Origin of the sequence: Streptomyces sp. NPDC005898, from assembly GCF_040629635.1 — a bacterium.
In the GTDB taxonomy this organism is placed as follows: domain Bacteria; phylum Actinomycetota; class Actinomycetes; order Streptomycetales; family Streptomycetaceae; genus Streptomyces.
In genome coordinates this window covers 1-57,374 of sequence record NZ_JBEXWC010000009.1, presented here as the reverse complement: position 1 = coordinate 57,374, position 57,374 = coordinate 1, and the positions used below count along the sequence as shown (strand labels likewise).

At 72.1% G+C, this 57,374-nt stretch carries 47 protein-coding genes and 2 tRNA genes (1 of these 49 running past the window's edge); 16 read left to right on the top strand and 33 right to left on the bottom strand.

Translation table 11 applies throughout. The annotated features are described in order from the left end of the window. The 9 genes from cyc1 to ABZ385_RS14870 form a co-directional block, all read right to left on the bottom strand. A protein-coding gene (cyc1, locus tag ABZ385_RS14910; RefSeq protein WP_358582615.1) for an epi-isozizaene synthase crosses the window boundary here: on the bottom strand, window positions 1-1,083 show its 5' portion. It extends 30 nt beyond the left edge of the window; only the first 1,083 of its 1,113 coding nucleotides appear in the window; it begins with the start codon at window positions 1,081-1,083; its stop codon lies beyond the left edge, outside the window. 299 nt (window positions 1,084-1,382) lie between these two features. Then, the gene (def, locus tag ABZ385_RS14905) at window positions 1,383-2,033 is read right to left on the bottom strand and encodes a peptide deformylase (RefSeq protein ID WP_358582618.1); all 651 of its coding nucleotides are present in this window, start codon (window positions 2,031-2,033) and stop codon (window positions 1,383-1,385) included. An 81-nt stretch (window positions 2,034-2,114) separates the two neighbouring features. Then, entirely contained in the window at window positions 2,115-3,095 is a 981-nt protein-coding gene (locus ABZ385_RS14900; protein ID WP_358582621.1) for a hypothetical protein, read from the bottom strand. Window positions 3,096-3,232: 137 nt separating this feature from the next. Then, window positions 3,233-4,477: an HD domain-containing protein gene (locus ABZ385_RS14895; protein ID WP_358911736.1), complete on the bottom strand. Its 1,245-nt coding sequence runs from the start codon at window positions 4,475-4,477 to the stop codon at window positions 3,233-3,235. A 41-nt stretch (window positions 4,478-4,518) separates the two neighbouring features. Next, complete coding sequence (locus ABZ385_RS14890) at window positions 4,519-5,892, bottom strand: HD-GYP domain-containing protein (protein ID WP_358911596.1); 1,374 nt, start codon at window positions 5,890-5,892, stop codon at window positions 4,519-4,521. Between the two features lie 137 nt (window positions 5,893-6,029). Next, a complete protein-coding gene (rsrA, locus tag ABZ385_RS14885; RefSeq protein WP_358588985.1) occupies window positions 6,030-6,350 on the bottom strand; it encodes a mycothiol system anti-sigma-R factor in 321 nt (106 codons plus the stop codon). Then, window positions 6,347-7,021 (bottom strand): RNA polymerase sigma factor SigR, encoded by a 675-nt coding sequence (sigR, locus tag ABZ385_RS14880; RefSeq protein ID WP_030780923.1) that lies wholly within the window; start codon window positions 7,019-7,021, stop codon window positions 6,347-6,349. Before sigR ends, rsrA begins: the two co-directional genes overlap by 4 nt. 232 nt (window positions 7,022-7,253) lie before the next feature. After that, window positions 7,254-7,910 carry an alpha/beta family hydrolase gene (locus ABZ385_RS14875; protein ID WP_358911594.1) on the bottom strand — a complete coding sequence of 219 codons (657 nt, stop codon included), beginning with the start codon at window positions 7,908-7,910 and terminating at the stop codon, window positions 7,254-7,256. Between the two features lies 1 nt (window position 7,911). Next, window positions 7,912-8,736, bottom strand: a complete 825-nt coding sequence (locus ABZ385_RS14870; protein WP_358588990.1) for an SOS response-associated peptidase — start codon at window positions 8,734-8,736, stop codon at window positions 7,912-7,914. Window positions 8,737-8,785: 49 nt separating this feature from the next. Between ABZ385_RS14870 and ABZ385_RS14865 the strand changes: the two genes are divergently transcribed. The 4 genes from ABZ385_RS14865 to ABZ385_RS14850 all read left to right on the top strand — a co-directional run bounded on the left by ABZ385_RS14865 (window position 8,786) and on the right by ABZ385_RS14850 (window position 12,340). After that, window positions 8,786-9,508 carry a M50 family metallopeptidase gene (locus ABZ385_RS14865; protein WP_358911592.1) on the top strand — a complete coding sequence of 241 codons (723 nt, stop codon included), beginning with the start codon at window positions 8,786-8,788 and terminating at the stop codon, window positions 9,506-9,508. 32 nt (window positions 9,509-9,540) lie between these two features. Then, complete coding sequence (gene aroA, locus ABZ385_RS14860) at window positions 9,541-10,875, top strand: 3-phosphoshikimate 1-carboxyvinyltransferase (RefSeq protein WP_358911591.1); 1,335 nt, start codon at window positions 9,541-9,543, stop codon at window positions 10,873-10,875. Window positions 10,876-10,892: 17 nt separating this feature from the next. Further along, window positions 10,893-11,903: a ribosome small subunit-dependent GTPase A gene (gene rsgA, locus ABZ385_RS14855; RefSeq protein WP_358700418.1), complete on the top strand. Its 1,011-nt coding sequence runs from the start codon at window positions 10,893-10,895 to the stop codon at window positions 11,901-11,903. Between the two features lie 113 nt (window positions 11,904-12,016). Then, window positions 12,017-12,340, top strand: a complete 324-nt coding sequence (locus ABZ385_RS14850; RefSeq protein WP_358588995.1) for a multidrug efflux SMR transporter — start codon at window positions 12,017-12,019, stop codon at window positions 12,338-12,340. Between the two features lie 25 nt (window positions 12,341-12,365). Here ABZ385_RS14850 and ABZ385_RS14845 read toward each other — a convergent pair whose 3' ends face one another. After that, entirely contained in the window at window positions 12,366-12,971 is a 606-nt protein-coding gene (locus ABZ385_RS14845; RefSeq protein WP_358588997.1) for a TetR/AcrR family transcriptional regulator, read from the bottom strand. 143 nt (window positions 12,972-13,114) lie between these two features. On the opposite strand from ABZ385_RS14845, the gene hisN reads away from it, so the two are divergent. Both hisN and ABZ385_RS14835 read left to right on the top strand, forming a co-directional pair. Next, complete coding sequence (gene hisN, locus ABZ385_RS14840; protein WP_358698333.1) at window positions 13,115-13,915, top strand: histidinol-phosphatase; 801 nt, start codon at window positions 13,115-13,117, stop codon at window positions 13,913-13,915. Window positions 13,916-14,138: 223 nt separating this feature from the next. Continuing rightward, window positions 14,139-14,540, top strand: a complete 402-nt coding sequence (locus tag ABZ385_RS14835) for a CBS domain-containing protein (protein WP_358589001.1) — start codon at window positions 14,139-14,141, stop codon at window positions 14,538-14,540. Between the two features lie 88 nt (window positions 14,541-14,628). Here the strand turns inward: ABZ385_RS14835 and ABZ385_RS14830 are convergent, their stop codons facing one another. Further along, window positions 14,629-16,080 carry a catalase gene (locus tag ABZ385_RS14830; RefSeq protein ID WP_358589004.1) on the bottom strand — a complete coding sequence of 484 codons (1,452 nt, stop codon included), beginning with the start codon at window positions 16,078-16,080 and terminating at the stop codon, window positions 14,629-14,631. A gap of 178 nt (window positions 16,081-16,258) precedes the next feature. Between ABZ385_RS14830 and ABZ385_RS14825 the strand changes: the two genes are divergently transcribed. Then, window positions 16,259-16,675 (top strand): Fur family transcriptional regulator, encoded by a 417-nt coding sequence (locus ABZ385_RS14825; protein WP_358698329.1) that lies wholly within the window; start codon window positions 16,259-16,261, stop codon window positions 16,673-16,675. A 137-nt stretch (window positions 16,676-16,812) separates the two neighbouring features. Here ABZ385_RS14825 and ABZ385_RS14820 read toward each other — a convergent pair. The 4 genes from ABZ385_RS14820 to ABZ385_RS14805 form a co-directional block, all read right to left on the bottom strand. After that, window positions 16,813-16,886, bottom strand: a tRNA-Met gene (locus ABZ385_RS14820). 75 nt (window positions 16,887-16,961) lie between these two features. After that, window positions 16,962-18,812, bottom strand: coding sequence for a sel1 repeat family protein (locus ABZ385_RS14815; RefSeq protein ID WP_358911589.1), 1,851 nt, complete (start codon window positions 18,810-18,812; stop codon window positions 16,962-16,964). Between the two features lie 244 nt (window positions 18,813-19,056). After that, a tRNA-Met gene (locus tag ABZ385_RS14810) sits at window positions 19,057-19,130 on the bottom strand. Between the two features lie 50 nt (window positions 19,131-19,180). Then, a complete protein-coding gene (locus tag ABZ385_RS14805) occupies window positions 19,181-22,183 on the bottom strand; it encodes a UPF0182 family protein (protein ID WP_358583288.1) in 3,003 nt (1,000 codons plus the stop codon). 145 nt (window positions 22,184-22,328) lie between these two features. Between ABZ385_RS14805 and ABZ385_RS14800 the strand changes: the two genes are divergently transcribed. Then, window positions 22,329-22,868, top strand: a complete 540-nt coding sequence (locus ABZ385_RS14800) for a PPA1309 family protein (RefSeq protein WP_358583286.1) — start codon at window positions 22,329-22,331, stop codon at window positions 22,866-22,868. A gap of 96 nt (window positions 22,869-22,964) precedes the next feature. Here the strand turns inward: ABZ385_RS14800 and ABZ385_RS14795 are convergent, their stop codons facing one another. From ABZ385_RS14795 to ABZ385_RS14780, 4 genes are all read right to left on the bottom strand, one after another. Then, window positions 22,965-24,053, bottom strand: coding sequence for a PDZ domain-containing protein (locus tag ABZ385_RS14795; RefSeq protein WP_358697808.1), 1,089 nt, complete (start codon window positions 24,051-24,053; stop codon window positions 22,965-22,967). A gap of 86 nt (window positions 24,054-24,139) precedes the next feature. Further along, complete coding sequence (locus ABZ385_RS14790; RefSeq protein WP_219688003.1) at window positions 24,140-24,310, bottom strand: hypothetical protein; 171 nt, start codon at window positions 24,308-24,310, stop codon at window positions 24,140-24,142. A 182-nt stretch (window positions 24,311-24,492) separates the two neighbouring features. Then, window positions 24,493-24,957 (bottom strand): molybdenum cofactor biosynthesis protein MoaE, encoded by a 465-nt coding sequence (locus tag ABZ385_RS14785; RefSeq protein ID WP_358583283.1) that lies wholly within the window; start codon window positions 24,955-24,957, stop codon window positions 24,493-24,495. Window positions 24,958-25,086: 129 nt separating this feature from the next. Beyond that, window positions 25,087-26,199: an SDR family oxidoreductase gene (locus ABZ385_RS14780; protein ID WP_358583282.1), complete on the bottom strand. Its 1,113-nt coding sequence runs from the start codon at window positions 26,197-26,199 to the stop codon at window positions 25,087-25,089. 190 nt (window positions 26,200-26,389) lie between these two features. On the opposite strand from ABZ385_RS14780, the gene ABZ385_RS14775 reads away from it, so the two are divergent. Beyond that, complete coding sequence (locus tag ABZ385_RS14775) at window positions 26,390-27,883, top strand: zinc-dependent metalloprotease (protein ID WP_358583281.1); 1,494 nt, start codon at window positions 26,390-26,392, stop codon at window positions 27,881-27,883. Next, window positions 27,880-28,413 carry an NUDIX hydrolase gene (locus ABZ385_RS14770; RefSeq protein ID WP_358583280.1) on the top strand — a complete coding sequence of 178 codons (534 nt, stop codon included), beginning with the start codon at window positions 27,880-27,882 and terminating at the stop codon, window positions 28,411-28,413. The genes ABZ385_RS14775 and ABZ385_RS14770 overlap by 4 nt, the downstream gene beginning before the upstream one ends. 123 nt (window positions 28,414-28,536) lie before the next feature. Here the strand turns inward: ABZ385_RS14770 and ABZ385_RS14765 are convergent, their stop codons facing one another. The 4 genes from ABZ385_RS14765 to ABZ385_RS14750 all read right to left on the bottom strand — a co-directional run bounded on the left by ABZ385_RS14765 (window position 28,537) and on the right by ABZ385_RS14750 (window position 32,474). After that, complete coding sequence (locus ABZ385_RS14765; protein WP_358583279.1) at window positions 28,537-29,292, bottom strand: AIM24 family protein; 756 nt, start codon at window positions 29,290-29,292, stop codon at window positions 28,537-28,539. 16 nt (window positions 29,293-29,308) lie between these two features. Next, window positions 29,309-29,989, bottom strand: coding sequence for an AIM24 family protein (locus ABZ385_RS14760; RefSeq protein ID WP_358911587.1), 681 nt, complete (start codon window positions 29,987-29,989; stop codon window positions 29,309-29,311). Window positions 29,990-30,000: 11 nt separating this feature from the next. Further along, window positions 30,001-31,731, bottom strand: coding sequence for a TerD family protein (locus tag ABZ385_RS14755; protein WP_358911585.1), 1,731 nt, complete (start codon window positions 31,729-31,731; stop codon window positions 30,001-30,003). Between the two features lie 116 nt (window positions 31,732-31,847). Then, window positions 31,848-32,474: a M48 family metallopeptidase gene (locus tag ABZ385_RS14750; protein ID WP_358583274.1), complete on the bottom strand. Its 627-nt coding sequence runs from the start codon at window positions 32,472-32,474 to the stop codon at window positions 31,848-31,850. A gap of 332 nt (window positions 32,475-32,806) precedes the next feature. Between ABZ385_RS14750 and ABZ385_RS14745 the strand changes: the two genes are divergently transcribed. Both ABZ385_RS14745 and ABZ385_RS14740 read left to right on the top strand, forming a co-directional pair. Then, complete coding sequence (locus ABZ385_RS14745) at window positions 32,807-33,949, top strand: TOMM precursor leader peptide-binding protein (RefSeq protein ID WP_358583273.1); 1,143 nt, start codon at window positions 32,807-32,809, stop codon at window positions 33,947-33,949. 41 nt (window positions 33,950-33,990) lie between these two features. Next, window positions 33,991-35,367: an AarF/ABC1/UbiB kinase family protein gene (locus ABZ385_RS14740; RefSeq protein ID WP_358583272.1), complete on the top strand. Its 1,377-nt coding sequence runs from the start codon at window positions 33,991-33,993 to the stop codon at window positions 35,365-35,367. 122 nt (window positions 35,368-35,489) lie between these two features. Here the strand turns inward: ABZ385_RS14740 and ABZ385_RS14735 are convergent, their stop codons facing one another. From ABZ385_RS14735 to ABZ385_RS14720, 4 genes are all read right to left on the bottom strand, one after another. Further along, window positions 35,490-35,813, bottom strand: coding sequence for a hypothetical protein (locus ABZ385_RS14735; protein ID WP_358583270.1), 324 nt, complete (start codon window positions 35,811-35,813; stop codon window positions 35,490-35,492). Beyond that, window positions 35,810-36,178 carry a WhiB family transcriptional regulator gene (locus ABZ385_RS14730; RefSeq protein WP_358583269.1) on the bottom strand — a complete coding sequence of 123 codons (369 nt, stop codon included), beginning with the start codon at window positions 36,176-36,178 and terminating at the stop codon, window positions 35,810-35,812. The genes ABZ385_RS14735 and ABZ385_RS14730 overlap by 4 nt, the downstream gene beginning before the upstream one ends. Before the next feature lie 167 nt (window positions 36,179-36,345). After that, window positions 36,346-36,684, bottom strand: coding sequence for a hypothetical protein (locus ABZ385_RS14725; protein WP_358583267.1), 339 nt, complete (start codon window positions 36,682-36,684; stop codon window positions 36,346-36,348). Window positions 36,685-36,849: 165 nt separating this feature from the next. After that, window positions 36,850-39,060, bottom strand: a complete 2,211-nt coding sequence (locus ABZ385_RS14720; RefSeq protein WP_358583265.1) for an ATP-dependent DNA helicase UvrD2 — start codon at window positions 39,058-39,060, stop codon at window positions 36,850-36,852. Between the two features lie 148 nt (window positions 39,061-39,208). Between ABZ385_RS14720 and ABZ385_RS14715 the strand changes: the two genes are divergently transcribed. Further along, window positions 39,209-39,451 (top strand): mycoredoxin, encoded by a 243-nt coding sequence (locus ABZ385_RS14715; protein WP_358583263.1) that lies wholly within the window; start codon window positions 39,209-39,211, stop codon window positions 39,449-39,451. Window positions 39,452-39,505: 54 nt separating this feature from the next. Here the strand turns inward: ABZ385_RS14715 and nudC are convergent, their stop codons facing one another. The 6 genes from nudC to ABZ385_RS14685 form a co-directional block, all read right to left on the bottom strand. After that, window positions 39,506-40,453: an NAD(+) diphosphatase gene (gene nudC / locus ABZ385_RS14710; RefSeq protein WP_358583261.1), complete on the bottom strand. Its 948-nt coding sequence runs from the start codon at window positions 40,451-40,453 to the stop codon at window positions 39,506-39,508. 78 nt (window positions 40,454-40,531) lie between these two features. Further along, a complete protein-coding gene (locus ABZ385_RS14705; RefSeq protein ID WP_358583259.1) occupies window positions 40,532-41,935 on the bottom strand; it encodes a dipeptidase in 1,404 nt (467 codons plus the stop codon). Between the two features lie 10 nt (window positions 41,936-41,945). Beyond that, a complete protein-coding gene (locus ABZ385_RS14700) occupies window positions 41,946-45,566 on the bottom strand; it encodes a UvrD-helicase domain-containing protein (RefSeq protein ID WP_358911583.1) in 3,621 nt (1,206 codons plus the stop codon). Between the two features lie 76 nt (window positions 45,567-45,642). After that, window positions 45,643-46,344 carry a hypothetical protein gene (locus tag ABZ385_RS14695; RefSeq protein WP_358583256.1) on the bottom strand — a complete coding sequence of 234 codons (702 nt, stop codon included), beginning with the start codon at window positions 46,342-46,344 and terminating at the stop codon, window positions 45,643-45,645. 97 nt (window positions 46,345-46,441) lie between these two features. After that, window positions 46,442-50,146: an ATP-dependent DNA helicase gene (locus ABZ385_RS14690; RefSeq protein WP_358911581.1), complete on the bottom strand. Its 3,705-nt coding sequence runs from the start codon at window positions 50,144-50,146 to the stop codon at window positions 46,442-46,444. Window positions 50,147-50,397: 251 nt separating this feature from the next. Beyond that, window positions 50,398-50,889, bottom strand: a complete 492-nt coding sequence (locus tag ABZ385_RS14685; protein WP_358583252.1) for an MGMT family protein — start codon at window positions 50,887-50,889, stop codon at window positions 50,398-50,400. 185 nt (window positions 50,890-51,074) lie between these two features. Between ABZ385_RS14685 and ABZ385_RS14680 the strand changes: the two genes are divergently transcribed. The 3 genes from ABZ385_RS14680 (at window position 51,075) to ABZ385_RS14670 (ending at window position 57,159) form a co-directional block, all read left to right on the top strand. Further along, on the top strand, window positions 51,075-53,861 hold the full coding sequence (locus ABZ385_RS14680; RefSeq protein WP_358911579.1) for a lysylphosphatidylglycerol synthase domain-containing protein: 2,787 nt from the start codon (window positions 51,075-51,077) through the stop codon (window positions 53,859-53,861). A gap of 136 nt (window positions 53,862-53,997) precedes the next feature. Continuing rightward, window positions 53,998-55,545: an alpha/beta hydrolase gene (locus ABZ385_RS14675; RefSeq protein WP_358911577.1), complete on the top strand. Its 1,548-nt coding sequence runs from the start codon at window positions 53,998-54,000 to the stop codon at window positions 55,543-55,545. 75 nt (window positions 55,546-55,620) lie between these two features. Further along, window positions 55,621-57,159, top strand: coding sequence for an alpha/beta hydrolase (locus ABZ385_RS14670; protein ID WP_358697753.1), 1,539 nt, complete (start codon window positions 55,621-55,623; stop codon window positions 57,157-57,159). Window positions 57,160-57,374: the final 215 nt, after the last annotated feature.

The window sequence follows — 57,374 nt, the reverse complement described above, 5'->3', positions numbered from 1 at the left end:
CAGGACGTCTTCCGTGACATACGGGGGGATGGACCGGTCGTCCCAGCTGTCCACCCGATAGCGGCCGGATTCGTGATGGAACCAGTACACGGAAGAGAACCAGTTCCGCATGTTGAAGACGCAGGATTTCACCGCGTCCGCGAGCTCTTTTCCTTCGACGGTCCCGTCGCTCAATTCCTCGACGAGTCCCAGCACTTCCTGTTCGGCCGCGAGGAAATCGGTGACGCAGCGACCGACGCGCCGGTGGACTTCCCGTACGGCTTCTTCGAGCGTCAACCCCTCGTGGTGAATGAGGCTGATCCCGAGATTGTGCAGTTCGTCTCCCGCGAGTTCCTTGGGGAGCGAGCACAGGTCGTTGTACCAGGCCGAGAAGTCCTGGGTGGCCAATGCCGCCCGCCGGTAGGCGGGGTGCTTCCTCACGGAGCGCGGCAGTTCGCGGCGCGCGGTGGGTTCGAGCAGGTCGATCCACGCCCAGTGCGCGAACGTGAGGCGGCGCAGCTCCACGTACGCCTCGACGGTGGGGACCACGCCCCCGCGCCGGTTTTCGAACTCCTGGTCGTAGGCGTCGATCACGGGGTGGAAGTGGCGGGCGAACCTCGTGTTCCAGCTGGGTCCGAGGAAGGAGTACAGGCGGCGGACGCAGTCGGCGAACCCGGCGATCAGCGGGTCGCGGTGGCGCAGGTGGAGCCGGGGGGCGTCCAGGGCGCCGTGCAGGCCCTGGCACAGCCGCCGCCACTGCTCCGCCCTGCCGTGCACGGAGTCCCGGTCGTGCCGGTCGTCCCAGGCGAAGAACCAGCTGCTGAGGTCCGCTATCGCGGTCAGCAGCGCGTCCGGCGCGCCAATGTAGTAGCCCGCCACCAGGTCGGTGTAGCAGAGGCTGTCCGCGTACCGCTCGACCTTGTCCGGCGGCATGAGGCGCATTTCGCGCAACCAGCTCCTGGACTTCTCCTGAAGCTTTGGCCAATACGGATGCAGGCGGCGCGGAAACGCGGCCTCGATCACCGGAAGGGCCAGCGCCGGTGGGACCGATACCGCCTGTGTGTGTGGCTGTGTCTGTGAAGTGCTTCCGGAATATGCAGGCACGGACAAACCCCTTTCAGCCGCCTGAGCGGCGCACGCCCTTCCGCTGTGCCGGGCGCGCGCCGTTGCGTATCCCCGCGCTTTCCATTCAGCACCACAACTGACCGTTCAGGGAACAGTTTTGCGCCATTCACTACCCCCGAGTGCCGAGAACGTCCCCGTACGTGACCGAATATGGATCTTCGTCAGCCGGTTTCGCTCGCACAGGTGAGCGGCTCATGCCAGCGGCCCCTGGTCGGGGAGTTCCCGACCAGGGGCCGCTCGTGTCACGCGGGTCCCGCGCCGCTCAGGCGTCGCGCCCGTCAGTCGTTCGGCACCACGGGGTAGCGCGGCGTGCCCTCCGCCATCTGGCGCAGCGCGTCCTTGCGCTCCCGCTTGGAGAGGCGGTCGATGTACAGGTAGCCGTACAGGTGGTCCGTCTCGTGCTGCAGGCAGCGGGCGAAGTAACCGCCGCCGCGCACCTTGATGGGGTTGCCCTTCTCGTCCTGGCCCCTCACCTCGGCGTAGTCCGGGCGGGCCAGATCGGCGTAGGCGGTGGGCACGGAGAGGCAGCCCTCGCCCGAGTCGTCCAGGCGGCGGCGCTCGGCGGGCAGCTCGGTCAGGACCGGGTTGCAGACCACACCGACGTGGCGCACGCCCTCGTCGTCCATGCAGTCGTAGACGAAGACCTTCAGGTCGACGCCGATCTGGTTGGCCGCGAGGCCCACGCCCTGGGCGGTGCGCTGGCTGGCGAACATGTCGTCGACCAGCTTGGCGAGATCGTCGTCGAAGGCCGTGACGTCCTTGCACTCCTTGTGCAGGACCGGGTTGCCGACGACCGTGATCGGCCGGGACGTGCCGCGCTCGCGGTAGGCCGTCTCGCGCTCCTCGCAGTCCTCCGTGTCGATGACGAAGCCCTCGTCGTCGACGGGGAGCACCCCGCCGGAGGCCTGCTGATCAGTGTCCTGCGCCATGTCCGCCGTAAGCCTTCCGTGAAACCCTCAAGAGTTTGTGCCGGTACAGCCTACGGCGAAGCGCCGACCGGCTTCCTCGGGTCAGCAGACCTCTTCGAGGTCCCGCCAGTCGCGCGAGTCCGGGCTGTCCGCCACCCAGCTGTCGAGGAGCCCGCGCACCAGGGCGGCGGGCGCGGCGATGCCGCACTCGCGCTCCGGCACCCAGACCGCTCCCGGGCTGCGGTGGCCGAGCGGGCCCGGGTGGCCCGGCTCGCTGTGGTCGTGCGGGTCCAGGTGCTCGCCGTCGCCCTCGTCGCTCGGCATCCGCGACTCCGAGCACATGCGGCACAGCAGCCGCACCGAGGAGGACCAGTCCTCGGCGGCGAAGCCCGCGTCGGCCGCGAGCCGCTCCAGGGCGTCCCGGTCGTCCTCGGTGGCGGCCTCCAGGAGGACCACCCACGTCGGCACGGGCGAGGGCGCCCACAGCTCGATCTCGTCGAAGACGGGGTACGAGTGGCCGGCCGCCGTCGTCCGCTCGCCGTGCGGGACGCCGTCGTGCAGCACGACCTCGCCCCAGCGCCGCCCGGAGGAGGGCAGCGGGATGGACAGCACCTCTATGCGGGCGGGGTCCAGCCTGCGGCCCCACACCACCTCCGCCTCGCCCTCCGGGGAGAGCCGCACGGCCGCGCTGCCCAGCTCCATGCCCGAGGGCTCGCCGGACGCCGCGACCCCGCCGGGCACCTTCAGGCCGTACGCCTGCCAGGCGCGGCGGGCCAGCGGCCAGTCCTGCAGCGCCGTCGCCGCGATGCCCACGTTCCACCAGTCCGGGGCGCCCGCCGAGCGGTCCAGGAGCGCCACGGCCCGCAGTCCCGCGGCCCGCGCCTGCTCCCAGTCGTGCCGGAACTTGTGCAGGAGCGCGAGGTTGAACCAGGACTCGGACAGCCAGGGTTCGAGATCCGCCGCGCGCGTGAGCAGCGCTCCCGCGTCCTCGTACCGGCCGTCGCCGATCAGCGTGAAGGCGCGGTCGGTCGCCTGCCGCCATGAGGCGGAGGGCCGGTGCCGTCCCTTGCCGAAGATCCTCACGATTCCCGCCTGATTCCCGCCTGTCACGATTTGTGGAGTCCCATCTTGCGAAGGCGCGGCGTCGGGTCGATGCCCCCGCGCACCCTCTTCTTCGCATCCAACCACGTACGGTCGGACAGCCGCTCATTACCCATGGGTTACCCAGCTGGGGGCGAGCTAAGGCCGCCCCTGGACACCACCCTCGCCAGGGACTCCACGACCTCGGGCTGATAGTCGCGGCCGGTGCCCAGCCGCAGCCTCTCCAGAGCGTGCAGCGGACCGCCGAGCGCCCCCGTGGGTCCTTCTCCCCGCGCCATCTCGTCGTACGCGTTCGCCGTGCGCACAATACGGGCGGTGAGCGGCTGGTGGCAGTAGGGGTCGGCCTGGCGCTCCACCACGACGGCCACCGCGGAGTCCACCCCGGTCTGGCGCACCACGGCGCCCCCGAGCAGGGCGATGCGGCGCTGCTGCTCCTCGGGCAGGGCGGCGGTGGCGCCCTCGGGCACGGGGTCGACGAGGGAGAGCTGCCCGATGTCGTGCATCAGCGCCGCGTACTCGAGAACGGTGAGGTCCTGCCCGCAGAGCCCGAGGTCCCGCCCGACGGCGCGGCTGAGCCCGGCGACGCGGTGGGCGTGGCCCTGCGGGGTGTACCCGGCGATCTCGGTGGCCCTGGCCAGCGACGCGATGGTCTGCCGGTAGGTGGCCCGCACGGCCGCGTAGCGCCGGTAGGAGAGCTGGGTGAGCAGCAGCGGCAGGCTGAACACGGGCAGCGCCCACAGGCCGGCCACGGCGACGCCGAGCGCCATCACGGCCCCCGTCGCGCAGACGGCGGAGCCGATGCCGAGCATGGCCCGCAGTTCGTCGCGCAGGAGCGGCCCGAACGGCCAGCGGGTGCGGGCGCGCGCCATCGCGGCGGCGAGGACGGCGTCGCAGAGCGCGGTGAGGACGAGGAGGGCGACGATGACGAGCGCGAACCAGGGGCCGTGGCCGACCCAGTGCTTCAACTTGCCCGCGTTGTAGAGGGGTTGGAAGCAGGCCGCGGCGAACGCGACGGTCAGCACGCGCCGCGCCATGTCGTCGGGCGTGGGCCCGTGGCCCAGTGCCACATGCGGCACGGCGCCCACCAGGGCGGCCGCGACGACCACGGCGATCACCTGGAGCGCGCCGTGGTGCGTGGCCGTTCCGGCGTTCTGCCCCAGCAGGGCGTACGCCAGGGCGCCCGCGGCCCCGAGCGGTGCGGGCTCCCGCTCGCTCTCGCTGCCCCAGCGGGCCAGCTCACCGAGGGTGATCAGCACCCCGAAGGCGAGCGCGACCGGCCGTTCGGCGACGCCGTGCCACAGGGTCCAGGTGAGCGAGACGACGGCGAGCAGGCCGGCGAGGGCGCGGCCCGCCGTGCTGGGCAGCCGCTGTGCGCGGGAGGCGGCGCGCCCCCCGGCGTACGCCGTCACGGGGCGCCCGGCCCGCGCGCCGCGGGCGCGGCGGCCAGGCGCGCGGGCGGTACGTTTCCGCTCTGGTCGGCGCCGGGCCCAAGGTCGCGGGCCGGGACGTCGGAGGTGACCTCCGGATGCCAGCCGTCCCGGCCGAGCGCCCGGGTGAGGGCGGCGACCATCGCGGGGTCGAACTGCTCTCCGGCGCACCGGGCCAGCTCCTCCAGCGCGGCGGACACCGGCCGGGCACGCCGGTAGGACCGGGTGGACGTCATCGCGTCGAAGGCGTCGGCGACGGCCACCACCCGGGCGGACTCGGGGATCTGCCGCCCGGTGAGGCCGTACGGGTAGCCGCTGCCGTCGATCCGCTCGTGGTGGTGCAGGATGGCCGCCCGCGCCTCGCCGAGGAAGCCGATGCCGCGCACCATCTCGTGTCCGTACTCGGGGTGGAGTTCGATGACGCGCCGCTCCTGGGGCGTCAGGGGGCCGTCCTTGCGCAACAGGCGGGTGGGCACGCCGAGTTTGCCGACGTCGTGCAGGATGCCGGCGAACCGCAGGACCTCGACGCGCTCGTCGTCCATGCCCAGCTCCCGGGCGATCATGACCGAGGCGCGGCCGACCCGCTCGCTGTGGCCACGGGTGTACCTGTCCTTGAGGTCGACGGCCTGGACGAGGGCCCGGATGGTGGCCTGGTGGGCGGCCCGCTCCCGGTGGTACTGCGCGAAGACCCAGCACGAGACGCCCATCGGGAGCAGCACGAGCAGCGCCGCCGGGGGCCCGTACGGGCTGGTCCACAGGACCGCCATCATCAGCCCGGCCAGTCCGTGCACCGCCACGGGCGCGAGGGAGCGCGGCAGGAGTCCGCGCCAGGCGGTCCGCGGCGGCAGCCTCTCGGCGGTCGCGAGGATCCCGGCGTCCAGGGCGGCGAGCACGGCGCAGAAGGCGAGGACGGCGGCGCCGGCGGGCCCCAGGACGTGCGGGAAGTCGCACGCGGCGCGGGCGGCGGGTCCGCCGAGCGCGCCGTACACGTGGGCCGCGCTCCAGGTGGCGAGGACGAGCTGCGCGCCGCGCCACAGGCGGCGCACCCGGCGCGGGCGCCGGTCGATCCGGGCGAACAACGCGCCCGGCACGGCGACGAGGGCGGCGGCCGAGGGCGGCAGCAGGAACACCCCGGCGAGCAGCACCGGGAAGAAGGTGCCGAGGCCGCCGGGGACGCGGCGCCCGATGAAGCGGCACCGGCCGGTCTGCTCGCACCCGGCGTAGAGCACCGCGAGGAGCGCGACGGCGGGCCAGGGGGTGCGGCCGCCGCTCAGGGCCGGTGCGAGGCAGGCGGCACCGGCCAGGGCGACGCCCAGGATGTACACGCGGGCCCACGCCGGCACCGACCGCATGGAGTTCTCCTCCCCGTTCCAGGTCCTGCGACCCAGTCGTCCGGGTCACGAGACCCAGCTCCGGAGAGTAGAACGGCCACCTCGCGGTCAGCGCCCGACGGCGGCGAATTAGCACATTCGAGTGACGCTGCGGTGTTTCACGCCTCCGAGGCCCGCACTCCCGGTGCGGTGTCCTGGCTGACGTCCTGGTCGGGCACGGCCTGTCCGGAGCGGATGAGGTCGATGCGCCCCATGACCTTGGCCCGCAGGTCGATCGGGACGTCGTCCTGGCCGCAGCACCGCTTGACCAGCTTCTTCACCGCCTGCTCCAGACCGTACTTCTCCAGGCACGGCGAGCACTCCTCGAAGTGCGTCTCGAACTTGGTGCAGTCGCTGTCCGGCATCTCGTGGTCCAGGAACTCATAGAGATGGTCCAGGACTTCACTGCAGTCAGTCTCGTGCGGCTCTCCGCAGCTCATGAGCCCGAGCCTTTCGTTCCGTTCGACTCGCCGGCGCCGGCCGGGACGAGCCCGCGCTCACGGGCGTAGTCCTCCAGCATGCCGCGCAGTTGGCGTCGGCCGCGGTGCAGCCGGGACATCACCGTACCGATGGGTGTCCCCATGATGTCCGCGATCTCCTTGTACGCAAAGCCCTCTACATCGGCCAGATAGACGGCGATGCGGAATTCCTCGGGAATCGCCTGGAGGGCCTGCTTCACGTCCGAGTCGGGCAGGTGGTCCAGCGCCTGCGACTCGGCGGAGCGCAGACCGGTGGACATGTGCGACTCGGCGCGCGCGAGCTGCCAGTCCTCGATCTCCTCGGCGGCGCTGCGCTGGGGCTCGCGCTGCTTCTTGCGGTAGGAGTTGATGAAGGTGTTCGTGAGGATGCGGTACAGCCACGCCTTGAGATTGGTGCCCTCGCGGAACTGGTGGAACGACGCGTACGCCTTGGCGTAGGTCTCCTGGACCAGGTCCTCCGCGTCCGCCGGGTTGCGGGTCATGCGCAGCGCGGCGGAGTACATCTGGTCGAGGAACGTCAGCGCGTCCCGCTCGAAACGGGCCGTGCGCTCCGCGGCCGTCTCAGAGCCCTCTTCGGGGCGCTCCGCCTGGCCGTGCTCGGTCCCTGCGTCGGTCCCTGTGACCGGACCCACCTCCTCCAACGACGTGGTGAGGCCGAAAGCAGCCCCACTCGAATCGGAGGATAGACGACGATCCGCTCCGCGCGCCGCCCGAATAGTTGCGTTTTTGGGTGCGCTCAAGACCGTCCACTCCAGGTCAGCGGCGCTGGAGCGGTTCGGGCAGATGGTCGAACCCATGCGGCGGACTCCCTCTCGTACCAACACGTCTGCGACGGTGTTCACCGTCTGTTCGCGACAACAGAGGTCACGCGTCCAACATTCCCGCCCACCGCGTGACGGCGCCCGTGATGAGGGCCACGGCCTCCTCCTGGGTCGTCTCCGCCTTCTTCGGCACCGCGAAACCGTGATCGCCGTACGGCACTTCCGCCATGTCGTACGCGCCGTCAGGGAACTCGGCGGGCCTGCCGAAGGGGTCGTTCCCGCCCTGGACGACCAGGGTGGGCACCCCGGCGCCGAGCAGCTCGTCGGCGCGGGACTTCTCGGGCCTGCCCGGCGGGTGCAGGGGGAAGCTGAGGGCGAGCACGGCGGCGGCGCCCAGCTCGGCGGCCGTGCGGCAGGCCACGCGGGCGCCCGCGCTGCGGCCGCCGGAGATCACCGGGAGCCCCCGCTTCTCCAGTGCGGGCCAGACGCCCCGCCAGCCGACGTCCAGCGTCTTGGGGGCGGGCGCCAGCTTCTTGCCGGCGACCCGCCAGGGCTGCTCGACGAGGGCGACGCTCACGCCGTGCGCGGGCAGCGCGGCGGCGAGGGCCACCAGGTCGCGGGCCTCGATGCCGCCGCCGGCGCCGTGGCCGAGGGCCAGCAGGAGGCGGGGCCCGCCCTTCGCCGGGTGCCAGGTGATCCGCGCCTCGCCGGCGTCGGTCTCGACGGTCTCGCGCCGGGGCGGGTGTGTTTCGTGCGTCACGTCAGAAGAGTGTGCCCTCTTCGGGGCCGTCCAGCTCCTTCAGCAGCTCCGGTCCGTTGTTGCGTACGTTGCTGACCGCCGTGGAGACGGGGTAGGCCCGCATCAGGCCGGGCGGGGGCGGCTCCAGGAGGGGACGCAGGTCCTCCACGTCGGTGCGGGACGGGTCGAGCCAGGCGTCCCAGCGGTCGGGCGTCAGCATCAGCGGCATGCGCGGGTGGATGTCGGCGAGCGAGCGCGGACCCTCGTCGGGGGCGACGGCCAGCGGCGTGGTCTCGGCCTCCGTGGTGATCACCGTGCAGGTCACCCACCAGGCCAGGGGGTGCTCGTCGGGCAGGGTCTTGTCCCGCCAGAACTCGTAGAGGCCCGCCATGGCGAAGACGGAACCGTCGGCGGGGGTCACGAAGTAGGGCTGCTTGCGGGGCCGCTTCTTCTTGCCCTCGACCTCCAGCCGCCGCTCCTCGGGCGCGGTCAGCCACTCGTAATAGCCGTCGGCGGGCAGCACGCAGCGGCGGGCGGCGAAGGCGCGGCGGTAGGCGGGCTTCTCGTGCACGGTCTCGGCGCGGGCGTTGATCATCCGGGCGCCGCCCTCGGGCGTCTTGGACCAGGAGGGGACGAGGCCCCACTTGAGCGTACGCAGCTGGCGAACCGGAGCCGGGTCCTCGGCGTCTTTCAGGGGGCGGTCGAGCACCGCGTAGACCTCTTTGGTGGGGGCCACGTTGTAATCGGGGGCCAACTCCTCCCCCTCCTCATCGGGGTGCCACTTCTCGATCTCGAAGATCCCCGCGAGATCCGCGGGCCCACGACTCGATGCATACCGTCCGCACATACGTGCCAGACTGCCACGACCCGATCCCCCAGAGGAGCCCGTTCCCGCAATGGAAAGCACCGCCAACGCCAGCCTGGCCGCCCTCTGGGACCGCGTCTTCGGCACGCAGCCCGCGCCCGAGCAGTGGCTGGTGATCGGGGCCGCTCTGGTGGCCCTCGCCGTCGTCGTGCCGCACGGCCCATGGCGCCTGGCCCGCAACGCCGTCACCATCGCGCACGAGGGCGGTCACGGCTTGGTCGCGCTGCTCACCGGGCGCCGCCTCGACGGCATCCGGCTGCACTCCGACACCTCGGGCCTGACCGTCTCGCGCGGCAGGCCCACGGGCCTCGGCATGATCCTCACCGCGGCGGCGGGCTACACCGCTCCCCCGCTGCTCGGCCTCGGCGGCGCGGCGCTGCTCTCCTCTGGGCGCATCACGGCGCTGCTGTGGATCGCCACCGCGCTGCTCGTCGTGATGCTGGTGATGATCCGCAACGCGTACGGCGCCCTGACGGTGGTCCTGACCGGCGGCACCTTCCTGCTCGTCTCCTGGCTGGCGGACACCGACGTCCAGGCGGCCTTCGCGTACGCGGTGGTGTGGTTCCTGCTCCTCGGCGGTGTGCGCCCCGCCTTCGAGCTGCAGGCCAAGCGCCGGCACGGCGGCGCGGGCGACTCGGACGCGGACCAGCTCGCTCGGCTCACCCACGTGCCCGCCGGGATGTGGCTCTTCCTCTTCCACGCCGTCTCGCTCTGTTGCCTGATGGGAGGGGCGCGCTGGCTCCTCGGCGTCTGAGCGGGGTCCGCGGCAGCCACTAAAGTGAGGGCATGACCGAAACCCCGGCGCACACCGCCCTCTGGCCAGCCCCGCTCGCAAGCGGAGCCGTCACCGCGACGGTCCACGTACCCGGTTCGAAATCGGTCACCAACCGCGCGCTCGTGCTGGCCGCGCTCGCCGCCGAGCCGGGCTGGCTGCGCCGCCCGCTGCGCTCCCGCGACACGCTGCTGATGGCGGGCGCCCTGCGCGCGATGGGCGTCGGCATCGAGGAGACGGTGTCCTCCAGCTCCTCCGCCGCGGGCGGCTGTGGCGAGGCCTGGCGCGTGATCCCCTCGGGCCTGCACGGCCCGGCCACGGTCGACGTCGGCAACGCCGGCACGGTCATGCGCTTCCTGCCCCCCGTCGCCGCCCTCGCCGACGGCCCGATCCGCTTCGACGGCGATCCCCGGTCCTACGAGCGGCCGCTGACCGGTGTGATCGACGCCCTGCGGGTGCTCGGCGCCCGGATCGACGACGACGGCCGCGGCGCGCTGCCGCTGACCGTGCACGGCGGCGGCGCCCTGGACGGCGGCCCGGTCGAGATCGACGCCTCGTCGTCCTCCCAGTTCGTGAGCGCCCTGCTGCTGTCGGGCCCGCGCTTCAACCAGGGCGTGGAGGTGCGTCACGTGGGCGGCGCGCTGCCCTCCATGCCGCACATCCGCATGACCGTCGACATGCTCCGCTCGGCCGGCGCGCAGGTGGACACCCCGGAGGCGGGCGGCGAGCCCAACGTGTGGCGGGTGACCCCCGGCGCGCTGCTCGGCCGCGATCTGACCATCGAGCCGGACCTCTCCAACGCCCAGCCGTTCCTCGCCGCGGCCCTGGTCACGGGCGGCACGGTGACCATCCCCGACTGGCCCGCGCACACCACGCAGCCCGGCGACGCGCTGCGCGAGATCTTCACGGAGATGGGCGGCTCCTGCGAACTGACCGAGCAGGGCCTGGTGTTCACCGGCTCCGGCTCGATCCACGGCCTGGACGTCGACCTCGGCGAGGTCGGCGAGCTGACCCCCGGCATCGCGGCGGTCGCGGCCCTCGCCGACTCCCCCTCCACGCTGCGCGGCGTCGCCCACCTGCGCCTGCACGAGACGGACCGCCTGGCCGCGCTCACCAAGGAGATCAACGAACTCGGCGGCGACGTCACCGAGACCGCCGACGGCCTGCACATCCGGCCGCGCCCGCTGCACGGCGGCGTCTTCCACACCTACGACGACCACCGCATGGCGACCGCCGGCTCGATCATCGGCCTCGCGGTGGAGGGCGTACGGATCGAGAACGTCGCGACGACGGCGAAGACCCTGCCGGACTTCCCCGACCTGTGGACGACCATGCTCGGGAACGGCTGACGGGCGGTACGACGACCATGCGCCGCTACGGCAAGAACCCCGACGAGGACGACATCCGCGTCCGCCCCAACCGCAAGGGCAACCGCCCCCGCACCCACATCAGGCCCAAGCACGAGGACGCCGCCGAGGGCATGGTCCTCACCGTCGACCGGGGCCGCCTCACCGTGCTGGTCGACGACCGGGTCGTGATGGCCATGAAGGCCCGCGAGCTGGGCCGCAAGGCCGCCGTGGTGGGTGACAGGGTCGCGGTCGTCGGGGACCTGTCCGGGAAGAAGGACACCCTCGCGCGGATCGTGCGGATCGCGGAGCGCACCTCCGTCCTGCGGCGCACCGCCGACGACGACGACCCCTACGAGCGGGTGGTCGTCGCCAACGCCGACCAGCTCGCCATCGTCACCGCCCTCGCCGACCCCGAGCCGCGCCCGCGCCTGATCGACCGGTGCGTCGTGGCCGCGTACGACGGCGGGCTCGAACCGATCCTCGTGCTGACCAAGTCGGATCTGGCCTCCGCCGACAAGCTCCTGGAGACGTACTCCACCCTCGACATCCCCTACGTGGTCACCAGCCGCGAGGAGTTCACCGACGGCGCCGAGCTGGCGCGGGTGCACGAGCTGCTCGACGGCAAGGTCACCGCCTTCGTCGGGCACTCCGGGGTGGGCAAGACGACGCTGGTCAACGCGCTGGTGCCCGAGGCACAGCGGCGCACGACCGGGCACGTCAACGCGGTCACGGGCCGCGGCAGGCACACCACCACCTCCGCGCTCGCGCTGCCGCTGGCGGAGGTGGGTGGATGGGTGATCGACACCCCGGGCGTGCGCTCGTTCGGGCTCAACCACGTCGACCCGTCGCGCGTCATCCTCGCCTTCCCCGATCTGGAGCCCGGGACGGAGGGCTGCCCGCGCGGCTGCAGCCACGACGAGAAGGACTGCGCGCTGGACGCCTGGGTCGCCGACGGGCACGCCGATCCGCAGCGCCTGTACTCCCTGCGCCGGCTGCTGGCCACGCGCGAGCGGCGCGAGGACGACTGACCCGGCCGGTGTTTGCGGCTGCGCGGCGCCAGGTAGATGCATACTCGCACCAGGCCGGATCGAGCCGGACGGAAGCGGCCGCGGCGACGTGGACGAGTGCGGGAGGCAGGGACATGGCGTGGCTGCTGGTCATCGTGGCGGGGTTTCTCGAAACCGGCTTCGCGGTCTGTCTGAAGCTGTCGCACGGCTTCACCCGGCTCTGGCCGACGATCGCGTTCGCCTGCTTCGCACTCGGCAGCTTCGGCCTGCTCACCCTGGCGCTGAGGAAGCTCGACGTCGGACCCGCCTACGCGGTGTGGACGGGCATCGGCGCCGCGGGCACCGCGATCTACGGCATGATCTTCCTCGGTGACCTGGTCTCCACGCTCAAGATCGTCTCGATCTCCTTCGTCATCATCGGCGTGATCGGGCTCCAGCTGTCCGGCTCCGCGCACTGACGGCCCGCCCGGCGCCACCGGGCGCTCACCTGGCGGCGACCCAGCGCCCTATGGCCCCGCGGACCACCTCCGCGGGGTCGTCGTCGTCGCGGGCGGGCGCGACCACGTACGACAGGGCGAGGCGGACGGCGCTCTCGCAGGCGAGGGCGAGGTCCGGGTCCCGTGGCCTGCCCCGGCCGCCGAGCGCGGTCACCGCGCGGTCGCGCACCAGCGCCAGCAGCTCCGCCGCCGAGGGCACCCCGGCGTCCGCGCGGCGTTGCGCGGGCACCGGCGACGCGGCCCCGGGGGCCCTGCTCGGCGTGGGCAGCCGATCGCTCCAGCAGCCGGTGAGCGCGGCCCGCACGAGCGCGTTGCCGCGCGCGGCGCCCACCGTCCAGGCGGCGACGGCGGCCAGGCGGTCGGCCGGTTCGCGCTCCTCGGCGAGCGCGCGTTCGACGCCGTGCAGATAGCCGTCGGTCTCGCGGCGCAGGAGGGCGCGGGCGAGACCGTCCTTGCTGCCGAACTCGTTGTAGAGGGTCTGCCGGGACACCCCGGCGACCGCCGCGACCTCGACCATGCGCACCCCCGGCCACGGTCTGCGGGCGAGCGCCGTGAAGGCCGCGTCCAGTAAGGATTCCCGTGCTGCGGGCATCCCCGCCTCCCCGGGTCGAAGCGGCTCCGGCTGCCAGCGTTGACGCGCTCGCGGGCACTGTCAAGAGCTCCGGCGCGAGCCCGCGCGAGCGGGCCGGATCGGGCGCTGTGGCCCGCCTGGACCGGGCTCGATACTGTTCACCCATGCCCGACTACCACGATGATCTGCGTCTCGCCCATGTCCTCGCGGACGCCGCCGACGCCCAGACCATGGACCGGTTCAAGGCCCTCGACCTCAAGGTCGAGACCAAGCCGGACATGACGCCGGTGAGCGAGGCCGACAAGGCGGCCGAGGAGCTGATCCGCTCCCAGCTGCAGCGCGCGAGGCCGCGCGACGCGATCCTCGGCGAGGAGTACGGCATCGAGGGCACGGGCCCGCGCCGCTGGGTGATCGACCCGATCGACGGCACCAAGAACTACGTACGCGGTGTGCCCGTGTGGGCCACGCTCATCTCCCTGATGGAGGCGGGCGAGGGCGGCTACGAGCCCGTCGTCGGCGTGGTCTCCGCGCCCGCGCTCGGCCGCCGCTGGTGGGCGGCGAAGGGCGGCGGCGCGTACACGGGGCGCAGCCTCACCTCGGCGACCCGGCTGCACGTGTCGAAGGTCTCGCGGCTCTCGGACGCCTCTTTCGCCTACTCCTCGCTCTCCGGGTGGGAGGAGGAGGGCCGCCTCGACGGGTTCATGGACCTCACCCGGGCGGTGTGGCGCACCCGTGCCTACGGCGACTTCTGGCCGTACATGATGGTGGCGGAGGGCGCGGTCGACATCTGCGCGGAGCCGGAGCTGTCCCTGTGGGACATGGCGGCGAACGCGATCGTGGTGACGGAGGCGGGCGGCAGCTTCACCGGCCTCGACGGCCGGCCGGGCCCGCACAGCGGCAACGCGGCGGCGTCGAACGGCCTGCTGCACGACGAACTGCTGGGCTATCTCAACCAGCGGTACTGAGCCGTACGGAGCCGAATCGGCACTGCCGTTCGGACGTACCACGGGCGTTCTGCCCGGATGCCCCGAACTGACCACGCACGCCCTCTTGTTGGCCCCCGCTGCGCCTGCCACATTGAGAGTCCCCACTCTTGTGCACTTGTGAATCCTTTCTCCGAGCCGGGAGCGGAGGCAATCCTTCGCCCACCGGGAGACCTTGGATTCACCAAGGAGGTGGCTCACGCCCATGCACGTCCGCGACGCCATGAGCACGGTGGTCCTGACCATCGGCCCCACCCACACCCTGCGCCAGGCGGCCAGGCTGATGTCGGCGCGCCGCGTCGGCGCCGCCGTCGTCCTCGACCCCGACACCTGCGGGCTCGGCATCCTGACCGAGCGCGACATCCTCAACTCCCTGGCCCGCGACCAGAGCCCGGACACCGAGATCACCGGTACGCACACCACGACCGACGTCGTCTTCGCGAGCCCCGCGTGGACCCTGGAGGAGGCGGCGGACGCCATGGCGCACGGCGGCTTCCGGCACCTGATCGTCCTGGACGCGGGCGAGCCCGCGGGCATCGTCTCGGTCCGCGACATCATCCGCTGCTGGGCGCCGGTGCGGCGCGCGGCGGCGCGGGTGACGGCCTGAGCGGCAGCGGGTGACGGCCTGAGAAAACGGCGGCGGGCCGGTCCCCGAAGGGATCCGGCCCGCCGTCATGCCCCGGCAAGGGGACCGGTCAGCCGCGCAGGGCCTGGACCGCGGCCTCCAGCCGCTTGCCGAAGTCGGCGTCCGCCTGGCGGAAGTTGTTGATCGCGCGCTCGGCGATGTCGTCGCGCGAGACCTTGGCGATGAAGCCCGACAAGTTCTCGACCAGCCGGTTCTTCTCGTCCTCGGTCATCAGGCGGTAGAGGTTGCCCGCCTGCACGAAGTCGTTGTCCTCGGAGTGGATCGGAGCGGCCTGATCACCGGTCACGCCGGTCACCGGGACCGGCTGCCACAGCGGGCGGTCGGTCTGGTGCGGCCCGCCGAAGCTGTTCGGCTCGTAGTTCTTCGCGCCCTTGTGACGGCCGTCGTACAGGAAGCCGTCGCGGGAGTGGGTGCGCGCCTCGGCGGCGTGCGGGCGGTTCACCGGCAGGTGGTCGGCGTTGATGCCGACGCGGTAGCGGTGGGCGTCGCCGTACGCGAAGAGGCGGCCCTGGAGCATCTTGTCCGGCGAGGGGCCGATGCCCGGCACGAAGTGGGCGGGGCTGAAGATGGCCTGCTCGACCTCGGCGAAGACGTTCTCCGGGTTGCGGTTGAGCTCCAGCTTGCCGATCTCGATGACCGGGTGGTCCGCGTGCGGCCACACCTTGGTGAGGTCGAACGGGTTGAAGCGGTACGTCTCTGCCTCCGCCGCCGGCATGACCTGCACGCCCACGGTCCACGACGGGTACTCGCCCCGCTCGATGGCCTCGCGCAGGTCGCGCTGGTGGGAGTCGGGGTCCGCACCGGCGAGCCGATCGGCCTCGGCCTGGGTGAGGTTCTTGATGCCCTGGTCGGTCTTGAAGTGGTACTTGACCCAGAAGACCTCGCCCGCCTCGTTGTTCCACTGGAACGTGTGCGAGCCGAAGCCGTCCATGTGGCGGTACGAGGCGGGGATGCCCCGGTCGCCGAAGAGCCAGGTCACCTGGTGGGTGCTCTCGGGGCTGAGCCCCCAGAAGTCCCAGACGTTGTCCGCCTCCTGCGAGCCCGTGTAGGGGTCGCGCTTCTGGGTGTGGATGAAGTCGGGGAACTTGATGGCGTCCCTGATGAAGAAGACCGGGGTGTTGTTGCCGACGAGGTCGTAGTTGCCCTCTTCGGTGTAGAACTTCAGCGCCCAGCCGCGGGGGTCGCGCACGGCGTCGGCCGAGCCGAGGTTGCCGGCCACGGTGGAGAAGCGCAGGAACGTCTCCGTCTGCTTGCCGACCTCGGAGAGGAACTTCGCCCGCGTCCACTGCGAGACGTCACGGGTGAGGGTGAAGGTGCCGTAGGCGCCCGCACCGCGTGCGTGCACCACGCGCTCCGGTATCCGCTCGCGGTTGAAGTGGGCGAGCTTCTCCAGCAGCAGCTGGTCCTGCACCAGAACCGGCCCGCCGACGCCCGCCGTCTCGCTGTTCTGGTTGTCGGCCACCGGCGCGCCGGCCTCCGTGGTGAGCGGTCCCTGCGTCACGTGCGCCTCCTGCGTCATCAACCCTGCGGGTGGTCCCTGCGGGTTTCTATCCCTTGGCCAATGCCTGCCCTCTGACCAACGTCGTAATTGATCCTACGATAGACTTTGTCTAAGTCAAGTGAACATCCAAAGTCACACCCGTTCGGGACTGGCTCCCCTGCCTGTTAGGCTGGTTTTCATGAGTGACCTGTTGGAACGACTGCGCGGACGCGGCTGGCGCATGACAGCGCAGCGGCGCGTCGTGGCCGAGGTGCTCGACGGGGAGCACGTCCACCTCACGGCCGACGAGGTGCACGCCCGCGCCACGGACAAGCTGCCCGAGATCTCCCGGGCGACGGTCTACAACACCCTGGGCGAGCTGGTGAGTCTCGGCGAGGTCCTGGAAGTGGCCACGGACCGCCGCGCGAAGCGCTACGACCCGAACGCCCACCGGCCCCACCACCACCTGGTGTGCGCCCGCTGCGGCGCCATCCGGGACGTGCACCCCACGGGCAATCCGCTGACCAGCCTCCCCGACTCGGAGCGCTTCGGCTTCACGGTCGAGGGCGTGGAGGTCACCTACCGGGGCGTCTGCCCGGACTGCGCGACGGCCTGAGCCCTCCCGCGTTCCACGTTGCACGAAGGGCCCGGCACCTCTCGGTGCCGGGCCCTTCGTCTCGCCCCGGGTCGGCGCACGCTCCCGGAAAACACCGAAGGCCCGGAATCCTGGGATTCCGGGCCTTCGGTCTTCAGTAGCGGGGACAGGATTTGAACCTGCGACCTCTGGGTTATGAGCCCAGCGAGCTACCGAGCTGCTCCACCCCGCGTCGATGAACTCAACAGTACGGCAGGCCTGCGACCAGCGCAAATCCGTTCCGGGGGCGGGGTGGCCCCGGGATTCTCTAGGCGGACAGCTCCTGCCGCAGCGCCTCGCGCAGCCGGCCCGCCCGCTCCGCGACCTCCGCGGGGCCGAGCTCCACGGCCCGCGAGGCCCAGCGCTGCCCCTGCGCCAGCTGCCCGCGCCGGGCGTACAGCAGGGCGAGCCGCAGCGCCGCCCTGCCGTGCCCGGCGTCGGCGGCCCGCGTCCACCACAGGGCGGCCTCGGGCTCGCTGCCCTCGCGGGCCAGGAGCAGCCCGAGGTTGAAGGCACCGTTGCGGCTGCCGGCCTCGGCGGCCTTGCGGTACCAGCGCGCCGCCTCGACGACGTCGCCCCGGCCGGCGGCCAGCATGCCGACCCGGACCTGGGCGCGCCGGTGGCCCTGCTCGGCCGCGCGCTCGTACCACTCCTCGCACTCGGTCTTCCGCGCCGCCGACTCGCCGAGGGCGGGCGGTGCCGCGGCGGCGCGACGCGCGTCGAGCAGCGTCCCGAGCCGGTACGCCGCCTCCGCGCTGCCGCCCCCGGCCGCGCACCGCAGATGCCGTTCGGCCTCCTGCTCGTCGCCCTCGCGCAGCCGTGCGGTGCCGACCTGGAGGGCCGCGTCGGTGTGCCCGGCGGCGGCCGCGCGCTCGTACCAGCGCAGGGCGGAGGCCGCGTCGCCGCGGCTCGCGTACAGGATCCCGAGGTTGAAGGCCGCGTCGACGCTGCCCGCCTCGGCGGCCTTGGAGAACCACGGCTCGGCGCCGGCCGCGTCCCCGCCCTGGAGCAGCAGCACGGCCAGCGCGTTGGCGGCCTCGCGGTGGCCCGCGTACGCGGCGCGGCGGTACCACTGGTCGGCCTGCGAGGTCCGGCCCTGCTCGGCGCAGAGCAGCCCGAGGTTGTACGCGCCGTTCACGTCGCCCGCGTCCATCGCGGCGCGGTACCAGCGCTCGGCGGTCTGGGTCTCGCCGCGCTCGGCGTGCAGCGCGCCCAGCGCGTTCGCGGCGTTGCCGTCACCGTCCTGGGCGGCCTTGAGCCACCACACGGCGGCGCTCTCCTCGTCGCCCGCGTCCCGCAGCAGGAAGCCGAGGGCGCAGGCCGCCCTGGACTCGCCGTCCTTGGCCGAGTTCAGGTACCAGCGGCCGGCCTCCTTCAGCTCGCCGCGGTGCTCCAGGATCGCGCCGAGGTGCAGCGCGGCCCTGCGGTGGCCGCGCGCGGCGGCCTGGCGGTACCACTGCTCGGCCTCGCCGGCCGGGGTGTGCGTGCCGCCGCCCTCGCGCGCGGCGCGGCCGGCCCGCACCGGGCTCTCGCCGCACTCGATGGGCTCGCCGCGCTCCGCCGCCGCCCGCCGGTCCAGCGCACGGGCCAGGCGGTACGCGGCCTCGCGGTGGCCCCGCTCGGCGGCGACCCGCAGCCAGCGCTCGGCGCCGACGTCCCCGCGGTGCTCCAGCAGGTCGGCGAGGGCGTACGCCCCCAGGGTGTGGCCCTGCTCGGCGGACTGGCGCAGCCAGTACTCGGCGGCGGGCTCGTCGCCCCGCTCGCGGTGGTAGCGGCCGAGCGCGTGGGCGGCCGCGGCCGACCCCGCGACGGCGGCGACCCGCCACCAGCCGGCCGCCTCGTCGGCGTAGCCGCGCTGGTGGAGCAGGACGCCGAGGTTGTTGGCGGCGGCGCGGTCGCCCTCGGCGGTCGCCGCGCGCAGCATGGACTCGGCCCCCTCCAGATCGCCGCGGCGCAGCAGCAGGCTCCCCAGGACGCTCATCGCGTCGACATCCCCGGCCTCGGCGGCCAGCCGATGGCGCATCTCTTCGGCGACCGCCCCGGGATCTTCCTCCCGGTCGGCCGCCTGCACAAACCGCCCTGTATCCAACAGAGTTGCCTTGTCCCCCATAACGTCCATCGTCGCACCACCCGCAACCTGGGTACACCGCATATACCGCGTATACCCACAGCCAGTGAAGTCACTTCGGCGTTTTGTCGACATGCCCACAGAGAGATAAGTGAAACACAGATACCCCAACTCTCCCCCGTCAGCGCGCCGTTCGCGCGAGTCGGCATAGGACACCCGCAAACCCACGGCGGACCTCACGCACGGCACACGACAAAGGCCCGGATCCGTAAGGATCCGGGCCTTCACCTTGCAGTAGCGGGGACAGGATTTGAACCTGCGACCTCTGGGTTATGAGCCCAGCGAGCTACCGAGCTGCTCCACCCCGCGCCGTTGTGTTCAAACCGTACCACGGCGCGAGGTGGCTCCTTGACCAGCCGCTAGTCGCCGCTCCGGTCGCCCTCCTTGTCGGAGGGTTTGTCCCCACCCTTGTCGGAGGGCTTGTCGGCGTCCTTGTCGGAGGGCTTGTCCGCGCTCTTGTCCGCGCTCTTGTCCGTGCCGTCGGCGGCGTCCTTCTTCGCCGCCGCGGCCGACGCGTCCTCGGCCCGCTCCAGTGCCTCCTGGAGGCGGTCCTGCGCCTCGCCGTACTTCTTCCAGTCGCCGCCCTTCATGGCCTTCTCGCCGTCCTCGAACGCCTTCTGGGCGTCGTCGAGCGCGGCCTGGACCGTCGGGTCGTTCTTCTTCGGCGGCTTGGTCGGCTCGTCCGCGTCCCCGTCCTGGTCCGCGGCCGGTGGCTTGGTGCCGCCGGCCGCGCCGAAGACCTGGTCCAGGCCCTGGCCCAGGGTGTCCGCGAAGACGGTCTCGGTGCCGTAGGAGACGGCCACCTTCTTCAGGAGGGGATACGCCGACTTGCGGCCCTGTACGTAGACGGGCTCGACGTACAGGAAGCCGTCGTCCAGTGGCACGGTCAGCAGATTGCCGTAGAGGACGTCGGAGTCGGCGCCCTTCATGTCGCGGACGAAGTTGCCGACCTCCGTCATGGAGTTCAGCTTGTTCTGCACCTGTTCCGGGCCGTCGACGTCGCCCGTGACTCTCAGCAGCTTCATCCGGCCGTAGTTCTCGCTCCTGGCGTCCGCGTCGACCGTCATGAAGGCCCGTAGGTTGGGCCGCTCACTCGGGGTGAACGTCGTCGTCAGCGCGAACTGCTGCTGGCTCTGGCCCGGCGCCTTCATGGACAGGTAGTACGGCGGGACCGCGCTGTCGTCCTTCTTCGTCGGGTCGTTCGGCACCTGCCAGGCGTCACTCGCGTTGTAGAACTGGCCCGGGTCGGTGACGTGGTAGAGCGTGAGGAGCTCGCGCTGCACCTTGAACATGTCCTGCGGGTAGCGCAGGTGGTCCTTGAGCGCCGGCGGGATCTCGCTCTTGTCCTTGACGGTGCCCGGGAACGCCTTCTTCCAGGTCTTCAGGACCGGGTCCTTGTCGTCCCAGGTGTAGAGCTTGACGTCGCCGGTGTACGCGTCGACGGTCGCCTTCACCGAGTTCCGGATGTAGTTGACCTGGTTCTGCTGGGCGATCACCGTGCGCTGGCTGTCCTCCTGCGACAAGGAGTCGGCCGTGGTGTCACCGAGCGTGGTGCGCGAGGCGTACGGATAGCCGTTGGAGGTCGTGTAGGCGTCGACCACCCACTGGATGCGGCCGTCGACCACCGTCGGGTAGACGTCGCCGTCGATCGTCAGCCAGGGGGCCACCGCCTCGACGCGCTCCTTGGGCGTGCGGTTGTACAGGATCCGCGAGCCCTCGCCGATCGCTCCGGAGTACAGGATCTGCGGCTCCCCGAAGGAGACCGCGTACGCCGCGCGGTTGATCGGGTTGGAGAGGTTGACCCCGCTGTCGCCCTTGTAGCTGTAGGTCTTCTGACCACCGCCGTCCTCTTCGTAGTCGAGCTCCTTCTGGGGCCCGCCCACGATCGAGTACTGGGTCGTCTTCTCGCCGTAGTAGATCCGCTGCTCGTAGTCCTTCATCTCACCCGTGGTGGGCAGACCGGACTCGGTGAACGCCGGGGCTCCCTTGGAGCCCTTCTTGGTCTCCGTGCCCTTGGCGGCGACGACGCCGTAGCCATGGGTGTAGGCGAAGTGGTCGTTGATCCAGTTCCGCTTGTCGAGCTTGTTCACGTTCAGCTCGCGCAGGCCGACGATGGTGTCCTGGCCGTTGTAGCGGTCCACGTCCAGCGTCCGCGGGAACTGGTAGTAACTGCGCTCCTGCTCCAGCTGCTGGAACGTGGGCGAGACGATGTTCGGGTCGTTCAGCCGGTAGTTGGCCGCCGAGTCCGCGTTCTCGCGCTTCTTTTGGCGGTCCTCGTCGACCTTGCCCGCGCCCCGGTAGTCCTCGGGCTTCACCCCGTTGATGCCGTAGGCGTCACGGGTCGCCTCGATGTTCTTCTCGATGTACGGCGCTTCCTTGGCCTGCTCGTTCGGCTGGACCTGGAACTTCTGGACGATCGCGGGGTAGAGCCCGCCGATGAGGATCGCCGAGAGCACCATCAGGCCGAAACCGATGACCGGCAGCTGCCAGGTGCGCCGCCACAGCGTCGCGAAGAAGAGCAGGGCGCAGATGACGGCGATGCAGAACAGGATCGTCTTCGCCGGCAGGTACGCGTTCGCGTCGACGTACCTCAGGCCGGTCCAGTTGCCCGTCGCCTTGAAGTCGCTGGACTTCACCGCGAGGCCGTACCGGTCGAGCCAGTACGCGACGGCCTTGAGGGAGACGAAGACGCCGAGCAGCACCGAGAGGTGGCCGGTCGCCGCCGCGGTCGCCCGCGCGCCGGGGCTGGTGATCCGCAGCCCGCCGTACAGGTAGTGCGTCAGGGCGGCGGCGACCAGGGAGAGCACCGCGGCCGCGAAGCCGAAGCCCAGCAGGAAGCGGTACCAGGGCAGGTCGAACGCGAAGAACGCCACGTCCATGTGGAACTGCGGGTCCTTCTGGCCGAAGGGCACACCGTTGACCCACAGGAGCCAGGTGCGCCACTGTCCCGCCGCGGACGCGCCCGCGATCAGGCCCACCAGGGCCGTGATCGCGATCAGCAGCCACTTCTTGTACGGGGCGATGCCCATGCGGTACCGGTCGAGACTCTGCTGCTCCATCGACATGGCGCTCAGCGGCGGGCGCAGCCGGTGCGCCAGCCAGATGTTCACGCCGACCGCGGCCGCCATGAGGAGGCCGAAGACGAAGAAGAGGCCGATCTTGGTCCACAGGGTCGTCGTGAAGACCGATGAGTAATGGACCGAGCGGTACCACAACCAGTCGGTCCAGAACCCGGAGAACATGACGAAGGCCATGGCCAGCACGGCCAGCACGCCCAGTGTCATGAGCAGGGTCCGGACGCGACGGGAGGGTCGGCCCACTCTGATCCGTGGCCCCGACGGGCCTCCGCCGCGGTCCGGCATCTGGAAAGCCAAGGTGCGCACCTCGAAGTTCGCTGTTGATTCGTTGGTCCGTCAGGCCCCCGAGATCGCGGACCCACACCTATGCAACTTACTCACGCTTTACTCGGTTCCCGATTCTCGGGACTAACGAGGCAGGATTGTGACCATGTCCAACACACCCATGGCAGCGAGCCCCCTCACCCGGGCCGTGCTCGAGATCGACGAGTACGTCTCCGGCCTCGGCTGGGACCGGCCCGCCCGCCTCTTCGCGCTCGTCGACACGGCGCGGCTGCGCACCCAGGAACCCGGCCTCGCCTCACAGCTCGGCCTCGACGACGGCGTCGAACACGCCGGTTTCACCCCCATCGAGCAGGAGGAGATCTCCGCGGACAAACCGCTGGACGAGTTCCTCGGCACCATCGCCTGGCCGGACGCGGTGACGGGCTGCGCCCTCACGGTGGAGCGCCTGATGCTGCCGCCGTCCGCCGAGACGTCCGTCCCCGAGGGCCTCAGCGAGGCCCAGCTGGCGAAGTGGGTGGCCAAGCACCCCGACCGCCAGGAGGTCCGCATGACGGTCGCGGTGCTCCGTGACGGCGCGCGCGAGTCGGCGCTGCGGCTGCGCGAGAAGGACTCGCCGACCGAGGTCCTCACGGGCTCCGACCTGGTGCCCGGCCTGGCGGACGCGCTGGCGGCGACGTTCGCCTAGAGGGGCCCACCGCGTAGAGCGGCCCATTCACTCGTACGTTCGTACGCACGCGGGGGTGCCGGTGGGCGCCCCCGCTGCCGCTCTGCTTCTGCCGCTCTACTTCGCGGAGCAGCTCGGCAGGGTGTCGGTGTCGCCCTCGCGGATCTTCTTCAGGGCCCGCACGGCGTCGTGGATGGTGTCCACCTTGACCAGGGTGAGGCCGTCCGGGACGTCGCTCGCGGCGGCCGCGCAGTTGGCCTTCGGCGTCAGGAAGTACTGCGCGCCCTTGGCGCGCGCGCCGACGGTCTTCATCTGGATGCCGCCGATGGGCCCGACCTTGCCCCGGTCGTCGATGGTGCCGGTGCCGGCCACGAACTCACCGCCCGTGAGGTCCTCGGGCGTCAGCTTGTCGACGATGCCGAGCGCGAACATCAGCCCGGCGCTGGGGCCGCCCACGTCGGCGAGCTTGATGTCGATGGTGAACGGGAAGGTGTGGTCGGTGCCGGCCTCGATGCCCACGATGGCGCGGTCGGCGTCCTCCGCCTTCTTCGTCGTGATCTTGATGTCCTCGGTCCGGGTCGGCTCCTTGTCGGCCTTCTCCGCGGCGGCCGCCTCCTTGACCGGGACGACCGTGAACGTGACGCTCTCGCCGGGGTCGTGCTCGGTGACGAACTTGGCGACGTCCGTCCTGTCCTTCACGGGCTTGCCGTCGACCTCCTTGATGACGTCGCCCGCGTGCAGCTTGCCCTCGGCCGGGTCGCCCTTCACGACGGTCGAGACGATGACCTGGGACTTCACCGGGAGGTGCAGCTCCCTGAGGGCCGCGACCTTGGCACTCTCCTGGGACTCGCTGAACTCTTCGGCGTTCTCCTGGGAGGACTGCTGCTCGGTCTTGCCGTCGGGGTAGAGCGTGTCGTGCGGCACCACGATGTTGTCGTGGGCCAGCCAGCCGTAGACGGCCTCCGCGAGGTTCATCTTGTAGTCGGCGCTGGTCACCCTGACCGTCGTCATGTTGAGGTTGCCGGTCGTGGGGTACGTCTTGTGCCCGGAGATCTGCAGCACCGGCTCGCCGTCATGATCACCGAGCGTGTTCACCGTGGGGCCCGGGGACATCTCCGCGTAGGGCACTTTGATGAGCACTCCGGCGCAGAGCAGCGCGATCAGCATCAGGGTGGAGGCGAGCATCGTCGCAGTGCGGCGTGGCATGGAACGACAGTACGGGACGGGCCTGTCGGCGCACCTGGGGGGCCGGTCCGTACGGGGGCGCCACCAGGGCCGTCGCGGGGGCCGCGTCACGTACCGGAGCGGGACTTCTCCATCGCCTCGCGGAAGGCCGCGTAGCCGTTCAGCTCCGTGTGATCACCGGTGCGGCCCGACTTGCGGTTGCGGGCGGCCCAGCTGCCCCACAGACCCGCACCGACGGCCGCCAGAAGCGGAATCAGCAACCAGGCAAGTGATGCCATGTCGACCTCCTGACCCCATGAGCGACCGCAACTGACTGATCAGCAGATTAACCATCCGCAGGGTCAACGCTCACGGCAGGGGTCGGGTTACGCAACCGGAGCCGCATGGGTCAATCACCCCCCTGCCGCCTCCTCGCGCCCCTCGGCCGCCTCCCCCGAGCCCCTGACGGCCCGGGTGGGACTCAACAGGCCCCGACCCACTCCTCCTTGCCGTCGGAGAACCGCTGGTGCTTCCAGATCGGCACCTCGTGCTTGAGGTCGTCGATGAGCTTGCGGCAGGCCTCGAAGGCCTCCGCGCGGTGCGGGCAGGAGACGGCCACGACCACCGCGAGGTCGCCGACCGCGAGATCGCCCACACGGTGCACGGCGGCCAGGGCGCGCACGGGGAACGCGGCGACGACCCTCTCGGCCACCCGGCGCATCTCGGCCTCCGCGGTGGGGTGCGTCGAATAGCCGAGCTCGGCGACGTCCGCGCCGCCGTCGTGGTTGCGGACCGTGCCGACGAAGAGCGCCGTGCCGCCCGCCGCGTCGTCCCCGACGGCCCGGAATACCTCGTCCAGGGAGAGCGGGGTGTCACGGATCGCGAGGAGGCGGATCGGGTCCTGGGCGGCCTGCTCGCCGGGGTGGTCCATCGTGGTGCGTGCCATGCGGCCATGGTGCCGCACGGCACGGACATCGCGGAATAGATCTTTCGCCCGGCACGCGCGTGTGCCGCCTTGGACCTCCCTACAGCCGGCGGGCGGCGCGGACCCGCCGTCGGCCCCCCGGGCGAGCCCTCAGATCCGCCGCCGCGCCTTGCGCGCCCTGCGCACCACGGCCGCCGCGCCGAGCAGCGCGACCGTCGCCCCCGCGGCACCCGCCGCCGTGGCGTCCTTGCGGCCCAGCCGGCGTCCGGCGACGGTCCGCCGCCCGGAGACCTCTTCGAGCAGCTCCGCGAGCACCTCTTCGTTCGTCCAGCGGGGCCGCCACCCGGCGTCGTGCAGCCTGCTCACGCTGACCACCCAGGGGTACATCGTGTAGGCGAGGTCGCCGGCCGGGGACGGGGTGAGGCCGATGCGGTGCAGCCGGGCGGCGGCGCCGAGCGCGACCGCCGAGGGCAGCTCCATGCGGCGGATCCCGCTGAGCTCCTCGACCTCCTCCTGCTCCAGCCAGCCCTCGCAGCCCACGGCCAGCTCGCCGTCGACCTTCTCCAGGACGGCGTACTCCAGGGCGCTGCACAGGTCCTCGACGTGGCAGAACTGCCAGGCCGGCCGGGAACCGGCCACGACCAGCAGGCGCGGCGACTCGAAGTAGCGCGTGAGGGCCGTGTCCGTGCCGCCCACGAGGGTCGCGGGGCGTACGACGGTGACGTTCAGGCCCGGGTGCGCGCGGGGCGCACGCCGGGCGAGCCGCTCGACCTCCAGGAGGTCGCCGACACCGGTGGCCTCTGCGGTCGCCCGCAGTTCGCCGTCTTCGGAGAGGGGCAGTTCGTTGTCGGGCAGTGCTCCGTAGACCATCGCCGAGGTGCACAGGACGACCCGGTGGACGCCCGCGGCGGCGGCCGCGGTCAGGACGGTCTGGGTGCCGCGCACGTTGTACGCGGTGCGGGCGGCGCCGTCGGTCTCCAGGTCGAGGTCGAGTGCCAGGTGGACGACCACGTCCGCCCCGCGCAGTTTCTCGGCGATCGCCGGGTCGCGCACATCCAGGATGTGCCACTGGACCTGCGAGCACTCGCCTCGGCGCTCGTCGATGGCGATGACCTGCTTGATCTCCTCCGAGGCGGCGAGCCGCTCGGTCAGCAGCGCCCCCACGCCGGAGGCGGCGCCGGTGACGGCGACGACGGGCCCACGGGCGGGCACCGGGGTTGACGGGTTTCGCGCTGCGCGAACCTGCGGATCTGGGGAACTCACCGGGCGTCTCCAGCGGTTGTCTTCAGTACGTAAGCGGATGACGCGTACGTACCAGGTGGCATCCATCCTGCCGCAGGCCATCAGTCGGCGAAGCACCGAGGCCCGAACCCGTCACGGTGTCTACGCTGGGTGGTGTTGTAGGGCAGCCGCCGCCGGACGATACCGGCGGCCTGACGAGCCGAGGAATCCCGTGAGTGACACCCCATTCGGATTCGGCCTTCCGCCGGAGGAGCCGGACGACGGCGACGAGGGCAGGAAGAAGGAATCCCCCGGACAGGGCCAGGGCGGGGCGCAGGGGGCCGGAGGCGCCGGAAATCCGTTCGGCTTCGCGTTCCCCGGCGCGGGCGGCCCGGGCGGCGGGGACAACCCCTTCGCCGCGATGTTCGGTGCCATGAACCCGAACGACCTGGGCGCCGCCTTCCAGCAGCTCGGCCAGATGCTCTCGTACGAGGGCGGCCCGGTGAACTGGGACATGGCCAAGGACATCGCCCGCCAGACCGTCTCCCAGGGCACGGCGGACGGCAGCAAGGACGCCAGCGTCGGCCCCGCCGAGCGCTCCGCCGTCGAGGAGGCCGTGCGCCTGGCCGACCTGTGGCTGGACGACGCGACGTCGCTGCCCTCCGGGTCCGGGACGGCCGTGGCGTGGAGCCGCGCCGAGTGGGTCGAGGCGACCCTGCCGGTGTGGAAGGAGCTCGTCGACCCGGTCGCCGAGCGCGTCGGCCTGGCCATGGGCGACGTGCTGCCCGAGGAGATGCAGGCCATGGCGGGCCCGCTGATCGGCATGATGCGCTCCATGGGCGGCGCCATGTTCGGCCAGCAGATCGGCCAGGCCGTGGGGGTGCTCGCCGGCGAGGTCGTCGGTTCCACGGACATCGGTCTGCCCCTCGGCCCCGCCGGGAAGGCCGCGCTGCTCCCGGTGAACATCGAGAACTTCGGCAAGGACCTCGGCGTCGACAAGGACGAGGTGCGGCTCTACCTGGCGCTGCGCGAGGCCGCCCACCAGCGGCTCTTCGCCCACGTCCCGTGGCTGCGCTCGCACCTCTTCGGTGCCGTCGAGGGGTACGCGCGCGGCATCAAGGTCGACACGGCCAAGCTGGAGGACGTCGTCGGCCAGCTCGACCCGCAGAACCCCGAGCAGCTGCAGGAGGCCCTCCAGCAGGGCATGTTCCAGCCGGAGGACACCCCCGCCCAGAAGGCCGCCCTGGCCCGCCTGGAGACCGCTCTGGCGCTCGTCGAGGGCTGGGTGGACGCCGTGGTGCACGCCGCCGCCAAACCCCGCCTGTCGTCCGCCGACGCCCTTCGGGAGACGCTGCGCCGCCGCCGTGCGAGCGGTGGTCCCGCCGAGCAGACGTTCGCCACGCTGATCGGCCTGGAGCTGCGTCCGCGCCGGCTGCGGGATGCCTCGCGCCTGTGGGCCTCGCTCACGGACGCGCGCGGTGTCGACGGCCGCGACGGCCTGTGGGAGCACCCGGACATGCTGCCGACGGCGTCCGACCTGGACGACCCCGACGGTTTCGTCCACCGCGAGCAGCTGGACTTCTCCGAGCTGGACAAGATGCTCGGCGAGGCGGCGGGCAGCGCTTCCTCGCCCGGGCCGGACGTCGAGAAGCCGGACCTCAAGAAGGACGAGGGCCCCGAGAAGGGCGCGGGCGACGGCGAGGCCCCGGAGGACGGCGGCAAGTGAGCCTGTACGACGACGCGGTCCTCGTACTGAAGGAGTACGAGGGCCGGGACGACCAGGCCGAGCTGCGCCTGGCCTATCTGGACCACCTGTCCGCGCACGGCGAGGACGGCATGTGGAAGGCGTGCACCGCCGGCCATGTGACGGCGAGCGCCCTGGTCGTCGATCCCACCCGTGGGCGGGTGCTGCTGACCCTGCACAAGAAGCTGCGGATGTGGCTCCAGATGGGCGGCCACTGCGAGCCCGGCGACACCTCGCTGGCCGCGGCCGCGCTGCGGGAGGCCACGGAGGAGTCCGGCGTGCCCGGCCTGACGCTCCTGCCGGGCGGCCCCGTGCGCCTGGACCGCCACCCGATCCCGGGCCCGTGCACGCGGCACCTGGACGTGCAGTACGCGGCGCTGGCCCCGGCCGACGCGGTCGAGGCGATCAGCGACGAGTCACTGGACCTGCGCTGGTTCCCGTACGCCGAGGTGGCGGACGTGGCCGACGAGTCCGTCGTACGCCTGGTGGAGGCGACGAGGGCACGCCTGTAGAGCGTCGATGCGCCCCTTCGGGGACGCGCCTCAAAGGGGCGCGGGGAACTGCGCGACCAGCCACAACCGGCCCGCAGCCCTCCCCGCGCCCCTTTGGTGTCCCCTTCGGAACACGCGGAGCGCTCAGCTCCAGACGTTCCCCTGGTTCTGCCCCCGGGCACCTTGCTGGCCCAGCCCGAGCTGCGCCTGGGCGCCCCGCCCGATGACCGCGTTCTGCGGCGGCAGCATCTCGCTGGGCTGGACGAGCGCGTAGCCCTGTCCCATGAAGCTCAGCTCCCAGCCCTCGCCCGTGTTGCCGCGGCGCCGCCAGACGCCCGAGGAGTGGGTCTGGGCCTGCATCTGCACGCGCAGGCCGTTGGACCAGGCGACGATGGCGTCCGCGTCGGCGTTGACGTACCGGTCGGGCGTGACCTGGAGCATCAGCGGCTGGCCCGACGTCATCAGGGCGACCTTGCCGCGCCCGGAGATGTTGAGCTGGTACTTGCCGGAGCCGGAGATGCCGTACTGGCTGTCCACGGCGATGACCTGGTGGGTCAGCGACGAGTCCATCGCGAGGACATAGCTGCTGTCCACGGTCAGGCCGTCCTGGTCCACGTCCACCACGTGGATGTACTGGGCGAGGTTGGCGAAGTAGACGGTGCCCTGACCGTGGCAGCGCATCAGGTCCAGGCCCTCACCGGTGTGCGCGCGGGCACGCTGGCTGCCCCGGCTCTGGTACTCGGCGTCGAACTCGATCATCCCCTGGTAGGCGACCATGGCGCCCTTGCGGGCCAGGACGTCGTCGTGGCCCTCCAGGGCGACCCGCAGCAGCTGCGGGTTCTGGACGGAGTAGCGCTCGTGGGTCTGCTGCTCGGCGTGCGCGAAAAGTGGGCTCTGCATGGTGTGTCGCTCCCCCTCAGCCCCGTGCTCGGAGACGGTCGGTGCTGTCCTCGCTGGGCTGTACGACGACGATGCCCTCTCCGGAGAAGCCCATCTGGTAGGCCTCGCCGCTGCCGCGCCCGATGAGGGAGCCGGCCTTGAAGCTGCGCTTGCCCTTCACCTTGAGATTCGGTGACCAGGCGATCAGCGCGTCGGGGTCGACGTACGTCTCGTCCTCGCCGCGCCCGCAGTCGACGACGAGGGGCGTGCCGCGGGCGGTCAGGGCGACCCAGCCCTGACCGGAGATCTTGATGTTCCACAGGCCCTGTCCGGCGAACTTGGCCAGGCCCTTGACCCGCTCGACACCCCACTGGAGGCAGGCGTCGAAGGCGAGGAGGTTGGTGCCGTTCACCGAGAGGGAGTCGCCCGCCAGGTTGACGACGACGACGTCCGCTCCGTAGTCGGCGAGGTAGAGCAGGCCGTCTCCGGAGCACTTCATCAAGGGCGCGCCCTCACCGGTCATCCACTCGCGCGCGACCTGGCGGACGGCGGGCGGATTGGGCTCGTACTGCACGAACCCCTCGTAGGCGACCATCGAGCCGACGCGCGCGAAGAGGTCGTTGCCGGACTGCATGGCCACCTTGAGCATGTGGTGGCCGTGATTCTCCATGCGGGCGGCGACGGGTGCGGGGGCGAAGCCCGCGAGCTGCTGATTCATGACGGGCTCCCTCAGACCTCGTACGGCTGGACGACGATGAAATTGCCGGGGGCGCCACGGAACTGGAGATTCACGCTCTCCCCCGTGGACCCCGCGTAAGCGTTGCTGCGCATCCGCACCTGGCTGGAAACGATCGCCTGAGCGGCGGCCGACCAGGCGACGACGGCGTGGCAGTCGGCGAACGTCGTCGGCGTGACGGGCAGGACCACGGGCACGCCGTGGGTCTTCACGACGACCGTGCCGGTGCCCTGGAACTGCATGACGAACAGCGCGCCGCCGGGGATCCCGTGGCCCTCGATCCTGCGTACCTCGTGCTGGAGGGACTCGTCGAAGGCGAGGACGTTCTCCGCGGAGACGCAGATCGCATCGCCCTGGAGCTCGATGGGGTGCAGGTGGTTGGCCTCTTCGGCGAGGAAGACCTGGCCGCGCCCGGAGCAGCGCATGAGCTGCATCTCCTGGCCGGTGGCGTTGCCCACGATGCGGCCGGCGAAGCCCGCGCCCTTGTAGCCGAACTCGACCTTGCCCTGGTAGAGCACCATGCTGCCCTGGCGGGCCAGGACCGGCTGGTCGGCGACGCCCAGGTCGACGCGGATCAGCTTCTCGTTCTGCTGCGTCCAGCGTTGGCCGGTGGGGGCCTCGCGGTACTTCTGGAGGGCGGCGGCCACACCGGCGCCCTGGGGTGCGGCGCTTTGCGGGGCTCCCTGGGGCACCTGGGCGGCCTGGGGCGGGCCGGGGAACTGTCCGCTCGGCGGCTGCTGGCCGTATCCGGGCGGCATCGGGGCGGCGGGCTGCTGACCGTACCCCGGAGGCATCTGGGCCTGGGGCTGCTGGCCGTACCCGGGCGGGAGCGGTGCGCTGGGACCGGGAGCCTGCGGGGGCGGCGTCTGGCCGTACGGCGGGGGCTGCTGCTGGCCCGGCTGGGCGTACGGCGACTGCTGACCGGGCAGGCCGTACGGCGCGGGGGCCGCCGGCTGATGCATGGGGGCCACGATGGTCTGCGCGGCGTGCATCGGCGGGTCGGCGGGAACGGGCGCCGGAGGCGGGGGCGGGGTGGCGCTCTGGGGCGGCGCGAAGTTCTGCGCGGGGGCCGGGGCGGGTGCCGCGGGCGCGGGTGCCGCGGGGGCGGGGGCACCGAACGCGGGCGGCGCCGAGGCCTGCGCGGGGGGCGCGAAGGAGGGCGCGGCGGCCTGCTGCGGCGCGGGGGCGGGCTCCTCCTCGGCGACCTCGCCGCCGAAGTTCTTCAGGAGGGCGTCGAGCCCGCCGTCGAAGCCCTGGCCGATCGCGGCGAACCGCCAGACGTCCTTCAGGTAGAAGTCACCCAGCATGACGGCACGCTCCGTGGAGAACTCCGCGCCGGTGAACGCGTAGCGGGCCACTTCCTCGCCGCCCGCGACGATGCGGATGTATCCGGAGGCGACCTGGGACATCTGCCCGGCGCCGTCGATGGTCGCGGTGAACGACAGCCGCTGGATCTGCTGCGGGACGCGGTCGAGCGTGACGCGGAAGGACTCGGTGTCGCCCGCCTGCGCGCCGAGGAGCTGGATCGACTCCTCTGGCGACTTCGGCTGGTTGAAGAAGATGAAGTAACGGTCGTCCGAGAGGCGCTCACTCGCGTCCAGGCCGAAGCAGCTGATGTCGAAGGTCAGCCCGGGGGCCGAGATCTGCACACCCACGTACAGATCGGTCCCTGCGGTGAGGTCACTGATCTTGGCCTTGTGGCCGCGTTGGAATTCCCTGGCCATACGTACGACCGTCCCCCATCCCGAATGTGAATGCGTCGCGCCAGGCTAACCGCAAAGTCGGACACCGGACCAAGCCGGTACAGACCCGCTACACAACCGACGGACCGGGCGGACGTTCACCTCTCGCGCGCGGTGGGCGGATGAGGCAGGCGCCCGGCCGCGACCACTCCTTCGAGGTAGCCCCTGGCCCGCTCCGTGCGCGGGTAGGCCTCCAGGAGCCGCCAGAAACCCGGGCCGTGGCCGGGGACCAGAAGGTGGGCGAGTTCATGGACGAGGACGTAGTCCACGACGTACTCCGGCATCCCCTGGAGTCGGTGCGAGAGGCGGATGCTGCCCTCCGAAGGGGTGCAGGAGCCCCAGCGGGTGTTCTGGTTCGTGACCCAGCGAACGGAGGTGGGCCTGGCCCGGCCGTCGAAGTACTGCTCGGACAGCTGCCCGGCGCGCTCGATGAGCTCCGCGTCACCGATCAGGCGCTTGCTCTCCTGCGCCGCGAGCTTGTCGAGCATCACATTGACCCAGCGCTGCTCCTCCGCCTCGGACATCCGGGCGGGGATCAGGACGACGGTGCGCTCGCCCTCCCGGTAGGCCGAGACCGTCCTGCGGCGGCGGGCGCTGCGTCTGACCTCGACCGCGTCCGCCGGCGCGCCGGGGGGCGGCGGACCGGTGGTCGTGCTGCGCTGCGGAGTCGTGGCGCGAGGCGCTGAGGTCTCCCCAGCGACGCGAGAGGACGGGTCGGCGGGCACGCCCCGACGTTACCCGCTGGGCGTGGGGGAAGTCCCGCCTCCGGGACGGTTCGGCGCCGATCCGCTTCCAGGTGATGTGCCCGGGGCGACGGGTGGCGTGGGCGGGACGACTGCTCGGGCCGAGGCCGGGACGACCGGTTGGGCCGAGGCCAGGACAACCGCTTGGGCCGAGGCCAGGACGACCGATTCGGCCGAGGGCAGGACGACCGGTTAGTACGACAAGCACACCGTGCCTGTGGACAACGGGACGCGGGCTTTCGGCGAGGCGGGCATTCTGGCATTCGATCGGCGCGGCGGACGGAAGCGCGCCGACCGGACGACGGGGGACGACCATGCATCCGACCTTGAAGCCCGCGCTGCGGCGCGGCTGGCGGGACCTGAGCACCGTGCAGTTCGGGGTGGCGCCCGCGCATGCCCTGGTGCTCGGCCCGATGGACACCGCGACGGGCAGCTTCCTGACGCTGCTCGACGGTACCCGCGGGCTGCCGCTCCTGCGCGAGGAGGCCAAGCGGATGGGGCTGCCCGAGGGGCATGTGGACCGGCTGCTGGCGGAGCTGTCGCGGGCCGGCCTGCTCGACGACTCGACGGGCGGCGGCCCGGCGGCCGACGCCCTGCGCGGCAGGAGCGGCCCCCTGGACCGGCTGCGGGCCGACCTGGCCTCGCTCTCGCTCCTCGCCTCCGAACCGGGTGAAGCGATGGAGAAAATGGCGGCGCGCCGGAGCGTGCGCGTGCGTGTCCAGGGCGCGGGGCGGGTGGGCGCCGTGGTGGCCTCCCTCCTCGCGGGGGCGGGCGTGGGCCGGGTCGAGGTGCTGGACGGTGGCCATGTGGAGCCGTGGGACGTCGCGCCGGGCGGGCTGCCGGCCGAGGCGGTCGGGGAGCGCAGGGACACGACCGCGCGCCGGCTCGTGCGGCAGGCGGCACCCGACCGGTCACCGCGGGCGCCCCGTTCGGCTCCGGCACGGGAGGGGGAGGCCGGGCTCTCCCTGGTGATCATCGCCCCACGAGAGGGACTGGACGCGTACGCCCCCGACGCGGCGGCCGCGGCGGACCTGCTCGCGGCGGGCACACCCCACCTCTACGCCGGAGTGATCGAAGGCACGGGTGTGGTGGGCCCCCTGGTCCTGCCCGGGACGACCGCCTGCGCGGGCTGCCTCACCCGGCAGCGCTCGGACCGCGATCCCACCTGGGCCCGGATGCTGGCCCAGTGGCGCTCGGGCAGAGCGCGGCACGTGCCCGCGTGCGACCTGGCCCTGTCCACCTCGGTCGCCGGAATGGTCGCGGGGCACGCCCTCGCCTTCCTGGACGGCACATCCGCTGCCTGCGCGGGAGTCCGCTGGGAGGCGTCCATTCCCGGCTTCGACTGGCACAGTCGCCCGATTTCACCCCATCCCGCCTGCCCTTGCGGGGCCGGTGCGCACGTTAAGGGGGATCGGCTCACCGCGCAGATGGACCAACACGCAACAATGGCCGGGTAACCGCCTGCGAAGGCGTGGCTGTCTGGGACTTGGAGGGGCGCATGTCTGATCTTCCCCGGAAGGCGGTCACCCGAACCGCCAAACTGGCCGCGCTGCCGCTCGGCTTCGCGGGACGCGCGACCTGGGGGCTCGGAAAGCGGATCGGCGGCAAGTCGGCGGAGATCGTCGGCCGTGAGCTGCAGCAGCGGACCGCGGAGCAGTTGTTCAAGGTCCTGGGCGAGCTCAAGGGCGGCGCCATGAAGTTCGGGCAGGCACTGTCCGTCTTCGAGTCGGCGCTGCCCGAGGAGGTCGCGGGGCCCTACCGCGCGGCGCTGACAAAGCTCCAGGAGGCGGCGCCCCCGATGCCGACGAGCACCGTGCACACCGTGCTCAGGGAGCGACTCGGCGAGGACTGGCGCGAGCGGTTCCTGGAGTTCGACGACAAGCCGGCGGCCGCCGCGTCGATCGGCCAGGTGCACCGGGCGGTCTGGGAGGACGGACGCCAGGTCGCCGTCAAGGTGCAGTACCCGGGAGCGGGCGAGGCCCTGCTGTCCGACCTCAACCAGCTGAGCCGGTTCGCCCGCCTTCTGGGGCCGCTGATACCGGGGATGGACATCAAGCCGCTCATCACCGAGCTGCGCGACCGGGTCTCCGAAGAGCTCGACTACAGCCTGGAGGCGCAGGCCCAGGAGGCACACGCCCTGGAGTTCGCCGATGACCCGGACGTGGTCGTGCCCGGGGTGGTGCACCAGAGCGAGCAGGTCCTCGTCACCGAGTGGATCGACGGAATACCCCTGTCCGAGGTGATAGCGAACGGCACCCTGGAGCAGCGCGACCGGGCGGGCCAGCTGCTCACCCGCTTCCTCTTCTCGGGTCCGGCGCGCACGGGGCTGCTCCACGCCGACCCGCACCCGGGCAACTTCCGCCTGCTGCCGGACGAGGAGAGCGGCTGGCGGCTCGGTGTCCTGGACTTCGGCACCGTGGACCGGCTGCCGGGCGGATTGCCCTCGCCCATCGGTGCGTCCCTGCGGATGACGCTGGACGGCGAGGCCGACGCGGTCTACGACATGTTGCGCGAGGAAGGGTTCGTCAAGGAGACCGTCGAGCTCGAGCCGGACGCGGTGCTCGACTACCTCCTGCCGATCATCGAGCCGATGCTGGTGGAGGAGTTCACCTTCACCCGGGGCTGGATACGCAGCCAGGCCGCCCGGGTCGCCGATCCCCGCTCCCCCGCCTACCAACTGGGCAAGCGGCTGAATCTCCCGCCGTCGTATCTGCTGATACACCGGGTGACGCTGAGCACCATCGGGGTGCTGTGCCAGCTGGGCGCGACGGTGCGGATGCGGGACGAGCTGGAGGAGTGGCTCCCCGGCTTCGTGACCGAGGCGGAGGAGCCGGCGGAGGCGCGCGAGGAGGGCGAGGCGGCGCTGGAGGCCTGAGCGAGGGCAGCCCGGCCCGACCGAGGCTCCGGCCCCGTGCTGACGCACAACGCGGCGCGGAGGCCTGTCCGGTCGGACGGCCCCCGCGAGATTCACTGACTGTTACTACCTGGTACTGCTTGTTACTGCATGAGTGCCATGGCGAGCGCGCGTCGGGCACGCATCGAGGCGCGCTCCGCGCGGCGCTGCATGCGGCGGGCTGCCAGCAAGCGCTCGGCCGGGCGCTGCGCGTCGGCTTCACGCAGTCGTTCGTGCACATGCGCACGAGCCATGGCTTCTGGGATGAGTTGCATCTCTCGGGTCCTGTTCTGGCGCGAGGTGTGCGCGCCGGTGGTGGTGAAGTCTCGGGTCGCGGAGCCTGCGGGCTCGCGGGTGGCTGTCTTCATCGGGGCCTGCTTCTTGGGGTCGTGCGTCAGGGGGCGATCGATGGTTCCGGCGGTGTTCATGCGACGACCGGGTTCTTGCGCGGGCGGCCGCGGGGCCGCTTGCGGGCGACCACCACACCCTGGACGAACAGCTCGCCGCCCCAGACGCCCCACGGCTCACGCCGCTCCTTGGCGCCGGCGAGGCAGGCCTCCATCAGCGGGCAGGTACGGCAGAGGGACTTGGCGTACTCGACATCGGCCGGGGACTCCGCGAAGAAGACCTCGGGGTCGTAGGCACGGCAGGGAACGGGTACGCCGAGGTTCTCGATGGCGTCGTCGAGCGCGGTGAGCGCGGTCAGGGGGGTCAAGGCCTGGTCCTCCGTGGGCGTGTGCGGGGAGATCGTCTGTGAAGGCGGTACGGACGGGGCGTGCGCTTCGAGTTGCACGGTGGTGTTTTCCTCGTCTGGTCGTGCCGGCCTGGGTCGGCCGGTTGGCGGCTGGTACCGGGTCTTGCATTGGCCCCTTCGCTCTGTCTCCCTGTTTTGGGGAAAACAGAAGGGCCGCGGATCCCGGGTGGGGTTCCGCGGCCCTGAAGGCGCCTGTCTGATCGAGATCAGACTGGATCACTCCAGGGTTCGAGCCCACGGAAGGCCCACATCGTGTGGTGCTGCGTCGTCTGCTTGCGGAATCCGGCACCGGCCGCCGCGAAGGCATAGGCCTGGGCCTGCGTCTTCGCTACTGCTGCTTCCGGTGCCTCGGTCGGTCGCTCATTGCCCTCGATGGCCTCACCCATGGGGAGACCGGCGAGAGGCAGGGCGGACAGCGGACGCACGGCGGCGATGCCGCCGGACAGACCGGTGCCCTGGTGCGAGAAGCCGAGCAGGCAGGAAGCGACGACCGAGCGATCGGTCATTTTGACGGTGCTGGTGAAGCTCTCGTTGATGCTGATCACTGGAATTCGCCTCCTCTCGGCGTCTATGGGATCGACCGGAACCGATCCTGCGGGGCTGACAAGTACAGCACGGGACCAGGGCTTCGGAGAAGCCGCCGTTCCCGTGCTTAAGAACCTATGGGTCATCCTTGCGCATGCGCAAACTATTTTTTCGACGAGTTTGAATCACTCGCCGTCGGCGCCCCTTACACCGTCCTGACCTGCGCAGATAGCGAGCACCTCGGCGCCGAAGCGGTGGAACTTGCGGACACCGACCCCGGGGATGCGCGCCAGCTCGCCCTCGTCGTCCGGCACGGCCTCCGCGATGGCGATCAAGGTCTTGTCCGTGAAGACGCAGTACGCGGGCTGCCCCAGCTGCTTCGCCTGGACGGCACGCCATTCCCGCAGCCGCTCATAGAGCCCCTCGTCCATGTCCGACGGGCAGTCCTCGCACCGCATGAGCTTCAGCTCGCCCGCGTCGGTGAGGGTCCTGCCGCAGACCCGGCAGCGGGCCGGGGCGCGATTCTTGCGCTGCACGCGTCCCACCGCCGTCGCCGGGCCCTCCCCCGCGCTGCCGCGCTCGACACCGCCGGGACCGCCACCCGCCGCGCGCCCCGCCGCGCCCGCCCCGGAGCCCGGGCGCAGCCCGTCCAGGAACCGGCTCGGGCGGCGGTTGGGACGGCCGCCCGGCGAACGGGACAGGGCCCAGGACAGGGAGAGGTGCGTGCGGGCGCGGGTCACCCCCACATAGAGGAGGCGGCGCTCCTCCTCGATCTGCTCGTCGGTCTTGGCGTAGGTGATCGGCATCATGCCCTCGGCGAGACCGACGAGGAACACGCTGTCCCACTCCAGCCCCTTGGCCGCATGGAGCGAGGCCAGCGTGACGCCCTCGACGGTGGGGGCGTGCTGGGCGTTCGCCCGCTCGTCCAGTTCGGCCACCAGGTCGGCCAGGGTCGCCTCCGGCTTGGCCCGCGCGAAGTCCTCGGCGAGGCGCACCAGCGCGGCCAGGGACTCCCAGCGGTCGCGGACCGCGCCCGAGCCGGCGGGGGGCTGGTGCGTCCAGCCCTTGGTCGACAGCACGGCCCGCACCTGGGAGGGCAGGTCGACCACGTCGTCGAGGAGCGCGTCGTTGCCCCCGAAGCGGGCGGCGCCGCGCAGGGCCGCGCCGGCCTCGCGGACCTCGGTGCGCTCGAAGAACCGCTCGGCGCCGCGCAGCTGGTAGGGGACGCCGGCGTCGGCGAGTGCCTGTTCGTAGATCTCGGACTGCGAGTTCGTACGGAAGAGGACCGCGATCTCGCTGGCCGGGACGCCGTCGGCGAGGAGGGTCCGGATGCGGCGGGCGGCGCCCTCGGCTTCGGCCGGCTCGTCCGCGTACTCCGTGTAGACCGGCTCCGTGCCGGGGTCGCGCTGGGAGATCAGTTCCAGGCGGTGGTCGGCGGCGCGGCCGCGGGCCTGGGAGAGCAGGCCGTTGGCGAGGTGGACGACCTGGGGGGTGGAGCGGTAGTCGCGGACCAGCTTGACGACCGTGGCTCCCGGGTGGCGGGTGCGGAAGTTCAGCAGGTGGTCCGGGGTGGCGCCGGTGAAGGAGTAGATCGTCTGGCTGGCGTCGCCGACGACGCAGAGGCTGTCGCGCTCTCCCAGCCACAGCTCCAGGAGGCGCTGCTGGAGGGGGCTCACGTCCTGGTACTCGTCCACCACGAAGTGCTGGTACTGCGTGCGGACCTGCTCGGCGATGTCGTGCCGGTCCTGGAGGATGCCGACGGCGAGGAGCAGGACGTCCTCGAAGTCGATGACGGCGCGGTCGCGCTTGAGGTCTTCGTACGCGGCGTAGAGCTGGGCGATCTCGGCGGGGTCGCGCGGGACGAGACGGCCGGATTTGGCCGCCGCGGCCGCGTAGTCCGAGGGGACGGTCTGGGTGACCTTGGACCATTCGATCTCACTGGTCAGATCGCGCAGCTCGTTGCGGTCCAGGCGGATGCGGCAGGCGGCGGCCGCGTCCGCGACCAGCTTGATCTTCCGGTCGACGATCCTCGGCAGGGAGCCACCGACTGCTTTCGGCCAGAAGAACTGGAGCTGGCGCAGGGCCGCGGAGTGGAAGGTGCGGGCCTGGACGCCGGAGGCGCCGAGCTGGCGCAGCCGGCCGCGCATCTCGCCGGCGGCGCGGTTGGTGAACGTGACGGCCAGCACGCTGGAGGGCTGGAGGATGCCGGCGCGCACCCCATAGGCGATCCGGTGGGTGATCGCCCGCGTCTTGCCGGTGCCGGCGCCCGCGAGGACGCACACCGGCCCGTGCAGGGCGGTGGCCACCTCGCGCTGCTCGGGGTCGAGCCCGGCGAGCACCGCGTCGGCAGAGTCCGGGACCTGCGGGAAGAGGGTGGTGTGCGTTGCTGATGTCACCCTGCCATGCTGCCAGGTCGCCGGGGGCGGGCGAGCCGGTTGTCCACAGGGGGGCGGGTGCGGTCGTACTAATGCGGGAATGGCGGCCGGGTCCCGTACGTTCGTGTCAGTGCGAGACGCACCCGAGCTACGAAGGAGCACGACACACATGCCGGGCACTGTGACGATGTACAGCACCACGTGGTGCGGCTACTGCCGCCGCCTCAAGGGTCAGATGGACCGCGAGGGCATCGCGTACACCGAGATCAACATCGAGCAGGACCCCGACTCGGCGGCCTTCGTCGAGAAGGCGAACGGCGGAAACCAGACAGTTCCCACCGTTCTCTTCCCGGACGGCTCGACGCTCACGAACCCCTCGCTCGCCCAGGTCAAGCAGAAGCTCGACGCCTGAGGCCCAGCGGCAGCGGGGTGCCTGAGGTGCGGCACAGGCCGGGGGCCGGGCTGCTCAGCCCACGGTCCCCGGCTTCGGCAGGGGCTTGCCGTACCAGAGTTCGATCAGTCGGGCCGCGATCGAGATGCCGTAGGGAGGCAGGACCTCCCCGGACTCGAACGCGGCCCGCAGGTCTTCCCGGGAGAACCAGCGGGCCTCGTGGATCTCCTCGCCGTCGACGTTGATCTCCGAGGAGGTCGCGTCGGCCATGAAGCCCAGCATCAGGCTGGAGGGGAACGGCCAGGGCTGGCTCGCGACGTACTCGACGTCGCCGACCGTGACGCCCGCCTCTTCGAAGACCTCGCGCCGCACCGACTGCTCGATGGACTCGCCCGGCTCGACGAAGCCCGCGAGCGTCGAGAAGCGCCCTTCCGGCCAGTGCACCTGCCGGCCGAGGAGGATGCGGTCCTCACTGTCCCTGACCGCCATGATCACCGCGGGGTCCGTGCGCGGGTAGTGCTCGGCGCCGCACGCCTGGCAGCGGCGGATGTGGCCCGCCGCGGCGATGACCGTGCGCTCGCCGCAGCGCGAGCAGAAGCGGTGCAGGCGCTGCCAGTTCTCCAGGGCGACGGCGTGCACCATCAGGCCCGCGTCCCGGGGTGAGAGCAGCAGCCCCGCCTCGCGCAGCCCGGCCGGGCGCGCCGACTGGTCCATGCGGCCCGGCAGGGTGTCCTTCTGGAGCGCGAAGTAGCTGACGCCGTCGTCGTCGGTGCCGAGGAAGTAACGGTGTTCCTCGGTGAGCGGCGCCTCGAAGGCCGGTGTCATCACCAGTTCGGTGCGGCCTTCGGGCGTCTCGTCGATGAGCACCTGGCCGCCGGAGACCACGAAGACCCGGGTGGTCGGGTGGCTCCAGGCGGCGGCCAGCCAGGCCTCGTCCATGCGGTGATGGGCCGCGCGGTCGATGCCGCTCGGCGCGGTCAACGACACGGGGCGCTCGGCGGTGCTGTCGGTCCAGGTGGTCACAGGTGCTTCCTACTCCCCCGGTGGAATGGGTGGTTCAGCCAGGCGTGCGGCAGGACGTGGTCGGCGTCGCGGGGATGGTCAGGGCGCATCGCGCCAGTTCTCCGCGAGATCGCCCCACAGGTAGGCGGCCGTCTCGACGCCCTTGAGGAGGAGGTCGATCTCGACCTTCTCGTTCGGCGCGTGCCAGCCGTCGGACGGGACGGAGATGCCGAGGAAGAGCACGGGTGCGGCGAGGACGTCCTGGAGGTCGGCCGCGGGTCCGGAGCCGCCCTCGCGCGTGAAGCGGATCGGCTGCTCGAAGGCGCGGCCCATCGCGCGGGCCACGGACTTCAGGGCCGGGTGGTCGAGCGGGGTCAGACACGGGCGGGTGCCGGGGCTGAAGGTGACCGTGTGACGGATTCCGGCGGGCACCTGGTCGGCGGCCCAGGCCCGTACGGCCTCTTCGACGTGCCCCAGGTCCTGGCCGGCGACCAGCCGGAAGGAGATCTTCGCCAGGGCGGACGACGGGATGATCGTCTTGCTGCCCTCGCCCTGGTAGCCGCCGCCGATGCCGTTGACCTCGGCCGTCGGGCGGGCCCAGACGCGCTCCAGGGTGGTGAATCCGGCCTCTCCCCGGGTGCCGTGCGACTTCGCGGTCCGCAGCCAGCGCTCCTCGTCGAAGGGCAGCTCGGCGAAGAGTTCGCGCTCGCGGTCGGTCAGTTCCGTGATGCCTTCGTAGAAGCCGGGGATCGCCACGCGCCCGTGCTCGTCGTGCAGGGCGGCGACCAGGCGGGCGATCTCGGTGGCCGGGTTCGGCACGGCGCCGCCGAACGAGCCGGAGTGGATGTCCTGGTCGGGGCCGTGCAGCACGATCTCGCACTCGGCGAGGCCGCGCATGCCGGTGCAGACCGTGGGGGTGTCCCGCGACCACATGCCGGTGTCGGAGACGATCACCGCGTCGGCGGCGATGCGCTCCTTGTGGGCCTCGATCAGCTCTCGGAAGTGCGGGGAGCCGGACTCCTCCTCGCCCTCGACGAGCAGCTTGAGGTTCACGGCCGGCGCGTGGCGGCCGGTGGCGGCGAGGTGGGCCCGGACGCCGAGGGTGTGGAAGAAGACCTGGCCCTTGTCGTCGGCCGCCCCGCGCGCGTGGAGGCGGTTTCCCTGGACGACCGGCTCGAAGGGGTCGGTCGTCCAGCCGTCCTCGCAGGCCGCCGGCTGCACGTCGTGGTGGCCGTAGACGAGCACCGTAGGGGCCTGCGGGTCGTCCGAGGGCCACTCGGCGAAGACGGCGGGCGCTCCCGGGGTCTGCCAGACCTCAGCCGTCGGGAAGCCGGTCTCCTTGAGGGCGGCGGCGAGCCACTCGGCGCTGCGGCGCACGTCCCCGGCGTGGTCGGGCTGGGCCGACACGGACGGGATGCGCAGCCACTCGGCGAGGTCGTCGAGGAAGGCGGCACGGTGGTGGTCGATGTACGTGCGGACGGCGCTGTCCGGTGTCTCGCTCATGGTCACGAGCCTATCCGCCGTCCGGGGCGGGCTCGTCCGGTGGTTCCGCGAGGAGCAGGCGTTCGAGCTCGGCGCGGCCCGGGAGATTCCTCGGCCGGGCCGTCTCCCCGCTGCGCACATACAGGAAGGCGGCCTTCACCGACTCCAGGGGGACGCCCTGCTGCTCGGCCCAGGCGAGGCGGTAGACGGCGAGCTGGAGCGGGTCGGCGCTGTGGGTGCGGCTGGTCTTCCAGTCGACGATCTCGTACGTCGTGTCGTCTCCGTCACCTTCCTTGTAGACGGCGTCGACGCGCCCCCGGATCACGCGGCCGGCGATGACGAACTGGAAGGGCACCTCGACGCGGTGGGGCGTGCGACGGGCGTACTCGGTGCGCTCGAAGGCCTCCTTGAGGGCTTCCAGATCGCGCTCGTCGGCGATCTCGGCCTCGTCCGGGCCGCCGCCGGGGAGGTCCTCGGGGGCGAGCATCGGCAGGGTCAGTTCCTCGAAGCGGGACTCGACCCAGGCGTGGAAGCGGGTGCCGCGGCGGGCCGCGGGCTGTGGCGGGCGGGGCATGGGCCGGGCGAGGTCCTTGGCGAAACCGTCGGGGTCGGCGGCCAGGCGCATCAGCTCGGACGCGGTGAGCGACGGCGGCACGGGGATGTCCCTGACGGCCTCCCGGGAGCGCAGGAGCTCTCCGGTGAGGGCGTCCAGGTCGCGGTCCCAGGAGGCGAGGGTGCGGGTTTCCTCCGGAGTGAGAAGCGTCCGCTCGCCCCGATCGTCTTCGCCGTCGGCGGGGTGCGGGCGTGCTCCGGAAGGCTGCGCGGGGAGCGGTACGCGCGCGTGGGCCGCCGAAGCGGCGGGGCCGGCGGGGCCGCTGCCCTCGGCGGGAGGGGCGTCCGCGGGGCGCGGGATCGTGGGGCGCTCCGTCGCCAGGGCGTCCCAGTCCGCGGGGTCGGCGCCGGCTTCGGCGTCGGGGAAGGCGGCGTCCTCGTAGGCGTCGGGGAAATCGACGTCTCCGTAGGGGCCGTCTTCGTCCTCTGGAGGGGGCGGCCACTCCGGGTCCTCGGCCGGCGGGACGTCGTCGTGCGCCGACGGGTGGGCCTCCGTGTGGGCGCGGGCGGGTTCCGGCGTGCCGTCGCGGGTCAGGCGCTCCAGATGGTCGAGGACGGTCCGGGCGGCGGCGCGGCGGCGGGCCAGGGAGGCGTCGTCCAGCGGCAGCGGCCACGCCTGGTCGGCGCTCCCCTCGCGCAGGGCGGGGTTCTCCTCGTCCTCGGTCGGCTCGTCGGTCCAGGCCTCGATCTCACCGTGGCCGGCCACGCAGTGGTCGTGCAGGGCCCACAGGAAGTCGGAGGGGCCGCGTGGCTTCTTCTGGGAGGGGCCCCACCAGTGGCCCGAGCCCAGGAGCAGGGAGCGGGGGCGGGTGAAGGTCACGTAGCCGAGGCGCAGTTCCTCGGTGCGCTGGTGGTCCTTCATGGCTTCGTGGAAGGCCTTCATGCCCTTGGCGTCCCACGTCTCGATGTCGGGCAGGGTGGCCGCGTCGCCGCGCAGTGCGTGCGGGACGACCTTGGCCTGGGCGGTCCATTTCTCGCGGCCCTGAGCGCTCGGGAAGGTGCCCTCGACCAGCCCGGGGACGGCGACGACGTCCCACTCCAGGCCCTTGGACCGGTGGGCGGTGAGCACCTTGACGGTGTTCTCGCCGCCCGGCAGGGCGTTGTCGAGGCCCTTTTCGTACTGCGCGGCGGTGCGCAGGAAGCCGAGGAAGGCCAGCAGTGTCGCGCCGCTGTCGTTCGCGGCGAAGGAGGCGGCGACGTCCAGGAAGTTGGAGAGGGTCTCGCGGCGGCGGGCCGCGAGGGCGCCCGGCGACGCGGACAGCTCCACCTCCAGGCCGGTCACGGCAAGCACGCGGTGCAGGACGTCCATCAGCGGGTCGGACAGCGACCGCCGCAGTTCGCGCAGCTCGGCGGCGAGCCGGGCGAAGCGCACCCTGGCGTCGGCGGAGAAGGGCAGGCCGTCGTCCCGCCGGGACGCCTCGTCAGGGCCCAGGGAGGACTCCAGGAAGGTGTCCAGGGCGTCCGCGAGCGATATCACCTCGGCCGGGTCGACCCCTTCGACGGCCTCGGCGAGGCGCCGGTCCGGGTCCTCGGGGGCGGTGTGCCCCGGGCGGACGAGGAGGCGGGCGCGGCGGCCGAGGAGGGCGAGGTCGCGGGGGCCGATCCGCCAGCGCGGTCCGGTGAGCAGCCGCACCAGGGAGGCGTTCGCCCCCGGGTCCTGGAGGACCTCGCAGACGGCCACCAGGTCGGCGACCTCGGGGAGGTGGAGGAGGCCGGAGAGGCCGACGACCTCCACGGGGATGTCGCGGGCGACGAGCGCGCCCTGGATCTCGGCGAAGTCCGTCGCCGTGCGGCACAGGACGGCGATCTCGCCGGGGGCCTTGCCGGTGCGTACGAGGTGGGCGATGGAGTCGGCGAGCCAGTCGATCTCCTCGGCATGCGTGCGCAGCAGCGCGCAGCGCACCACGCCGTCGCGCTCGGCGCCGGGCGCGGGGCGCAGTGCCTCCACGCCCGCGTGCATCGCGCGCAGGGGCTCCGCGAGGGTGTTGGCGAGGTCCAGGAGGCGGCCGCCGCTGCGGCGGTTCTCGCTGAGCGCGTGCCGGGTGGCGGGGCGGCCGTCGGCGTACGGGAAGTGCTCGGGGAAGTCGTCGAGGTTGGCCACCGAGGCGCCGCGCCAGCCGTAGATCGCCTGGCAGGGGTCGCCGACCGCCGTCACCGGGTGGCCCGTGCCGCCGCCGAACAGGCCGGACAGGAGGATGCGCTGGGCGACGGACGTGTCCTGGTACTCGTCGAGGAGGACGACGCGGAACTCGTCCCGCAGGATCTCGCCGACCTCCGCGCGGGTGCGGGCGAGCGTGGCGGAGAGGGCGATCTGGTCGCCGAAGTCGAGGAGGTCGCGGGAGCGCTTGGCCGCGCGGTACAGCCCGACGAGTTCGGCGAGCTCCAGGCGCGCCGCCGCCGTCTCCGGGACCTTGCGCAGGTCGGCGTTGGAGAGCTTCACGCCGTCCAGGGCGCGCAGCAGTCCGGTGTCGTACGCGCGAAGGCTCTCGGGCCGGACGAGGTGCTCCGCCAGCTCGCTGTCGAGGGCGAGGAGGTCGCTGACGAGGTCGGGGAAGGAGCGGGTCAGGGCCGGATAGGGCCCTGGGGCCTCGCGCAGCACGCGTGCGGCGAGCTGGAAGCGGGTGGCGTCGGCGAGCAGCCGGGAGCTCGGCTCCAGGCCGATGCGCAGGCCGTGGTCGGTCAGGAGGCGGCCCGCGAAGGCGTGGTACGTGGAGATGACCGGCTCGCCCGGCGGATTGTCCGGGTCCACTGCCTCCGGGTCGGTGACGCCGGCCCTGATCAGCGCCTGGCGCACCCGGTCGGCCAGCTCGCCCGCCGCCTTGTTCGTGAACGTCAGGCCGAGGACCTGCTCCGGGGCGACCTGGCCGGTGCCGACCAGCCAGACCACGCGGGCCGCCATCACCGTCGTCTTGCCGGAGCCGGCTCCGGCCACGATCACCTGCGGGGCGGGCGGCGCGGTGATGCACGCCGTCTGCTCCGGGGTGAACGGGATCCCCAGGAGCTCCTTGAGCTGCTCGGGGTCGGTGATACGAGGTGGCACGTCAGAGAGGCTAGCGGTGGCCACTGACAACCGGGACGAGCCGGTCCCCCGCGGCCACCGCCGTCGCGCGCGTGCGTCAGGAGCTCATGAGTTCCTTGAGGTCCATGATCTCGCCGGCCGGCGGGGCCTTGACCTCGACGGGCTTGCCGTAGTCGGAGAAGTACATCGTGCCCGGGTCGTCCTTGCCCGTGTTGACGACCTTCAGGAAGTAGGGCTTGCCCTCGGTGGCGACGTAGAAGGTGGACTTCTTGCCCGACTTGGTCTTGGTCAGGACGGCCGCCGTCTTGCCGTCGACCTCGGCGTCCTTCTCCCGCTTGAGGCCCTTCAGCTCGCCCGACTTGAACATGTCGTCCGCCTGGCAGGCGCCTTCCTTCTTCTGGTTCGGCGTCTTGACCCACTTGTCCTTGAGACGCGAGGCCTGGGAGCCGCCGCCCATGGCGTCCTTCCAGAACGCCTCGTCGCCCTTCATGTACTGATTGCCGTCGACGACGAGCAGCTCGGCGGCGCCCTGGGCGCCACCGTCCATCTTGCCCTTGCACTCGCCGGACTTGGCGACCGAGAAGTCGACCTTGATCGCCTTGCCGTCCTGCTCACCCTTGCCGGAGACCCGGAAGGAGCCCGCGTCCTTGGAGGCGTCGGACGCCTTCTTGGCGATCTTGTCGGCGCTCATCCCCTCGAAGGGGTCCTTCTTCTCGTCGTCACTGCCGCAGCCCGCCAGGCCGATGACGGCGGCGGAGCAGGCGACGGCCACCGCAAGGAGCTTCCGATTGGCTGCCATATGTACGTGTCTCCTCAAAAATGGTGCACCGCCGATCGGTGCACAGCATGTCTTTACTGAGACCTTAGATCGCGGGAGGGAGTGCTCCGGCACCAGGTCACTCCACGACCTGCCGCCCCTCCGGGCGCGCGCTGCACGAGGCGCGGAAGGCGCAGTGGGTGCAGTGCTGGCCCGTGGTGGGTGTGAAGCGTTCGTCGAGCACCTTGCCCGCGGCCGTCGCGAGGAGGTCGCCGATCCACTCTCCGGAGAGGGGCTCCTGGGCCTGGACCTTGGGGAGGGTGTCGCCGCCGTTCTTCTTGGCGGCGCCCTGGCGCAGCTGCACCAGTTCGGCGCCGCCCGGCTCGGGGCGGGCGCCCGCGAAGACGTCGTCGGCGGCGCCCTCGCGGACCGCGAGCTGGTAGACGGCGAGCTGCGGGTGGCGGGCGACCTCGGCGGCGGTCGGGGCGTGCTTGCCCGTCTTGAAGTCCACTACGTAGGCGCGGCCTTCCGCGTCCTGCTCCACGCGGTCCATCGAGCCTCGTACGCGTACTTCGTAGGGGCCCGCTTCGAGCGTCACGTCGAAGCCGTGCTCGCTGGCGACGGGTGTGCGGCCGCCGCGCGTGCCGTTGGAGTCGACGTGCCACTGGAGGAAGCGTTCGAGCGCCACGCGCGCGTGCTCCTTCTCCTGGGCCGACTTCCAGGGGGCGTCGAAGGCGAGGGCGTCCCACACGGAGTCGAGGCGTTCCATGAGGACGGCGAGGTCGGCGGGGGTGCGTCCGGAGGCGACCTCGTCGGCGAGGACGTGCACCACGTTGCCGAAGCCCTGAGCGGCGGTCGCGGGAGCGTCCGCCTTCACCTCGCGGCCCAGGAACCACTGCAGGGAGCAGGTGTTGGCGAGCTGGTCCAGCGCGCTTCCGGAGAGCACCACGGGCTTGTCGCGGTCCCGCAGGGGGACCTCGCTCACCGTCGGCTCGTACATGCCCCACCAGCGGTAGGGATGGGCGGAGGGCACCAGCGGGCGCCCGTCGCCGTCGCTGAGCGCGGCCAGGCGGGCGAGGCGCTGGGCGGCCGCCTCGCGCAGGGGCTCGGAGACACGTGGGTCGACGGTGGTGGCCCGCAGTTCGGCCACGAGCGCGGCCACGGACAGGGGGCGGCGGGGGCGGCCGGTCACGTCCTTGGGCTCGACGCCGAGTTCGGTGAGGAAGCGGGAGGGCTGGTCCCCGTCGTCCGCGGGGGCCTTGACCGCCGTCACGACGAGGCGCTCGCGCGCGCGCGTGGCCGCCACGTAGAACAGGCGGCGCTCTTCGGAGAGGAGCGCTCCGGGGGTGAGCGGTTCGGCGAGACCGTCGCGGCCGATGCGGTCCGCCTCCAGGAGGGAGCCGCGGCGGCGCAGGTCGGGCCAGAGGCCCTCCTGCACGCCCGCCACGACGACGAGCCGCCATTCCAGGCCCTTGGAGCGGTGGGCCGTCATCAGACGTACGGCGTCGGGGCGTGCCGCGCGGCGCGTGAGGGTGTCCGCGGCGATGTCCTGCGCCTCGGTCTCCTCCAGGAAGTTCAGGGCGCCACGCCCGCCGATGCGCTCCTCGGCGCGGGCCGCGGCGGCGAACAGCGCGCAGACCGCGTCCAGGTCGCGGTCCGCGTTGCGGCCCGCCGCTCCTCCGCGCCGCGCGGTGCGCTCCAGGCGCGCGGGCCAGGGTGTGCCGTCCCACAGCTCCCATAGGGCCTCTTCGGCCGTGCCGCCGCCCGCGAGGCGCTCCCGGGCCTTGCGGAGCAGCGCGCCGAGCCGCTGGGCGCCCCGGGCGTAGGCGGGGTCGTGCGCGACGAGCCGCTCGGGCTCGGCGAGGGCGCGGGCCAGCAGCTCGTCGGAGGGCGGCGGCAGGTGGTTGCCCGCCGCGCGCTCCTCCTCACGCAGGGCGCGGCCGAGCCGCCGCAGGTCGGCGGCGTCCATCCCGGCCAGCGGGGAGGTCAGCAGGGCCAGCGCGGTCTCGGTGTCGAGCCAGGAGGGCACGGTGCGAACGGTCGCGGCGGTGCCCGCCGCGGTCTCGGTTGCGTCCGCCGCGGTCTCGGTTGCGTCCGCCGCGGTCCCGGTTGCGTCCGCCGTGGTCCCGGGCGCGCCTGCTGCGGTCTCGGCCGCGTCAGCCGCGTTCCCGGGCGCACCTACTGCGGTCTCGGGCGCGCCTGCCACGACCCCGCTCGCGTCAGCCGCGGTCTCGGCCGCGCCCGCTGCGATCCCGGTCGTGTCCGCCGCATTCCCGGGCACGCCCGCCGCGATCCGGGGTGCGCCCGGCGCATTTTTGGGTACGCCTGCTGCAGTCTCGGCCGCCGCGATTCCGGCCCCGTCCGCCGCAATCCCGGTGGTGCCCGCTTCAGAGAGCGTGCCTTTTACGAGGGGGGCGGCTTCTGCGGAGGACGTCGCTTCGGCGAGGGGCGTCGCCGTGTCGGGGCCGGGCAAGGGCTCCGAGGTCGCCGTCTCCGGGGCGGAAGGCTCCGTGGACGCCTCCGAGATGACCGCCGTGGCCACCACCCGCAGCGCGGTCAGCAGCGGTGTCACCGCCGGCTCGTGGCGCAGGGCGATGTCGTCACCGTCGATCTCCAGGGGGACGCCCGCCGCGCTGAGGCTGCGGCGTACCGCCGGGATGGTGCGGGCGCCGGCCCTGACCAGGACCGCCATGTCGCCCCAGGGGACGCCGTCCTCCAGGTGGGCGCGGCGCAGGATGTCGGCGATGTTGTCCAGTTCCGTACCGGCCGTCGGATACGTGTACACCTCGACCCGGCCGCCGTCTCTGACCGGCGTCAGCTCCCGGTGGGCCCGCACCTTGTCCGCCGGCAGCCTGGTGAGGGGCATGCGGCGGGTGAGCAGCCGGGTGGCGTCGAGCAGCTGCGCGCCGGACCTGCGGGACGTCGTCAGGACCTCGACCGGCGCCGGCGTGCCGTCCGCGCGCGGGAAGTCGTACGGGAACTCCAGGATGCCGTTCACATCGGCGCCCCGGAAGGTGTAGATCGACTGGTCGGGGTCTCCGAAGGCGACGAGGGTCCGGCCGCCTCCGGAGAGGGCGTGCAGCAGCCGTACCTGTGCCGGATCGGTGTCCTGGTACTCGTCGACGAAGACGGCGTCGTACCGCGTGCCGAGTGCCCGCGCCACCTCGGGGCGGCGCGCGAGCAGCACCGCACGGTGCACCAGTTCCGCGTAGTCGACTACTCCTTGCAGGTCGAGCACGTCCAGGTACTCGGCGAGGAAGGCCGCCGCCGCCCCCCAGTCGGGGCGGCCGCTGCGGCGGGCGAAGGCGTCCAGGGCGGCCGGGCCGAGGCCCAGCTCGCGGCTGCGGGCGAGCACCGCGCGCACCTCGTCGGCGAAGCCGCGGGTGGTGAGGCAGGCGCGCAGTTCGTCCGGCCAGCGGACGTGCCCCCGGCCCTCCTTCGCGAGGTCGATCTGGCCCGCGAGCAGCTCCCGTACCGCCACGTCCTGCTCGGGACCGGACAGCAGCCGCAGCGGCTCGACGAACAGCTCGGCGTCCTGGTGGGCCCGCACGAGGGCGTAGCAGAACGAGTGGAACGTCGTGGCCTGTGGGGCGCGCGCCGCCCCTATGCGCAGCGCCATGCGGTCGCGCAGTTCGACGGCGGCCTTGCGGCTGAAGGTGAGGACCAGCAGCCGGGCGGGGTCCGCGCCCCGGGCGACTCGCGCGGCGACGGCCTCCACCAGGGTGGTCGTCTTGCCGGTGCCGGGGCCCGCGAGGACGAGGAGCGGACCGTTCTCGTGGTCAACCACACGGCGCTGACCTGCGTCCAAGCGAGGGGGTTCCGTCCGAGCCGGCGGGGTGCGCACCAGTCGGTAGGCACCCGGGGACCCCTGTCGTACCTGGTGGTGCGACGGGTGCCGGATGTGCCGGGCGGAAGAGGGGGAACTCACGTGGGTCGCCGGTCCTGGTGGGGGTGCTGGTCGAGAAGTGGGCGCGCGGGGGTCATGAGGTGACGGGGATGCGCGCTGTCGACGCTACGCCAGTGGGCACGGGGGACGTGTGGGTTCCCCCGTACGGGCCACCGGCTCCCCGCCGGGCCTCCCGATGCCGGAAGCTGTCAGGTGTGAGCCTTCGGAGCCTGCGGGCGCGCGTCATCCGCGCCGTCGCCCTGCGCCCGCAAGGGACGGACCGACATCACCTCTGCCCCCTCGGCGATGTCACGCATGTCACTCACGTCGCGCACATCACACCCGTCCCAGCGCGCCCGCCGCATGTCGAGCTTCGGGACGTGCCCTTGGGTGGCGCGCGAGGCCTGGCGCAAGGGGGTGCCCTCCTCGCGGTAGCGCTCCAGGGCCCGCAGTTCGTGCCCCGGCAGCAGGACGCCGTCGGAGCGCACGACACGCCACCACGGGACACCTCCTCCGTAGAGGGCCATCACGCGTCCCACCTGGCGCGGGCCGCCCTCCTCCAGCCACTCGGCGACGTCCCCGTACGTCATCACGCGCCCCGGAGGGATCAGTTCCGCGACGCCGAGGACCCGCTCCGCGTACTCCGGAAGCGCCTGTTCCGCCTCGGGCGGCGTCTGTCCCGCTCGGCTCTGCTCGCTCATCCGGACCATCCTGCCGTATCCCACCGACACAGCGGCCCGGCTGCCGCGCGGGGCCCCGGAAGGCGGCCCACCGGGCGCCCCAGGGTCCGCGATGTGCCGTTTCGTGACCACTTCGCGTCCTCGCGTTGCCCCCTGATGCCCCCCTGCGGCGACGCGGCATGCCACCATCGTGCGGGCGGTGACTGGTGATACGAGATCAAGAAGAGACGACGGAGCAGCAGGGCGTGCATCCCGATGAGAAGGCGGGCACCTCTGCGTCCGAGTCACACCTGGACACCGGTGAGCCCGCCCTGACGAAGGACGACGAGAGGCTCGGCGGCGACGACTGCGCCGAGGGCGGAGCCCACCCGGACCGCGTGGAGCGCGACGAACCGCTGCTCTCCGCGCGCGTGCACCGCCCCTCCGACCTCATGCGGCTGCTCGTCGGCGTCCTCGCGCTCGTGGTGCTCCTCTCGATCGCCGCGTTCGCGCACGGCACGACGTCCGGGCTCGAACAGGACATCGACAAGGGCACGGACCAGGCCCCCGATCTGCTGATCAAGGTGGCGGGGCTCGTCGCCAGCATCGGCGTGCTGCTCGTCCCCGTCGCGTTCGCGATCGAACGGCTGATCAAACGCGACGGCCTGCGCATCGCCGACGGGGTCCTGGCGGCCGTCCTCGCGCACGGCGTGACGCTGGCGACCGACCTGTGGGTCGCCAAGGCCGCCCCCGACTCCATCCAGGACGCGCTCACAAAGCCGTCCCCGGCGGACCTCCACGCCTTCACCGACCCGGTGCACGGCTACCTCGCGCCCGTCATCGCGTACATGACGGCGGTCGGCATGTCCCGCAGGCCGCGCTGGCGCCTGGTGCTGTTCGTCGTGCTGCTGCTCGACGCGTTCACGATGCTCGTCACCGGCTACACCACGCCGTTCTCGATCCTTCTGACGGTGCTCATCGGCTGGACGGTGGCGTACGGCACGCTCTACGCGGTCGGCTCGCCGAACGTACGGCCCACCGGGCAGACGCTGCTCGCGGGCCTGCGGCACGTCGGCTTCCGGCCCGTGAGCGCCTCCCGTGAGGAGTCCCCGGACAGCGAGCACGGCGACCGGGGGCGCCGCTACTTCGTCACCCTGGAGGACGGCCCGCCCCTCGACGTCACGGTCATCGACCGGGAGCAGCAGGCGCAGGGCTTCTTCTACCGCGTCTGGCGCAGGCTGACACTGCGCGGCATCACGCAGCGGCGCAGCTTGCAGTCGCTGCGCCAGGCTCTGGAGCAGGAGGCCCTGCTCGCCTACGCGGCGATCGCCGCCGGGGCCAACGCCCCGAAGCTGATCGCCACCTCCGAGCTGGGCCCCGACGCCGTGATGCTCGTGTACGAGCACACCGGTGGCCGCTCCCTGGACTCCCTGCCGGACGAGGCCGTCACCGACGAGCTGCTGTGCGAGACCTGGCGGCAGGTGAGGGCGCTGCAGTCCCGGCGCATCGCCCACCGCAGGCTGGCGGGCGACGCGGTCCTGGTGGATCGTTCCGGCGCGGTCATCCTCACGGACCTGCGCGGCGGCGAGATCGCCGCGGGCGACCTGGTCCTGCGGATGGACATCGCCCAGCTCCTGACCACCCTCGGCCTGCGTGTGGGCGCCGAGCGGGCGGTCGCCTCCGCCGTCGAGATCATCGGTCCGGACGCGGTGGCCGACTGCCTCCCGCTGCTGCAGCCCATCGCCCTCACCCGCTCCACCCGCGCCACGCTGCGCAGGCTGGCCCGGGAACGGTCCCAGCGCGAGCGCGAGGCCGTCCTGGAGGCCTCCCGCAGGTCCAGGAGCGTGCGCGCGGAGGCGGCGGCCGCGGAGGACTCGGCGCACAAGGCGCACCAGGCGCTCCAGACGCCCAAGCCGTCGCAGAAGGCCGAGAAGCAGGCGGCCAAGCAGGAGCAGCAGGCCGAGAAGCAGGCCATAGAAGACGCCCTGGAGCAGGCCCGCGAGGAGGACCTGCTCACCCAGATCCGCCACCAGGTGCTGCTCATCCGCCCGACGGCGCCGGTCGAGCCGGCGCAGCTGGAGCGGATCAGGCCCCGCACGCTGATCAGTTTCATCGCCGGCGCCATCGGCGCGTACTTCCTGCTGTCGCAGCTCACCCACGTCGAGTTCGGCAAGCTCTTCCAGGAGGCCGAGTGGGGCTGGGTGGCCGCCGCCGTCGGGTTCTCCGCGCTGAGCTACTTCGCGGCCGCGATGAGCCTGCTGGGCTTCGTGCCGGAGCGGGTACCCTTCCTGCGGGCGGTGGCGGCGCAGGTCGCCGGGTCGTTCGTGAAGATCGTGGCGCCCGCCGCGGTCGGCGGTGTCGCGCTGAACACGCGCTTCCTCCAGCGTTCCGGAGTGCGCTCCGGGCTCGCGGTCGCGAGTGTCGGTGCCTCGCAGCTCTTCGGGCTCGGCTCGCACATCCTGCTGCTGCTGATCTTCGGCTATCTCACGGGGACGGAGAAGACGCCGTCGTTCACGCCGTCCCGCACGGTCATCGCCGGGCTGCTGTCGGTCGCGGTGCTCGTCCTCGTCGTGACGGCGATCCCGTTCCTGCGGAAATTCATCGTCACGCGCGTGCGGTCGCTTTTCGCCGGTGTCGTGCCGCGCATGCTGGATGTGCTCCAGCGGCCGAAGAAGCTGCTCACCGGCATCGGCGGGATGCTGCTGCTCACCCTGATGTTCGTGCTGTGCCTGGACGCCTCCGTGCGGGCCTTCGGCAACGAGGAGATGACCTCGCTGAGTCTCGCGAGCGTCGCGGTGGTCTTCCTCGCGGGCAACGCCCTGGGATCGGCGGCGCCGACTCCCGGCGGTGTGGGCGCGGTCGAGGCGACACTGACGGTCGGTCTGATCGCGGTCGGTGTCCCCAAGGAGGTGGCGGCGCCCGCCGTGCTCCTCTACCGGCTCCTGACCCTGTGGCTCCCGGTGCTCCCCGGCTGGCTGTTCTTCAACCACCTCACAAGGAAGGGGCTGCTTTAGCGCTCCGCGGAGCGCGGGGAGCGGCTCACCCCGCCCCCAGCAGCACACCGCCGCGCCCGCCCGCCCACGCACCCCCACCTCACCCGCTCGGCCCGTGCCCCGAGCGGCCGGGCAGGGCCCCGCGCAGGATGGGCACATGCCCTCACCGCCCCAGCCACGCGCCGGCGCCCTGGCCGCCGCCACCCTGCTCCTGACCGTCACGCTCGCGGCGTGCGGCGACAGCGACGCCAAGGACGAGGACCTGCCGGCCCAGAAACTGAGCTGGAAGGACTGTCCCGCGCCCGCCGCGTCCGAGGGCGGGGGCGAGGCGCCCTCCCCGCTGCCCGGCGGCGCCGAGTGGCAGTGCGCCACCATGAAGGCGCCCCTCGACTGGTCGAAGCCGAAGGGCGACACGATCGACATCGCGTTGATCAAGGCCGCCGCGAGCGGCGGCAAGGGCGAGCGCATCGGCTCCCTCGTCTTCAACTTCGGCGGCCCCGGCGGCTCGGGCGTCACCACGCTGCCCGCCTTCGGTGCGGAGTACGCCAAGCTGCGCACCCGCTACGACCTGGTGAGCTTCGACCCGCGCGGGGTCGGCCGCAGCGCGGGCGTCGCGTGCGAGGACGACGAACAGCTCGACACCTACTTCCAGCAGGACTCCACCCCCGACGACGACGCCGAGAAGAAGAAGCTGGTCGCCAACGTCAAGGCGTTCAACAAGGCCTGCGAGCAGGACTCCGGCAAGACGCTCCCCCACGTACGCACCACCGACGCGGCCCGCGACATGGACCTCATGCGCCAGGTGCTCGGCGACGACAAGCTGCACTACTTCGGCATCTCCTACGGCACCGAACTCGGCGGGGTCTACGCGCACTTGTTCCCGGCCCGCGTGGGCCGAGCCGTCTTCGACGGCGTCGTCGACCCCACCCAGAACGCCGAGGAGAGCTCGCTCGGCCAGGCCAAGGGCTTCCAGCTCGCCCTCGACAACTTCGCGAAGGACTGCACCTCCAAGGTCGCGGACTGCCCGGTCGGCGACACGGAGCGGGACGTCAAGGACAAGATCGCCACGTTCCTGAAGGACCTGGACGCCAAGCCGATCCCGGGCCTGCCCCCGCGCGAACTGACCCAGACGGCCGCCACCACCGGCATCGCCCAGTCGCTGTACTCCAAGGACTTCTGGCCGTACCTCACCCAGGGGCTCGAAGAGGCGTACGACGGTGACGGCAGGATCCTGATGTCGCTCGCGGACTCGATGAACGGCCGGAACGAGGACGGCGAGTACAGCAACCTCCAGGCCGCCAACGTCGCCATCAACTGCGCGGACGACAAGGCGCGTTACTCCACTCGGGACGTGGAGGACCGACTGCCCGCCTTCCGCAAGGCGTCACCGCTGTTCGGCGACTATCTGGCGTGGGGCATGGTCAGTTGCACCGACTGGGCCGTCCCGGGCCAGGCCGACCACCCGGACGTCACGGCCAAGGGCGCGCCGCCCATCGTCGTCATCGGCAACACCGGCGACCCGGCCACGCCGTACGAGGGTGCGCGCGCGATGGCGCGGGCGCTCGGCGAGGGCGTCGGCGTCGAGCTGACGTACAAGGGCCAGGGGCACGGGGCGTACGACAGCGAGAACCGGTGTGTGCGCGACGCGGTGGACGGCTATCTGCTGGACGGCAAGGTCCCCGGGGCGGGCACCGTCTGCTCCTGAGAAAAGCCCGGCCACGTCACTGTCAGTGACCCCGCCTACTATGGCGTGACTGTCTTCCAAGGGGGGAAGCGCCACATGCAGCGTTTCGTACGGTCCGCGGCCATGGCCGCCGCAGGAGTGCTGTTGGCGGGGGTCGCCGTCGGCTGCGGCGGCTCTCCCGACGACGACAAGCACGACGGGAAGAGCGGGGGAAGCGAAGACAAGGGCGCCGGAAAGGGCCGCGCCGCGCAGAAGCTTGACTGGCACGGCTGCAAGGCCCCCGAGGGCGGCACCGCCCCAGGCGCCGCATGGCAGTGCGCGACGCTCCAGGTCCCGCTGGACCACGCGAAGCCGGACGGCGAGACGATCGGCATCGCCCTGATCCGCGCCAGATCCACCGGCAAGGGCGACCGCATCGGCTCCCTGCTGTTCAACTTCGGCGGGCCCGGCGGCTCGGGCGTCTCCGGCCTGCCGTCCTTCGCCGACATGTACGGCACGCTGCGCGAGCGGTACGACCTGGTGAGCTTCGACCCGCGCGGGGTCGGCGCCAGCGAGGGTGTGCGCTGCCGGGACGACAAGGCCACCCAGGCCGCCGAGGAGAAGGTCGACCTGACGCCGGACACCCCGGCCGAGGAGAAGGCGTACTTCAAGGACGCGGCGGACTTCGGCGCGGGCTGCGCGCGGGGCGCCAAGAAGCTCATCGGGCATGTGTCGACCGTCGAGGCCGCCCGCGACATGGACCTCATGCGCCAGGCCCTCGGTGACGACAAGCTGCACTACATGGGCATCTCGTACGGCACCGAACTCGGCGGCACCTACGCGCACCTGTTCCCCGAGCGCGTCGGCCGCCTCGCCATGGACGCGGTCAGCGACCCCAGTGCGGACTCGGTCGGCCACGCGGAGAACCAGGCGCGCGGCTTCCAGCGCGCCCTCGACAACTACTTCACGGCCCAGGGCGAGAATCCGAAGGCGGGCGCCAAGAGGATAGAGAAGCTGCTCGCGCGCCTGGACCGCGAGCCGATGCGCACCTCCGGCGACCGGAAGCTGACCGAGTCCCTGGCGAGCACGGGCGTCCTGGTCACCCTGTACAGCAAGCAGACCTGGCCCGCGCTGACCGGCGCCCTGCGGGACGCCGAGAAGGGCGACGGCACGGCGCTGCTCCGGCTGGCCGACGCCTACAACGAGCGCGATCCCTCGGGCCGTTACAGCACGCAGAGCCACTCGCAGCGGGCGATCTCCTGTCTGGACGCCAAGGACCGCTCCACTCCGCGGGAGGCCGAGAAGCGCCTGGCCCGGTTCCGCGGCATATCGCCGGTCTTCGGTGAGTTCCTGGCGTGGGACACGGCCGGCTGGTGCTACGACTGGCCGGTGGCCGGTCTGCACGACTCCCCCGACGTGCGCGCGCCGGGCTCCGCCCCCATCCTCGTCCTCGGCAACACCGGCGACCCCGCCACCCCCTACGAGGGCGCCCGCAAGATGGCGGACGAGCTGGGCGAGGGCGTGGGTGTCCACATGACCTGGAAGGGCGAGGGCCACGGGGCGTACGGCAACGGCAGCGAGTGCGTGGACGACGCGGTCGACGCCTACCTGCTGCACGGCAGGACACCGAAGGACGGGAAGGTCTGCGCGTCCTGACCGACGGCATGGCAAGGGCCCCGCACCATCGCTGCGGGGCCCCTCCCGAGCGGACCTGATCCGCTAGGGCGTGTTGTGAAAGTCCCGTCTGCCTGGCGACGCCTGGCACGCACCCTCGCGGCGTTGTCGGGATCGCCCCGATACCACCAGTATCGGGGCGACCCTCCGCCTTGCGAGCGCACGCACCAGACGCCGCCAGGCCCGCCCTGCGGGCG

Excerpts from the sequence above, each read along its gene's own strand:
- rsrA (WP_358588985.1), bottom strand. The coding sequence starts at position 6,350 with ATGAGCTGCGGAGAGCCGCACGAGACTGACTGCAGTGAAGTCCTGGAC.
- hisN (WP_358698333.1), top strand. The coding sequence starts at position 13,115 with ATGCCCGACTACCACGATGATCTGCGTCTCGCCCATGTCCTCGCGGAC.
- ABZ385_RS14670 (WP_358697753.1), top strand. The coding sequence starts at position 55,621 with ATGCAGCGTTTCGTACGGTCCGCGGCCATGGCCGCCGCAGGAGTGCTG.
- ABZ385_RS14715 (WP_358583263.1), top strand. The coding sequence starts at position 39,209 with ATGCCGGGCACTGTGACGATGTACAGCACCACGTGGTGCGGCTACTGC.
- ABZ385_RS14695 (WP_358583256.1), bottom strand. The coding sequence starts at position 46,344 with ATGGCAGCCAATCGGAAGCTCCTTGCGGTGGCCGTCGCCTGCTCCGCC.
- rsgA (WP_358700418.1), top strand. The coding sequence starts at position 10,893 with ATGCGCCGCTACGGCAAGAACCCCGACGAGGACGACATCCGCGTCCGC.
- ABZ385_RS14795 (WP_358697808.1), bottom strand. The coding sequence starts at position 24,053 with ATGCCACGCCGCACTGCGACGATGCTCGCCTCCACCCTGATGCTGATC.
- ABZ385_RS14870 (WP_358588990.1), bottom strand. The coding sequence starts at position 8,736 with ATGTGCGGACGGTATGCATCGAGTCGTGGGCCCGCGGATCTCGCGGGG.
- ABZ385_RS14805 (WP_358583288.1), bottom strand. The coding sequence starts at position 22,183 with ATGCCGGACCGCGGCGGAGGCCCGTCGGGGCCACGGATCAGAGTGGGC.
- ABZ385_RS14850 (WP_358588995.1), top strand. The coding sequence starts at position 12,017 with ATGGCGTGGCTGCTGGTCATCGTGGCGGGGTTTCTCGAAACCGGCTTC.
- ABZ385_RS14745 (WP_358583273.1), top strand. The coding sequence starts at position 32,807 with ATGCATCCGACCTTGAAGCCCGCGCTGCGGCGCGGCTGGCGGGACCTG.
- ABZ385_RS14760 (WP_358911587.1), bottom strand. The coding sequence starts at position 29,989 with ATGAATCAGCAGCTCGCGGGCTTCGCCCCCGCACCCGTCGCCGCCCGC.
- aroA (WP_358911591.1), top strand. The coding sequence starts at position 9,541 with ATGACCGAAACCCCGGCGCACACCGCCCTCTGGCCAGCCCCGCTCGCA.
- ABZ385_RS14800 (WP_358583286.1), top strand. The coding sequence starts at position 22,329 with ATGTCCAACACACCCATGGCAGCGAGCCCCCTCACCCGGGCCGTGCTC.
- def (WP_358582618.1), bottom strand. The coding sequence starts at position 2,033 with ATGGCGCAGGACACTGATCAGCAGGCCTCCGGCGGGGTGCTCCCCGTC.
- ABZ385_RS14890 (WP_358911596.1), bottom strand. The coding sequence starts at position 5,892 with ATGCGGTCGGTGCCGGCGTGGGCCCGCGTGTACATCCTGGGCGTCGCC.
- ABZ385_RS14755 (WP_358911585.1), bottom strand. The coding sequence starts at position 31,731 with ATGGCCAGGGAATTCCAACGCGGCCACAAGGCCAAGATCAGTGACCTC.
- ABZ385_RS14705 (WP_358583259.1), bottom strand. The coding sequence starts at position 41,935 with ATGAGCGAGACACCGGACAGCGCCGTCCGCACGTACATCGACCACCAC.
- ABZ385_RS14835 (WP_358589001.1), top strand. The coding sequence starts at position 14,139 with ATGCACGTCCGCGACGCCATGAGCACGGTGGTCCTGACCATCGGCCCC.
- ABZ385_RS14790 (WP_219688003.1), bottom strand. The coding sequence starts at position 24,310 with ATGGCATCACTTGCCTGGTTGCTGATTCCGCTTCTGGCGGCCGTCGGT.
- ABZ385_RS14815 (WP_358911589.1), bottom strand. The coding sequence starts at position 18,812 with ATGGACGTTATGGGGGACAAGGCAACTCTGTTGGATACAGGGCGGTTT.
- ABZ385_RS14675 (WP_358911577.1), top strand. The coding sequence starts at position 53,998 with ATGCCCTCACCGCCCCAGCCACGCGCCGGCGCCCTGGCCGCCGCCACC.
- ABZ385_RS14785 (WP_358583283.1), bottom strand. The coding sequence starts at position 24,957 with ATGGCACGCACCACGATGGACCACCCCGGCGAGCAGGCCGCCCAGGAC.
- ABZ385_RS14845 (WP_358588997.1), bottom strand. The coding sequence starts at position 12,971 with ATGCCCGCAGCACGGGAATCCTTACTGGACGCGGCCTTCACGGCGCTC.
- ABZ385_RS14740 (WP_358583272.1), top strand. The coding sequence starts at position 33,991 with ATGTCTGATCTTCCCCGGAAGGCGGTCACCCGAACCGCCAAACTGGCC.
- ABZ385_RS14825 (WP_358698329.1), top strand. The coding sequence starts at position 16,259 with ATGAGTGACCTGTTGGAACGACTGCGCGGACGCGGCTGGCGCATGACA.
- ABZ385_RS14685 (WP_358583252.1), bottom strand. The coding sequence starts at position 50,889 with ATGAGCGAGCAGAGCCGAGCGGGACAGACGCCGCCCGAGGCGGAACAG.
- ABZ385_RS14865 (WP_358911592.1), top strand. The coding sequence starts at position 8,786 with ATGGAAAGCACCGCCAACGCCAGCCTGGCCGCCCTCTGGGACCGCGTC.
- ABZ385_RS14765 (WP_358583279.1), bottom strand. The coding sequence starts at position 29,292 with ATGCAGAGCCCACTTTTCGCGCACGCCGAGCAGCAGACCCACGAGCGC.
- ABZ385_RS14735 (WP_358583270.1), bottom strand. The coding sequence starts at position 35,813 with ATGAACACCGCCGGAACCATCGATCGCCCCCTGACGCACGACCCCAAG.